This is a genomic window from Aquamicrobium terrae (assembly GCF_040545735.1).
GTDB classification, from domain to species: domain Bacteria; phylum Pseudomonadota; class Alphaproteobacteria; order Rhizobiales; family Rhizobiaceae; genus Mesorhizobium; species Mesorhizobium terrae_A.
In genome coordinates this window covers 1-57,671 of sequence record NZ_JBEPML010000020.1, presented here as the reverse complement: position 1 = coordinate 57,671, position 57,671 = coordinate 1, and the positions used below count along the sequence as shown (strand labels likewise).

Genomic DNA, 57,671 nt, shown 5'->3' with positions numbered 1-57,671 from the left:
ATGATGTCCATGGTGGCCATGGCCAACCCCGCGCCATTGACCATGCAGCCGATGGAGCCGTCGAGGGCGATATAGGACAGGTCGTATTTCGACGCCTCGATCTCCTTGGCGTCCTCCTCCGTTTCGTCGCGTAGCGCGGCGATGTCGGGATGACGGGCCAGCGCGTTGGAATCGAAACCCAGTTTGGCGTCGAGGCACTTCAGCTCGCCATCGCTGGAAACGATCAGCGGATTGATCTCCAGCATCTCCATGTCCTTGGCGATGAAGGCGGTGTAAAGCTTCTGGGTCAGCGACTGCGCCTGCTTGGCAAGATCGCCTTGGAGGCCGAGCGCCTGCGCCACCCGGCGACCGTGATGGGGCAAGACGCCGGTGGCCGGATCGACCGGGAAGGTGACGATGCGTTCGGGCGTGTCGTGGGCGACCTGCTCGATATCCATACCGCCTTCGGTCGAGACGACAAAGGAGACGCGGCTGGTGACCCGGTCGATCAGCAGCGAGAGGTAGAACTCCTTCTCGATCCGCGACCCGTCCTCGACATAGAGCCGGTTGACCTGCTTGCCGGACGGGCCGGTCTGCACGGTCACGAGCGTGTTGCCGAGCATCTCGGCCGCGTCGGCGCGAATATCGACGAAGGACTTTGCAAGGCGCACGCCGCCCCCGGCGGTTTCCGGCAGTTCCTTGAACCTGCCCTTGCCGCGCCCGCCGGCATGGATCTGCGCCTTGACCACATAGACCGGGCCCGGCAGCTTGCTGGCGGCCTCCGCCGCTTCCTCGATGGTCATGGCCGGAAAGCCCTGCGGCACCGGCACGCCGAAACCGCGCAGCACCTCCTTGGCCTGATATTCATGGATGTTCATCGGGAAATCCCCTCAAGATTCAGACAGATTCCGGGATGGCCCGGCTCGGCACGCGCCGGGTTCGCTATTCAGGAATGTGCGTTCCGCTTCCGGCTTCAGAGAAGCCCGGCGCCGCGGGCCCATTTGTACTTGGCCCCCAGCACCTCGACCGGCAGTTCGGTCGAATAGGCGTAGGCGGGAATGCCGTTCTGGTAGAGATATTCGGCGGCCTCCTCGACCTCCACGTCTCCGGCCAGCGAGGCAACCATGGGCTTCTCGATGCCCTTTGCGGCCATCTCTTCCTTTACCTCAACCATGAGCTTGGCAAAGACCATCGGCGGCGTGACGATGGTGTGCCAGTAGCCGAGGATCAGCGAATGGATGCGGTCATCCTCAAGGCCCAGACGCACAGTGTTCTTGTAGGTCTGGGGCGGTTCGCCGCCGGTGATGTCGACCGGATTTCCGGCCGCGCCGAAAGGCGGGATGAATTTACGGAAGGCGGCGTCCAGATCGTGCGGCATGGTCATCAGTTTCAGGCCGTTGTCGACGCAGGCATCCGACAACAGCACGCCCGATCCGCCGGCACCGGTGATGATGACAACATTCTCACCCTTCGGCGTCGGCAGGATCGGCACGCCGCGGGCGAATTCCAGCAATTGGCGCAGTGAACCCGCCCGGATGACGCCGGATTGGCGGAACACGTCGTCATAGATCTTGTCGTTGCCGGCCAGCGCACCCGTATGCGACGAGGCCGCCTTGGCGCCGGCGGAGGTACGCCCCGCCTTGAGCACGACGATCGGCTTCTTCTTCGATACCCGCCTGGCAGCCTCGGCGAAAGCGCGGCCGTCCTTCAGGTCCTCGCAATGCTGGGCGATGATGCTGGTGTTGTCGTCCTGCTCGAAGAAAGCTAGCAGATCGTCCTCGTCGATATCGGACTTGTTGCCGAGGCCGACGATCGCCGAAACGCCCATCCTGGCCGAGCGGGAGAAGCCGATGATGGCCATGCCGATGCCGCCGGACTGCGACGACAGGGCCGCCGAGCCCTTCACATCATAGGAGGTGCAGAATGTGGCGCACAGATTGGACGGCGTGTAGTAGAAGCCGTAGATGTTCGGCCCCATCAGGCGGATACCGTATTTCTGGCCGATCTCGACGATCTCGTCTTGCAGCTCGGGCGCGCCCGCCTCCGCAAAGCCGGAGGGGATGAGGACCGCGCCGGGGATTTTCTTCTCTCCGCACTCGGTCAGCGCGCCGGCCACGAACTTGGCCGGGATGGCGAAGATCGCCGTGTCGATGACGCCTTCCACCTCATTGACGCTGCGATAGGCCTTGTAGCCGAGGATCTCGTCGGCCTTGGGGTGGATCGGGTAAATCTTGCCCGCATAGCCGCCGTTGATAAGGTTCTTCATCACCGAGTTGCCGATCTTGCCGTCCTCGGCCGACGCGCCGATGACCGCCACCGCCTGTGGGCGCATGATGCGGTTCATTGCCTTGACGATGTCGTCCTGGCTGGGCCGCGGGCGCGGGGCGGGCTGGTCGTAGTCGACCACGATACGCACGTCCGCGGCGATGGCGCCATCCTTCGTGGCGAAGACCGGGTTGAGGTCGAGCTCGACGATTTCGGGATAGTCGTTCACGAGGTTGGAGACGCGAACGATCATGTCGGCCAGCGCATCGCGGTTGACCGGATCGCCGCCGCGCACGCCCTTCAGCATCTCGGCCGCCTGAATGCCGTCCAGCATCGAAAGCGCCTCGTCGCGGGTGACCGGGGCGAGGCGGAAGGTGATGTCCTTCAGCACTTCCACCAGCACCCCGCCGAGGCCGAAGGCCACCAGCTTGCCGAAGCTGGAGTCGGTGACGGCACCGATGATGACCTCCTGGCCGCCGGCCAGCATCTGCTGCACCTGGACGCCGTCGATCCGGGCGTCGGCCCTGTATGCCTTGGCATTGGCGACGATCTTGTCATAGGCCGCCTTCGCTTCCTCTTCCGACTTGACGCCGACGATGACACCGCCGGCCTCGGTCTTGTGCAGGATGTCGGGGGAAACGATCTTCATGACCACCGGAAAGCCCATGCCCCCGGCGAGGCTGACCGCTTCGGCGGCGCTGCCGGCAAGGCCTTCCTGCGGCACCGAAATTCCATAGGCGTCACACAGAAGCTTGCCTTCGGGCGCGGTCAAAGCCTGACGCCCTTCGACCTTCACCTTCTCAAGAACGCTGCGTACGGCGGTTTTCTCCAGCATGCTCTCCTCCTTGGCAGTGCGGGCGGTCTTTGACCGTGTTCTGACGTCAGTTTGTGACGGCATGGTAAGTTGGCATTTTGTATACCAGAAATTTCAATGTCAACCCCGATCGGGGCTGTCCTTGGATCGTTCGCATTGGGCCAAGAGGCCGAATGTGCGGCTGGCCCGGTAACGCAGCCTAAATTGAGGCCACGATCGCTTTGTGGGCACCTCTGCATTGGAGGAAGTGCGCCTGCATCAACATCTCGATCCGATCGCACAAACCGGATCCTGCCCGGATTACCGCTTTCATCTCACACCGCGCCGGCTTTGCTGGCGCAGCAGCAGTTCAACGGTGGGAAGTCGCGACTGTAGCTGCGACGTTCCGTTTTCTGCCGACCGATTTGCACGAGCGTCCGGCTTCGCCTGCACCGTCTTTCCTCTGGCTCAGCCAGAAGGTTGCTTGCGCATCGGGTCGTAGCCGTAGGGTGTCGCAGCCCTTGCGGCTGCGGCACCCCCGAGGATAGTGGCGGCGGGTTCGCCGCTGGAAAGCAGGCCTGGTGCCTGCCCGCCGGCCTCAGGGAAACAGGAGGCCCTGTCGACCCGTTGGCCGGCTCGAAGGCCGATATCGGTCAGGCCGCCTGTAGCGCTGTTGCCTCGGCGCGCCGGATGATCCCGGCCCGCCATGGTTTCAGCACGGCGATGGCGAGGATTGCTGCCACCGCATTGAGAACCACGCCGATGATGAAGACGTTGTCCCAGCTGCCGCCTGCGGCGAGCGCAGTGCCGGAAGGAACCAGCAGGGCCGCCGTGCCCTTGGCCGTGTACAGCAGGCCGGAATTGGTGGCCGCATATTTGGAGCCGAACGTGTCCGTACAGGTGGATGGGAAGAGCGAATAGATCTCGCCCCAGGCAAAGAACACGAGACCGCTCAAGAGAACGAACATCGCCGGGACATGGGCATAGAGGTAGAGCAGATAGATGCCCACGGCTTCGATCGCGAAACAGATGAACATCGTGTTCTCGCGTCCGATCTTGTCCGATACCCATCCGCAGATCGGCCTCGTGACGCCGTTCAGCACACGGTCGATCGTGGCCGCGAGCGTGAGTGCGGGAATGCCCAACCACATCGGGATGTCGGCCACGCCAAGATCCTGCGCCATGGGCGCGAGGTTGGCGGTGACCACCAAGCCGCCGGCGCCGACAGCCACGAACATTACATACATCAGCCAGAAGATCGGGTGCTTGAGCACTTCGGACGGCGTGAACTGGCGCCGGGACTGCAGGTTCGGCCCTTTGGTCATCGGCTCGGGAACCTGTCCTTCCTTTGGTGCGAAGAGGAAGAAGGCGAGGATAATGATGATCACGCCCTGGCCAAGTCCGAAATAAAGGAAGGCATTCTGGAAGCCGAAATTGGCGATGGTCGCCTGGATCGGCCACACGGTCAGCGCCGAACCGGCGCCGAAGCCCGCTGCGGTGAGACCCGAGGCAAGGCCGCGCTTGTCCGGGAACCATTTGAGCGCGTTGGCGACACATGTGCCGTAGACAGCACCTGCACCGATACCGGCAAGCACCTGTCCGACGATGAGAAGGAACATGGTGTCAGCCATGGAATTCACCATCCAGCCGAGCGCACAGAATACGCCGCCGAAGATGATGACGCTTTTGGGCCCGTATCTGTCGACGAACCAACCCTCGACCGGCACCAGCCAGGTCTCGAACAGAACGAAGAGCGTAAAGGCCCACTGGATTTCGGTCCGGCCCCAGCCGAACTCCTTGTCGATCTCGGGCACGAAGAACGTCCAACCATATTGAAGGTTGGCGATCATCACCATGCACACGACGCCTATCGCGATCTGCCCCCACCTGAACCGATCGCTGACAAGCGGCGTCCGTGAGGCAGCCTGCATTGTCTGGGTCATCTCCTCCCCTTTCCTACGCCTTATTTTTCGGCCCTAGGCCACGCGCTGGAACTCCATTCTGGTATCTATTATGCCAATTGACAAGAGGGAGATTTCATCGATCCGCACTGGACCAGAGATTGGCGCGTCTGTCAGTCAGGTCCGCCATAAAAGAAAGACCGCTGCCGGGGCTAGACGGCAGCGGTCGGGAAGAATGAGGATTATCAGCTCTTTCTCTGTGCCTATGAGGCGCTCCCATTTTTGTTCTATGTCAATAATATACTGCAATTACAATTCACTATAGAACTCCACTCAACCGACAGGCTCAGCCTGGAAGCGTTCAAAGGCCGAAAGGCTCGTAGTTGCGGTTGCGGGCGTTCTTCTCGGCGACCTGATCCAGGAAAGCCAGAATCGTCTTGATGAGGCTCTTTCTGCTCTTGCCGATGCTGCCTGCACTGACTGAATGGAAGGTCATTGTCTACTCCTTGGTTAAGATTGGCCGCCAATTGGCATGCCACATTCCAAAACTCAAGCGCTCCAGGCGCATATCAGCTCTCCCATCCCTGCATAGATTGTCGCGCCCCGTCCCTGTTTCGGACGATTCCAGGCTTTTGTGGCCCTCTATTAACGCAAAGTCGCCGAATTCGCTTCGTCATCGCGGCGATTTGACTACTGGTATTAATTATGCCAGAATATCAACATGGCGGACGGACAGCATCCAAAGACACAAGACAGTGGGACGGCGAAGCGACCCGGCAGCGATAGCTCCGAGCACCCCTCATCAGGCGCGACAGTGCCGACGGACCAGGAGCAGCCAGCACCGCTTCGGCGCACACAGGATGCAGGGAGGTCCCGCCCCGGAAACTGCCAGGAGATCCAACGGTGGGGGGATCGGCAGACATCCGGGCGACACGAGAAGAAGCGGTGCCGGTCATAAGGTGAGACGTGCCACCGGCACCTCGGGGACACCGCGCGCATATGGGCGCGCGGTCGAACAACATGCGCGCTGGCGCCCAGGCAGAAAGGCGGAAAGCCGGACGCGAAACGGGCAGCAGCGCTATGGGCCCGCTAGAGTTTCGGAATGACCACCGCCGGCAAGGCGGATGGCGATCCGGCGAAATGACATGCTTCAGGGAGGAAAGGCAGCGATGACCATTGTAGCGAAAGTGGAACAGACCGCATCGGCACAAGTGCCGGAGCACGATCTGACGGACGGCTTTCACCTCATCATCAAGGCGCTCAGGCTCAATGGCCTGGACACGATCTACGGGGTGCCGGGTATCCCGATCACTGATTTCGGGCGCATGGCGCAGGCGGCTGGCATGCGCGTCATCTCCTTCCGTCACGAACAGAATGCCGGGCATGCGGCAGCGATTGCCGGCTATCTCACCAGGAAGCCGGGTGTGTGTCTCACTGTGTCGGCGCCCGGGTTCCTCAATGGCCTTACCGCGCTCGCCAACGCCACCACCAACTGCTTCCCGATGATCCTGATTTCCGGGTCGTCGGAGCGCGAAGTCGTCGACCTGCAACAAGGCGACTATGAGGAGATGGACCAGCTGGCCATCGCCAGGCCGCTATGCAAGGCCGCTTTCCGCATCCTGCATGCGCAGGACATCGGGATCGGTATCGCCCGCGCCATTCGTGCCGCCGTCTCCGGCCGTCCCGGCGGCGTCTATCTCGACCTGCCGGCCAAGCTGTTTCCGCAAGTGATGGACGCGGTCGAAGGCGAAAAGTCGCTGGTCAAGGTCATCGACCCCGCCCCGGCCCAGATCCCTGCCCCCGACGCGGTGGCGCGCGCCATGGAAACGCTTAAGAGCGCCAAAAAACCACTGGTGATCTTCGGCAAGGGTGCGGCCTATGCGCAGGCAGACGAGGCAATCCGCGATTTCGTCGAGACCAGCGGCATCCCTTTCCTGCAGATGAGCATGGCCAAGGGGCTGCTGCCCGACACGCATCCGCTGTCGGCGGGAGCCGCGCGCTCCACGGTTCTGAAGGAATCCGATGTCGTGCTGCTTGTCGGTGCACGCCTTAACTGGCTGCTCTCCCACGGTAAGGGCAAGAGCTGGGGCGAGCCCTACTCCAAGAGGTTCATCCAGATCGACATCGAGCCGAAGGAAATGGATTCCAACGTCGAGATCGTCGCGCCGGTGGTGGGCGATATCGGCTCGTGTATGGAGGCCTTCAACGCAGCACTCGCCAAGGGCTGGACCCAGCCACCCGCCGATTGGCTCGCCACCGTCAGTGCCAAGAAGGAAGACAACATCGCCAAGATGGCATTGCGGCTGAAGAAGAACTCGACGCCGATGGACTTCCATGGCGCGCTCGGCGCGCTGCGAACCGTCATCAAGGAGCGCCCCGATGCCATCCTCGTCAACGAGGGTGCCAACACGCTCGATCTCGCACGCGGCGTCATCGACATGTACCAGCCGCGCAGGCGGCTCGATGTCGGCACCTGGGGCGTGATGGGTATCGGCATGGGCTTTGCCATCGCCGCGGCCATCGAAACCGGCAAGCCCGTACTGGCGCTGGAAGGCGATTCCGCCTTCGGCTTCTGCGGCATGGAGATCGAAACCATCTGCCGCTACAACCTGCCGGTCTGCATCGTCATCTTCAACAACAACGGCATCTATCGCGGCACTGACGTCAACCCGTCCGGCGGATCGGACGTTGCCACCACCGTCTTCGTCAAGGATGCCCGCTACGACCGGATGATGGAAGCCTTCGGAGGCCAAGGCGTCTACGTGACCACACCCGATGAGCTCTACAAAGCCGTCGGCGCGGCGATGGATTCGGGCCGCCCGACACTGGTCAACGCCGTCATCGATCCAGCCGCCGGCACCGAAAGCGGCCGCATCGGAAATCTCAATCCGCAAAGCACGGTACGCAAGAACTAAGGCCGCACCAAACAAGGGAGAACACTTATGAAAGCGCTAGAAGGCGTCCGAATCCTCGATTTCACCCACGTCCAGTCGGGTCCGACCTGTACGCAACTTCTTGCCTGGTTCGGCGCCGACGTCATCAAGGTCGAGCGGCCCGGCACCGGCGACATCACGCGTGGGCAGCTCTGCGATGTACCCAATGCCGACAGCCTCTATTTCACCATGCTGAACCACAACAAGCGCTCCATCACGCTCGACACCAAGAACAAGGGCGGCAAGGAGGTGCTGGAGGATCTGATCCGCAAATGCGACGTGATGGTGGAGAATTTCGCACCCGGCGCGCTCGACCGCATGGGCTTCACCTGGGAGCGCATCCAGGAGCTCAACCCGGCCATGATCGTGGCCTCGATCAAGGGTTTTGGTCCGGGCCCCTATCAGGACTGCAAGGTCTATGAGAACGTCGCCCAATGCACCGGCGGCGCGGCCTCGACCACCGGCTTCCGCGACGGGCTGCCGCTGGTGACCGGTGCACAGATCGGTGATTCCGGCACCGGCCTGCATCTGTGCTTGGGCATCGTCACAGCCCTGTTCCAGCGCACGCGCACCGGGCGGGGCCAGAAGGTTTCAGCCGCCATGCAGGACGGCGTCCTCAACCTGTGCCGCGTCAAGTTGCGCGACCAGCAGCGCCTGGCCCATGGCCCGCTCAAGGAATACAGCCAGTTCGGCGAGGGCATTCCCTTCGACGATGCCGTGCCGCGCGCAGGCAACGATTCCGGCGGCGGCCAGCCCGGCCGCATCCTGAAGTGCAAGGGATGGGAGGCCGACCCCAACGCCTATATCTACTTCATCACGCAGGCGCCTGTGTGGGAGGCGATCTGCGACGTGATCGGAGAGCCTGAATGGAAGACCCATCCCGATTACGCCAAGCCTGTCGCGCGCCTGCCGCGTCTCAACGAGATCTTCGCCCGCATCGAGCAGTGGACCATGACCAGGACCAAGTTCGAGGTCATGGAAATTCTCAATGACAAGGATATTCCCTGCGGGCCGATCCTGTCCATGAAGGAGCTGGCCGAAGATGAGTCGCTGCGAGCCACCGGCACCATTGTCGAGGTCGATCATCCGGTGCGCGGCAAGTATCTGTCGGTCGGCAATCCGATCAAGCTCTCCGACAGCCCGACCGAAGTGACCCGCTCGCCGCTGCTGGGCGAACACACACAGGAGATCCTGCGCGATGTGCTCGGCTTCGACGAGCGCCGCATCGACGAGATCAACGCCAGCGGCGCGCTCGGTAACGTAACCGCGATTGCGGCGGAATAAGCCCGTTCGCACCCCCGGCGGCGCAGATGAAGCGCCGCCGTCACCCGATCCGATAGCAATCTACGCAGCCTGGCAGCAGCCTGGTGCATGCGAGGGAGGTGACGATCATGAAGCTTCATGAGTTTCAGGCCAAGGCTCAACTGACTGCCTATGGGCTAGCCGTACCAAGGGGGCGGGTAGCGCTCACCAGTGAGGAAGCTTTTGTTGCCGCCCGCGACCTTGCCCCGTCTGCGAGCAGTCTTGCCGTGAAAGCGCAGATTCAGGCGGGAGGGCGCGGGTTGGCCGGCGGCGTGCGCATGGTATCCACGCCCGAGGAGGCTGCACAGGCCACAGATACCCTCATCGGCAAAAAGGTTGTGACATCACAGACCGGCGCGCGGGGCCAACTGGTCAGGCAGGTCCTGGTGGAGCAAGCGATCCAGCCTTGCCGTACCCTCTATCTGTCCTTGTCGATCGACACCTTTGCCGGAGAGATCGCGGTGCTGGCGGGTGCCGAAGGCAGCGACGACATCGAGCAGAAACTTTTGTACGGGCAAGCACGACTGGAACGCCTGCCGCTCGGCTCCGGCAGCAGGTTCGACCGCGTGCAAGTGTGCGAGCTTGCTGTTTGCATCGGCCTGGATCGCGATCTTGTGGACCGGTTCCAGGATCTGCTGGAACGATTGCGGCGCGCATTCATCGAGCTGGATGCGACGCTGATCGAGATCAACCCGCTCGCCATTACCGCCGAGGGCGAATTCATCGCACTCGACGCCAAGATCGTCCTCGACGACAATGCGCTGTTCCGCCACCCGGATCTCGCCGCCCTTGCCGAGGGGGACCATGACGAGACCGAGATCGTGGCACAGCGGCGCAACCTCAACTATGTGGCCATGGACGGCAATATCGGTCTCGTCGTGAACGGCGCGGGCCTGGGGCTCGCCACGCTGGACATGGTGCACAACGCGAACGGCCGCCCGGCCAATTTCATGGACGTCCGCACGACTGCCACCAGTCTCGACGTGGCCTTCGGCTTCACGCTGCTGCTCAACAATCCGGCTGTGCGCTCGATTCTGGTAAATGTGCATGGCGGCGGCATGCAGCCTTGCGACATCATTGCCGACGGGCTTGGCGTTGCCATGCGGCGCACCGGGCGCGTCTGCCCCACGGTGGTGCGGCTGGCCGGCAACAATGCCGAATATGCCCGTTTCCGTTTCGATAATTTCGGCTGCAAGGTAGTCGACTGTCCCGACATGTGGACGGCCGTCACTCACGCCGTCGCGGCCGCCAACGCCTGAGAGGAGGACATCATGGCAATCCTCGTCGACCAAGACACACGCGTTATCTGCCAGGGCATGACCGGCTGGGCCGGTACCCATTATTCGGCGGCGATGATGGAATACGGCACCAACGTCGTCGGAGGCGTGCGGCCCGGCAAGGGCGGCAGCCACCACATCAACCTGCCGATGTTCAATGCCGTGGCCGAGGCGATGACCGAAACCGGCGCCAATGCCAGCATGGTTTTCGTGCCGCCGCCCACGGCCGCCGATGCGATGATCGAGGCCATCGAAGCCGAAATGCCGCTGGTCGTGGCCCTGACTGAGCGCGTGCCGGTACAGGACATGCTGCGCGTGCGCGATTGCCTGAAAGGCAGCCGCACTGTTCTGGTCGGTCCCAATTCGCAGGGCATCCTCGCGCCTGGCCTATGCAAGATCGGCGTCATGGCCACCGGCAGCGAGCGGAAGGGCGGCATCGGCGTGATTTCGCGCTCGGCTTCGTTGACCAGCGAAGTCACCGCCCAGCTCAGCCAGGCCGGGCTTGGCCAGTCGACCACAGTAGGTATCGGCGGCGATGCGGTGCACGGACTGTCGATGCGCGACAGTCTTGAGCTGTTCCTGCACGACTCCGAAACCCAGGGCGTGGTGGCCATCGGCGAGATCGGCGGTGCGGAAGAGCAGGAACTGGCCGACTACATGGCCGAGGTGAAGCCAAAGATCCCGGTTGTGGCACTTGTCGTCGGCCGCCATGCACCGGTCGAACGGCGCATGGGGCATGCCGGCGCCTTCCAAAAAGGCATCGGCGATGCGCAAAGCAAGATCGCCGCTCTCGCCACAGCCGGGGCCATCATCGCCGACAGTCCGCATCTGGTGGGCGAAACCATGCGCGCAGCGCTGCAGGTAGCCGCAGCCTGACCATCCGAGGTGCCGCATCGTACCGGTACGCCTCGTCTTTCCTGTCCCGCGACACAGGGGCATTTGGGCGGCTACCCGGACTCTTCCGGACTGCCGCTCTTTTTTGTTCGCCTCGCCCCAGGCTGTGCAAAAACCAATCCGATATCGCCGATCTTGGATTTACCCGCTTGCAGTGGCGCGACAGTATCCAGCTTGGTTCGACCAATGCCCTCGGGTCTGACAGAATGAGCACTCCCTAGTTTTACGTCATCAGGCCAAGGGCAGCTCCTCCTATGGCCGCCAGCAAAACCACAACCCACGGCGGAGCTTTCCAGGCCATCAGAGCCACGAAGCAAATTATGGCCAGTGCGAAGTCCGGCATACCGCCAATCGCGCTTGTGAAGACAGGCGAATAAAGCGCAGCGCCGAGGATTCCGACGACCGCAGCATTGGCGCCCTGCATGGCCGACTGCGCCCATGTCGTACGGCGCAACTGATCCCAGAACGGCAGCGCTCCGATCAGGATGAGGAAGCCCGGAAGGAAGAGTGCGGCAAGAGCGATTGCCGCACCCGTGACACCGTTCGGTACCGGTCCCATGACCGTCCCGAGCCACGCGGCAAAGGTGAAGAGCGGTCCCGGCACCGCCTGCGCGGCGCCATAGCCCGCGAGGAAGGCGTCGTTCGACACCCATCCAGGCGTAACAGTTTCGGCCTGCAACAGCGGCAGCACGACATGCCCGCCTCCAAACACCAGCGAGCCCGCGCGATAGAAGCTGTCGGCCAAGGCCCATCCCTGCGCGTGTCCGGCCAGGAGCGGAAGGCCAATCAGCAAGACGGTGAAGAGTAGAAAACCCATAAGGCCGGCTATCCGTGAAACCGGCACAGGCAGATGCCCGCCAGTCGCAACCTGCCCCTTGCTCAAGGCGAGCCCGGCGATCGCACCAAGGAGAATGGCGGCCATCATTCCGATGGCGCCCGGCGCCCAGGCGAGCAGAAGCACGGCTGCGACCGCGATCGTGGCGCGCTCTTTATCGGGGCAGAGGTTTTTGGCCATGCCCCACACGGCCTGCGCGACAATGGCGACGGCAACGATCTTGAGGCCATGCAGGACGCCGAGCGCAAGCGGGCCGTCGAGGCGTGTTGCCGTCATGGCGAGCGTGAGAAGGATCAGGGCAGATGGCAAGGTGAAGGCGAGGAAAGCCGCAAATGCACCGCCCCAACCCGCCCGCGTCAGGCCAAGTGCAAAGCCAACCTGGCTGGAGGCGGGACCCGGCAGGAACTGGCATAGTGCCACCAGATCGGCATAGGCGCTCTCGCTCAGCCATTTTCGCCGTGTCACCAGTTCGTCGCGAAAATAGCCCAGATGCGCGATCGGACCGCCGAAGGAGGTGAGCCCCAGTTTCAGGAAGATGCGGAACACTTCGGAGGCGCTTGCCTGCGATTGTTGGAGGCTGTGATTCATTCAGGAAACCTTGTTGCTTGGTCGTTCTCGCGAGCGATGACCCATTCAGTCTTCAATCCATTCCCTGGCTTCACTGATTCCACTTCATATAGTATAGTCCCCCATACCATATGAAGCCAAGGATCGCCATCGCCATGTCCCACACCATTCGCGACAAAGAGAAGCTGATCGCGCGGGTTCGCCGTCTCAAGGGCCAGATCGAGGGGATCGAGCGCGCGCTGGAGGCCGAGAAGCCCTGCGGCGAGATTCTGCGCCAGCTGGCCTCGGCCCGCGGCGCGATGAGCGGGCTGACCGCCGAGGTGATGGAGAACCATCTGCGCGAGCATGTGCTGCAGGCCGAGACCGAGGCCGAGCGCCGGCAGGGCGGCGAGGAACTGATCGGCGTCATCCGCACCTACATGAAATAGCCCAGGGAGCCCCGCATGTCCGCAATCGACATCTCTGCCCATACCCATGGGCACGAATTCCTCGGGCGGCACCACCGGCGCAATGAGCGCCGGGTCTGGCTGGTCATCGCCCTGACGGCGGCGATGATGGTGGCCGAGATCGCCGCCGGCACGGTCTACGGCTCGATGGCGCTGGTGGCCGATGGCTGGCACATGTCTACCCATGCCGGGGCGATGCTGATCACGGCGCTGGCCTATCTCTATGCCCGCCGCCATGTCGGCGATGCGCGCTTCAGCTTCGGCACCGGCAAGCTGGGCGATCTGGGCGGCTTCGCCAGCGCCGTCGTCCTTGCCCTGATCGCGCTGCTGATCGGCTGGGAGAGCCTTATGCGGCTGGCCAATCCGGTAGAGATCAGCTTCGGGCAGGCGATCGCCGTCGCGGTGGTGGGACTGGTGGTCAATCTCGCCTGCGCCTGGCTGCTGAGGGACGATCATGACGACCATGACCATCATCACTGGCATCATGACCACGGCCATCACCACCACCCTGCCCAGGACAACAACCTGCGCGCCGCCTATCTGCATGTGCTGGCGGATGCGCTGACCTCGATCCTGGCCATTGTGGCCCTGCTGGCCGGGCGCAGCTATGGCTGGCTCTGGGCCGATCCGATCATGGGCGTCGTCGGCGCGCTGGTGATCGCACGCTGGTCCTGGGGGCTGATCCGCGATTCGGGCGCCGTCCTGCTGGATCGGCTTCCCGATGACGAGGATTTGCCGGAAGAAATCCGTGAAGCGCTCGAAACCGACACCGACCGGATCGCCGATCTGCACGTCTGGCAGGTTGGGCCGGGGCATCACGCGGCCATCGTCTCGCTGGTGTCGAGCCAACCCCAGGCGCCATCGGACTACAAGGCCCGTCTAGCCGAAATACACGAACTCTCCCACATCACTGTCGAGGTCGAACGGGCGAGTGTCACTGGCTAAATCTGGAATGGATTTAGCGAGGAATGCTGGAGGAAGTTTGATGACTCGCTTCATCGATGGTCACGACCGCCATCAACCCAGTCTGCTTCCTCCCTGCGTTGACGACTATGTTGCTCCTGAGGCGCTCGTCGGGGTCGTTGACGCATTCGTCGAGACTCTCGATCTTGCGGCACTCGGCTTCGGCCGCACCGTCTCGGCGGCGACGGGACGCCCGGGCTTCCATCCTGGCGACATGCTGCGCCTCTATGTGTGGGGCTATCTGAACCAGCTTCGCTCCTCCCGACAATTGGGACGTGCCTGCGAGCGTGATCTGGAGGCGATCTGGCTGATGCATGTCGCCCGACTACCGGACGATCGCCGCATTCCGGCATGACAACCCGAACGCCATTGTCGGCGCAGGTGCCGCCTTCATCCGTTTCTGTCGCGAAGCCGGGTTGATCGCGGGCGGCAAGGCCGCGCTGGATGGTACCAAGATGCGAGCGGTGGCCAGCGCCAAGAACATTGCCGGGGCCGAACGCCTTGCCCTCGACATCGCGCATACCGAAGCGGAAATCGCCTACTATGTCGACCGTCTCAACATCGCCGATGAGCACATGGCCCAAGGGATTGCGGATCAGACCGTTCATCGTGATGCCTTTGCCCAGGCTATCGGTTCGCTGGAACGCCGGAAGGCGAGACTGAAGCAGCGGCAATCCAAGCTTGGCAATCACGCCACGGATGTCGTCGTCTTCGGAGAACCGGACGCAAGACCGATGGGTTATGGCCGTGCACCGAAGTTCCCCGCACACAATATGCAGAGTGTCGTTGATGTCGAAAGCGGCCTGATTGTTCATCACGACGTTGCCAACGAGGCCAACGACAGCCAGTTGCTCCATCCGATGGCCATCGCCACGAAACAGGTCCTCGAGGTCGATGAACTGGACATTCTGGCCGATGGGGGATACTCGAACGCGCAGGAAGTTGCACGTTGCGAACAGGATGGCGTTTGCGTCGCCGCCCCGATCAAACGGGGTGCCATGAGTGCCGAATACTTCCGGCCCGTGCAGTTCGTTCATGATGAAGAGATGGACACCATACGCTGTTCGGCCGGCGCCGTCATGTACCCGAAGGGCAAGCACACCCGTAACCGCGCCGTTCGATACCGAACGCCGGCCTGTCAGACCTGTCTGATCAAGGGGCAATGCACGCCGGGATACCAGCGCACGATTCACCGGCTTGGGGACCAGGGCGCGCTCCACCGGATGGAACGGCGAATCCACGAGAATCCCAATCTGATGACGGTTCGTCGCTGCACCGTCGAGCATCGCTTTGGAACGATCAAAAGAATGACCGGCGGCGGGCGCTTCCTGACACGAAGATTGCAGCGAGTGAAGGCGGAAGCGGCGCTTTCGGTTCTCGCCATTCAACCTGATCCGAGCCTCGAACTCCTTCAGGTTACAAACGCTGATGGCACGAGGCTGATCGGCGCCGGTACGATCTGCCAATCTGCCGCCATCTGACATTCGAGTTTTTGCACAGCCTGGCCCGCAATGCACATTGCAGAACAGCCGCCCTACGGGGCGGCCGTCCGGTATTACGGTCTCTATGGAAAAGCAGCGGCACTATTGTACGAAGCTGTTGGACAGCGTGCCGATGCCCTCGATCACCACCTCGACCGTATTGATCGGTTCCTTGATCGCGCCGACGCCGAGCGAGGTGCCGCAGCAGATCAGGTCTCCGGGCAGCAGCGTCATGTCGCGCGACAGGGCGGCGACCAGATGCACGGGCGAAAATATCATATCGTCCACCCGATAGTTCTGGCGCTCGGCCCCATTGAGCATCGTGCGTACGGTCAGGCCTGAGGGGTCGATACCCGTGACGACGGAAGGTCCGAAGGGGCAGAAGCCGTCAAAGCTCTTAGCCCGCGCCCACTGAGCGAAAGTCTTGTCGCGAGCAATGATGTCGCCGGCCGTGAAATCGTTAACGCAGGTATAGCCAAAGATCGCCGCCTGCGCCTCCGTCTCGGAGCCGTTCGACAGAGACTTGCCGATGATGATGCCAAGCTCACCCTCATAGACGACCCGCTCCGTATAGGAAGGCGGGCGGTTCACCGTCGCACCCGGCCGGGTGATGCTCGACGGGGCCTTGAGCAGGTAGAGCGGTTCGGCCGGCTCGGCCACCCCGAGCTTGGCTGCCAGCGCGTGGAAATTGTTCCAGAGGGCGATCACCTTGCTCGGCTGCGAGGGCGGCAGCAGTTCCACCGCGTCGCGCTGCAGGTGTACGCCACTCGGCCGTGGCGAGTTATAGATGGAGCCGCTATGGACGGCGATCGCATTGCCCTCGAGAAGGCCGAAACCCTCCTCGCCAGCGTGGCGGAAACGAACCCAGTGCTGCATCATCGCTCTCTCTCCCTCAGGCCGCGCCGGCGGTTTCAGCAGCCGCACCGGTGGTTTCGGGGAATGTCGGGTAGAGGCCACGCACGCGCGCCATTTGCTGGGTCAGCGCCAGCAAGCTGTCGATGAAGGGCGTGTCGACATCGGCCATCCGGCCCATCTCCTGCACCGAGGTCAGCAGCGCGTCGAGTTCGATGGGGCGACCCTTGTCGACATCCTGCAGCATGGATGTGCGGTGCGCGCCGACCCCGGCCGCGCCGTCTATGCGCCGCTCCACATCGACGCGGAAGGTCGCACCGAATTTCTCCGCGATGGCCTGCGCCTCAATCATCATGTTGCGCGCCAGGGCACGGGTTCCAGGCTCGGTGGCGATGACGTCGAGCGTTGCCCCGGTCAGCGCCGAGATCGGGTTGAAACAGAGATTGCCCCAGAGCTTGATCCAGATGTCGTTGCGAATATCGTCATAGAAACGGGTGCGCAGGCCGCCGGCCTCCAGCGCAGCCGCCAATCGTCTCAACCGTTCGCTCTCGCTGCGGTCCGGTTCGCCGAGGCCGAACTGGTTGCCATAGATATGATTGATCACGCCGGGTTCGATGATCTCCGTGGCAGGATAGACGGTGGCGCCGATGACCCGCTCCGGACCAATCGTGTTCCACTGGCGATCCTGCGGATCGACACTGCGCAGGCGATAGCCGCAGAGCGAGGCATCCAGCCCGTGGAAGTACCACCAGGGAACACCGTTCTGGGCGGTCACCACGGCGGTGGCGCGCCCCAGCAGGGGCACCATGGCCGGTGCGGATTCCCACGCCTGATGCGCCTTCAGCGCCACGATGACATAATCCTGCTCGCCCAGTTCACGAGCATCGTTGGTGGCCGGCATGTGCTCGACGATCTCCTCGCCGTTCATCACCAGCTTGAGGCCTTTCTCCTGGATCGCCTTTAAATGCGGCCCACGTGCCACCAGCGACACCTCAGCCCCGCCACGCTTGAGCATGACGGCCATGTAGCCGCCGATGGCGCCGGCCCCGTAAATGCAGATTTTCATCAGTCCCTCCCAGACTATCCGTTCCGCTTGCGGTCGGTTTCCTCCATCGCCGGAGCCCGGCGGCACCCGGCTCCTCAGGATTTATTATTGGTATACATAATGCCAATTTGGTGCAACTTGTCAATCACTCCGGCTGCGAGCAGTTGTCTCGCCGCCCCCAAACCTCCCTCTCCCCAGAAGCGCTGCTTCAAGGGCAGCCGGATCTGCCCCGGCACAGCGGTTCAGTGGCCGATATTGATCCAGACCGCTTTGGGCTCGGTGTAGTTGTCGATGGCCGCTTCGCCATGCTCGCGGCCAAAGCCGGAATCGCGCGATCCGCCCCAGGGCAGGCGCACATCCGTTGGCCCGAATGTGTTGACCCACACCGTCCCGGCGCGCAGCCGCTTCGTGAAGCGATGGGCGCGGGCGATGTCGGCGGTCCAGATGCCGGCTGCAAGATCGTAAAGCGTGCCATTGGCCATGCGGATGGCGTCGTCCTCGTCCCTGAAGGGGATGACGGCGGCCACCGGACCGAAGATCTCTTCCTGCGAGATGCGCATGTCGTGGCGCACGCCGGAAAATACCGTAGGCTGGATGTAGTAGCCTTCTTCGCCGGCCCGCTTGCCGCCGGTGACGACATGCGCCCCTTCCCTCCGGCCGACCTCGATATAGTCGAGCACCGAGTGCATCTGCGCTTCGGAAACCACCGGCCCGAGCGAAGTCGACGTCTCGAGCGGATCGCCCATGCGCAGCGAGTTCGCCCGCGCCGCCAGCCGCTCGACCACCTCGTCATAGACCGCCTCATGGGCAAGGATGCGCGATCCCGCCGAGCAGACCTGCCCGGCATTGAAGAAGATGCCCGAGGCGGCGGCCCGCACGGCAGCGTCGAGATCGGCATCGGAGAAGATGATATTGGCGGACTTGCCGCCCAGCTCCAGCGTCACCCGCTTGAAATTGCCGGCGGCGGCATGAAGGATGGTCCGGCCCACGCCGGGTGAGCCGGTGAAGGTCACCTTGTCGACATCGGGGTGGTCGATCAGCGCCTGGCCGATGGTGCGCCCGGAACCGGTGGTGACGTTGAACACGCCTTCAGGAAAGCCGGCCTCCATGGCGAGCTCGCCGATCTTGAGCATTGACAGCGAGGTGATTTCTGCCGGCTTGACCACCAGCGTGCAGCCGCAGGCCAGCGCCGGAGCGACTTTCCACATGCCGATCATCATCGGGAAGTTCCATGGCACGATGGCCGCCACAACGCCGACCGGCTCACGCACCGTATAGGTCAAGGCATCCGGCCGGGTCGGGATGACCTGGCCGTTGATCTTGTCAGCCATGCCGGCATAGTAGGTCACCGTGTCGAGCACAGCCGGCAGATCCTGCCGGCGGATGGCCGATACAGGCTTGCCGGCATCCATGCTTTCAATCTCCGCCAGCTCATCCTGGTCGCGGCGGATCAGGTCGGCGAGCCGCAGCAGCAGCGCACCCCGCTCGGACGGCTTCATGCTGCCCCACGGCCCCGAAAGCGCCGCGCGCGCCGCCCTCACCGCGATCTCGACATCCTCGACCCCGGCTGCGCTGACGCGCGCGAACGGCTGGCCGGTGGCGGGATTAAGCGTCTCGAAGTGGCGTCCGGAAACGGACTCCACGCGGCGCCCATCGATGATGAGCTTGTGCACCTCCTCGACAACGCGGTTGAGCATGTCTGTCCTCCATATGGGTGATTGATCGGAAGGGTTGGGACGATGTCATTTTACTTCTCTGGCATAATGTATTCCAATTTACCCCATCGCCTTCCCTATGGGAACAGCTTTCTTCGCACCGTGAATACAACCCAGCCAGGCAGGTTCACGGATCGCGGAATTGATCGCCTTGCTGGGTTCCGATGAGAGCTTGGGAGGCGACCGGTGCCCACCGCCGATCCTTTCCGTTAGCTCTTGCTGTTTTCTGCCCAACATTCTGAGGCCGGATGCCTTCAGAATTCCCAGGGGACGTGCGGTGAGCAGGAACCTGCTACAGGCATGGGGGCCATGGCTTCAGGACATGAAAGGTTAAACCATGCGTAGTCTGACGCTGATAGCTGCCCGTTCTGTTATCGCCAGCATCGACCCGACGATGCACAAGGGCCGATGGATTAGGAAATCACCGCCATCGACTTTGTGCGGTTTAAAGACTTGCCGATGCCTGGCCCGCTCCAATGACGATGCTCGCTCAAAATAGGGTCAACCTCATCCAAGTGGTAGCGGCTGCCATTGACCCCGAGGGTGCACTCATGCCTGAGGCAGCAGCGTGAAGAGACCGCGCACGTGCAACTAGATCAGAGACACAGCCAAGCAGTGATAGGCTTTGCAGAAATCCGAACTGTTAGCTGCCGGCGACGTTCAGAGCACCGAGCTGTCAGCCCATACGAAAACGATGTTTCGCGAGCGCCAGATCGGGCCGGGATCCGTATATTCCCCTGCCCGCCTGCCGCCGAGCGCCTCGTAGAAAGCGATCGCAGGCTCGTTGCCCTCGACCACGCCCACGCCAACACCAGGGAACCCTCTTTCACGCAGATGCAAGGCGAGCCTTGAAAGCAGTGTGCGACCGAGCCCCTGGCGCTTCACATCCGGGCCGACATAAAGGTTATTGATCTCGCCGTGGCTGCCGAAGATCGCGGCCGAGGGCGCGCCGGCAGCACCGATGGCGACCGGCCTTCCCTCCAGTTCGGCAACAAGCACGATCTGGTCCGTATCCTTCGCCATAAGCTTTTCGCGCCAGGTGCCGCGGCGACGGGCTTCGTCGAGGACAGCGTAAACCTCCGTTGGAGCAAGGTTCCGATAGGTTTGCCGCCATATCTGGACATGGAAATCCGCGATTGCATCCGCATCGGCTGGAGTAGCATGCCGTATCGTCACATTTTCCATCGGCCTCGCCTATTCCACCTGTTTCATCAGCCAGAGCTGGAACGCCTTGAGTGCCGGCGAAGGCTTGCGATCCGCCGCGGTGGTGAACCAATAGGCGACCTTGGAAACGTAGCGAATACCGCCGGGATTGACGAGATTGCCGGCCTGCAATTCCTCCTCCACAAGTTGAGGCGGAACGAGGGCCATGCCTTGCCCCGAAATCGCGGCGCGCAGCACGAGCGTGTAGTAGTCGAAGCGCATGACGCCCTGTGGCTCCAGCTCCGGTTTTCCGTGGCCCTCCACAAGATCGACCCACCGCAACGGCGTGCCCGGATGCTCGATGATGACGCCGCGCGCCGCATCGTCGAGGGTTTCGCAAGGGCCGAGCCGCGCGAGATAGGCAGGAGCGCAAACAAGCCGGACATCCTCGCCGAACAGGTAGATCGATTCCTCATTCGTGAACGGCCCGCGACCGAAGCGAAAGATGGCATCCGGCTGGGCCGCCGGGTTGTCGGTGGCGAACGTCGTGTACTGAACGTCGATATCCGGATGTTTCTGATTGAAGTCGGAGAAGCGCGGCAGCAGCCAGCGATCACCAAGGATCGGCAGCACCTTCAGCCGGAGCGTATGGGAATCCGGCTGCAAGCTCGCCGCACGGAAGGCGGCCTCCTCCATCGCCTTGATCGCCACCTGCGCCTGTTCCAGGTAGATGCGGCCGAGTGCCGTCGGCACCATGCCCGACGGCTTGCGCGTGAATATCTGGGCGCCGAGAAGGTTTTCAAGGGTCAGCAATTGCTTACTGACGGCGCTTTGCGACAGGTTGATGCTTTCCGCCGCCGCCGTCGTCGAGCCCCGTTCCGCAATCGCCAACATTACGCGAAGGGCCGTCATGGAAGGCAGCGGCACGGAGGTATGAACCAAGGCCGTTCTCCGGGAGGGGGCTAGTCGGTTTCGTCATAACGTTAGCGCTTTTTCGCGTTTGTGCAAGCGGTCCCTAACAGGCACCCTGCGTTTGGGAACACATCCACCGACAGGGAGACCGACATGACAGAACAAGCGACGTCGCTTTGGGGAGCACGTTTTTCCAGCGGCCCTTCCCCGGAACTCGCTGCCCTTTCGCGAAGCAATCCGAGCTTCTTCCGCCTGTCTCCCGAAGATATCGCAGGATCCCGCGCCCATGCGCGAGAACTGGCCCGCGCCGACGTGCTGACGGCGGACGAGCTGGCGCGGATGTTGCAAACGCTCGATATGATCGCGGCCGATGTCGCCGCCGGCCGCGAGAAGCCGAAAGCCTCGGACGAGGACCTTCATACTTTCCACGAACGCCTGCTGGTCGAACGCCTCGGGCCGCTTGGCGGCAAGCTGCGCGCCGGCCGCTCGCGCAACGACCAGACAGCGAACAATACCCGTCTCTATCTTCGCCGCACGGCGCGGCGACTCGCGAAGCTGATTCTCACCGTGCAGGACGCATTGGCCGCACAGGCAATGTCGCATGTCGAGACGGTGATGCCGGGCTTCACCCACTTGCAACCAGCCCAACCGGTATCGCTCGGCCATCACCTGATGGCCCATGCGCAGTCGCTCAGCCGCGATATCGGGCGCTTCATCGACTGGGACCGCCGCTTCGACCGTTCGCCGCTTGGCGCGGCCGCACTGGCTGGATCCGCTTTCGCCCGCGATACGGAAAGCTCTTCGCGCGACCTTGGCTATGGACGGCCCTGCGAGAATTCCATCGACGCCGTCGCAAGCCGCGACGTAGTCTCGGAATTTCTGTTCGTTACGGCGATGCTCGGCGTCAATCTCTCGCGCCTTTCGGAAGAAATCTGCATCTGGGCCTCGCGCCAGTTCGCCTGGGTGAAGCTGCACGATTCCTATTCGACGGGCTCTTCGATCATGCCGCAGAAGAAGAATCCCGATATCGCCGAGCTGACGCGTGGCATGTCGGGCACGATGATCGGCAATCTCGTCGGCATGCTCGCCACACTGAAGGCCATGCCGCTTGCCTATAACCGCGATCTTGCCGAGGACAAGCGCGCCCTCTTCGAAACCATCGATCTCCTCGATCTGATCCTGCCTGCCTTCGCCGGTATGGTCGCGACGATGACCTTCGACACCGAGCGTATGGCAGCGGACGCGCCGCGCGGCTTCACGCTGGCGACCGAGGTGGCGGACTGGCTGGTGCGGCAGGGCGTTCCCTTCTCGCACGCCCACGAAATCTCCGGCGCGACCGTACGCTATTGCGAGGAACGCGGCATGGAACTGGATGGGCTGACAGAGGCCGACCTGCCGAAGATCGACGCGGCACTGACCGCCGAGGTGCTTGAGGTGATCGACCCTGCCCGGGCGCTCGCCGAACGGTTCGGCCAGGGCGGCACCGCCCCTGTCCGCGTACGCGAGCAGATCGCGGCCTTCACCGAAATCTGCAAAGTACAGTGGGCCTGGGCCGAGCAGGGCCTTTCGGGCATCGCCCTCACCCCCCTTGCGGGAGCGGCGGCATGACTGACACCACGCTTCCCCAATCCAGCCGCGATGCCCATGACATCGCCCATCTCGAAATCGTCCCGCGCAAGCATGTGGGACGCATGATCTTCGCTGCCATCGTGGTCCTCATGGTGGCTCTCCTCATCCGCGCCTTCGTCGTCGGCCAGATCGAATGGCCGGTCGTCGGTCAGTTCCTTTTCGCTCCGGCCATCATACAGGGCATATGGAATACGCTGCTGATGACGGTGGCGGCGATGTCGCTCGGCATCGCGCTCGGCGTGCTCATCGCCATCATGCGCATTTCCGGCAATCCGGTGCTTGAATATATTGCACTGGTTTATGTCTGGATCTTCCGCGGCGCGCCGGCGCTGCTGCAGCTGCTGCTATGGTTCAACCTCGCGCTGATCTTCCCGACCATCGGTATTCCGGGCCTCTTCGAATTCAGCACCGTTGAGGTGATGACGCCCTTCGTCGCCGCCATGCTCGGTCTCGGCATACAGCAGGGCGCTTACACCTCGGAAGTCGTGCGAAGCGGGCTGCTTTCCGTCGACGTCGGTCAGTACGAGGCCGCCCGCACGATTGGCATGACGGGCATGCAGACGCTGCGCCGCATCGTGTTGCCGCAAGCAATGCGCGTCATGGTGCCGCCGGTCGGCAACGAGGTGATCAGCATGGTCAAGCTCACCTCGCTCGCTTCGGTGATCCAGTATTCGGAAATCCTGCACAATGCGCAGGTGATTTACTACGCCAATACGCGCGTGCTGGAACTCCTGATGGTCGCGAGCTTCTGGTATCTCGCTATCGTCACTGTCCTCTCCCTGGTCCAGTCCCGGATCGAGCGCTACTACGCCCGCGGCACCCGCGGCCGCACGACGATCTGACGGAGGACGCGACATGACCAACGAGATCCTGGTGAAAGCCGTCGACGTCTGCAAGAGTTTCGGCACGTTCCAGGCACTGCAGGAAGTAAGCCTCGAAGTCCGCAAGGGCGAGGTGAACTGCATCATCGGACCTTCGGGCTCGGGAAAAAGCACGTTCCTACGCTGCATCAACCTCCTGGAGCGCATCGATTCCGGGGCAATCTGGGCGAACGGCGAACTGATCGGCTACCGGCGCGACGGCAACAAGCTCTACGAAATGAGCGACGCCGAAATCGCCCGCCAGCGGCGCGGCATCGGCATGGTGTTCCAGCGCTTCAACCTGTTCCCGCACAAGACCGCGCTGGAAAACGTGATCGAAGGGCCGGTGCAAGTGCTGGGCGAGAACCCGAAGACCGCGCGCGAACACGCGCTGGTCCTCCTGAACAGGGTGGGCCTCGCCGATAAGGCCGGCAGCTATCCGGCCGAGCTTTCGGGCGGCCAGCAGCAGCGCGTCGCCATCGCCCGGGCACTCGGTATGCGACCTTCGCTGATCCTGTTCGACGAACCGACCTCCGCGCTCGATCCCGAACTGGTAGCGGAGGTGCTCGACGTAATGAACGATCTCGCCGCCTCCGGCATGACGATGATCGTCGTCACCCACGAAATGGGCTTTGCCCGCAACGTCAGCAACACCGTCGCCTTCATGGACGGCGGGCGTCTGATCGAGCACGGCCCCTCGGCGCGGGTCCTGACCCAGCCCGAAAACCCCCGCACCGTCGATTTCCTCAAGGCCGTGCAACGATAACCGCAAAAACCGACAGGATGGGAACTACGATGAAAAAAGCAATTCTGGCCGCTTCGGCCTGCCTCTTCGCTCTGACCGCCCAGGCGCAGGATCTACCTGAAAAGTACAAATCCGCCGGCAAGCTGGTCGTCGCAAACACGCCGAACTACCCGCCGATGGAATATCGTGACCCGGCGACGAACGAACTGGTGGGCGTCGATATCGACCTCGGCAACGCACTCGCCAATCAGCTCGGCACGGAAATCGAATGGTCCGAGATCGGCTTCGAGCAGATGGTATCTTCGCTCAACACCGGCCGCGTCGACCTCGTGCTGAGCGGCATGAGCGACCTGCCGGCCCGGCGCGAGACCATGGACTTCGTCGACTACATGCGCTCCGGCGCGCAGTTCTACACCGCCGCCAAGCGCAAGGACGAGTTCAAGGCGCTCACCGATTTCTGCGGCAAGACCGTGGGCATGAGCCGCCGCACCTCCTTCCCGGACGAGGCCGCCAAGTGGAGCGCCGCGAACTGCGAGGCGAACGGCAAGCCGGCGCTGATCGTCGTCGGCACGGAAGGCTCGGCCGACGCCCGCACCCAGCTCAAGCAGGGCCGCCTCGACGGCGCGGTGCAGGGCTCGGAAACCCTGCCCTACCTGCTGACGCTTGAGAAGGACACCTACGCCATCGTCGGCGAGCCCTTCACGGAGGTCTATCAGGGCATCGGCTTCTCCAAGCAGGCACCGGAACTGCGCGACGCCGTTGCCGGCGCGCTGAAGGCCATCATGGAGTCGGGCGAATACAAGGCCATCTTCGAAAAGTACGAGCTGGCCGGCAGCACACTCGACCGCGTGATGATCAACGGCGAAGCCGTGAAATGACCGGAGGACGGCCCGGCGCTTCTGCCGGGCCGTTCCCCTCGCCTCACCGAACGAGGATATCATTATGCCCGATGCTGCCCGTAGCGGCCTGCGAGCGCTGCCGCATATGGAGGCACTTGCCGATTTCTGCACCCGACTTGCTCCTGCCGACCTGCCCGACCGGGTCACCGCCCGCACGAAATCCCATCTCCTGGACACGCTCGGCGCCGCGCTCGCCGGCACCCGCTCCACCGAATTCCGCAGGGTGCGGGCGCTCGCCGCACTGGGCGGAGCAACGCCGCTTCTCGCCTCGCAGCAACGAACCGGTCCGCGCGACGCAGCCCTTGTCAACGGGGTTGCTGCCCACGTCTTCGAACTCGACGATGCCGGCGGCTGCGATCATACGGGCGCCGTCGTCCTGCCCGCGCTGCTGGCGGCCCTTCCGTCGTGCGACACCCCAGTCTCCGGCGCCGACCTCATCTGCGCGCTGACGGCGGGCTACGAGGTGGGCCGCAGTGTGCTGGACGCCTCGGGCGGCTATGGCGCGCATAACGGCGCGGGTTGGCATTCGACCGGCACCTGCGGCACGCTCGCCGCCGCGGCGGCTGTCTCCCGGTTGCGCGGTTATGACAGCGTGCTGTTTCGCCACGCCATAACATTGGCCACCAGCTTTTCTTCCGGCCTCTGGGCCTTCAACCACGACGGCAGCCAAGCGAAGAAGGTGCACGCCGGCCGGGCCGCCGAAGGCGGGCTGCTTGCCGCCGATCTCGCCGCTGCCGGCTTTTGCGGCCCTTCGCAGGTCTTCGAGGACGTCTGGGGCGGCTTCTTTCGCACCTTTGTGCGCGATGCCGGCCGGCCGGAAGAATTCTCCGCCGGTCTCGGAACCAACTGGAAGATCGAGCGGGCGTCGCTCAAACCCTATGCCGCCTGCCGCGGCGCCCATTCCGCCATCGACGCCGTCTCCGACATCCTCACCGAGACCGACCGCAAGGCGGATGCGATCGCGTCCATCGACCTCCGCCTCAGCCCCTTCCTGATGGACATGTGCGGCCGGGCACGGCTGGACACGCTGGCGGGCGCCCAGATGAGCCTCGGCTATGCGCTGGCGGCGCTCCTGATCTTCGGCCGCGTCGATCTCGAACAATATTCCACGGCCGCGCGAAGCGATCCACGCATCGCCGCTTTTCTCGGCCGCATCCATTTTCATCCCGACCCGCAGATGTCACAGATGGCCGAGCCCGAGGTGACCGTCACGTTCGCCGACAACAACAGCCGAACCGCCACAGTGCCCCGCGCTACTGGCTCCAGCGAGCGGCCGATGAGTGACGCCGCCATTCGGGCCAAATTCGATAGCCTTGCATCAATGGCGCTGCCGGCGGAGCGCGTTGCCGGTCTCGCCGAATTCATCGGTGCGCTGGAAGGGCGGGCGGACTGCCGGAATCTGCCCGAACTGCTGGTCTCGGACGAACCCGAAGCGCCGGTCTTTCTTTGAGGAGGAATTTCATGACCTATGATCTCAACCCGCGCCCGCTCAATCCCGCCCCGCCCGCCCCCGTCATCGACTGGCCGAACGGCAAGAAGAGCGCCCTTTTCATCGGTTTCGACGTCGACGCCGAGACTGCCTGGATCGGCAACAACCACGCCAATGTCGACCGCATGGTCACGACCTCGCTTGGCGGCTACGACGCCCGGGTGGGGATCGCGAAGATCCTCGAACTGCTGGAGGAACTAGGCCTCAAGGCGACCTTCTTTATCCCCGGCTGGACCGCCGAGGCCCACACGGCCTCCTGCGAGCCAATCGTGGCGACGGGGCACGAGATCGCCCATCACGGCTACCTGCACAAATGCCCTGATCGCAACAAGCTGGAGGAGGCAAAGGAAGAGATCGATCGCGGGCTGGAGGCATTGCAATCCCGGCTGGGCATCACCCCCATCGGCTACCGCGCGCCCTCCGGCGAGAATTTCCCGGAATTGCTGGCCTATCTCACCGAGTGTGGCTTGCGCTACTCCTCTTCCTTCCGCGATGATATCCGCCCCTATCGCCATCGCCTCGCGGATGGCCGGCCCGGTCCGGTCGAAATCCCCGTCAACTACGCCTTTGACGACTGGAATTTCGGCATCACCAGCCGGCTGGACGGCCGCCCTCTCTTCGGCAGGGACGCCATCCTGCCCATCTGGCGCGAGGAATTCGCCGGAACCCACGAATGGGGCGGCGTGACCACGCTCGTCCTGCACCCGCAGGTTTCCGGCAGGCCGATGCGCTGGCGCATCCTGAGAGACTTCCTAGCCGAAATCGCCGCGCGCGACGACGTCTGGATCGCTACCGGCGCGGAAATCCTCGCACATTACGAAGCCGGAACCGAAGCGGCCTAGCAGCCATCCGGCTATCCCTGCCGACAGATCGACCTGCATCGAAGCTTAGCGCTTCCTGCGGGCCGCTGCGTTTGCGCAACCTCGCGCTAGTCGTTTTCCTCATACCCTTAGCCGATATTTGCGTTTGATCGCCGCTGGAACTCTGCCACCCTTGGAACCGTAATAAAAACAAATGGCTAGCCTGGCGGGGAAGAGGGAATTGCCGCCATGCCTCACCGCATCCAATCATATGAGAGGAACAAACATGTCGAAGCGACACGCATTTCTGAAAGCCTTGACCCTTGCGACCGCGATCGCTCTTCCTGCCGTAGCCGGCGCCGAGGATATCGCAGTTCCCGAGGCACTGAAGGCCAAGGGCCATCTCGTCGTCGGCATCGAGTCCAGCTATCCGCCCATGGCCTATCGCGACACGAAGACGAATGAACGCGTCGGCCTGAACATCGACCTGGTGACCGCCATCGGCAAGAAACTGGACGTCGAGGTACAGTGGGAGGAGATGGGTTTCGAGCAGCTTATGACGTCGGTGGAAACCGGCCGCATCGACATGATCGGCGCCGCCATCAGCGATCTTCCCAGGCGCCGCGAGAAGATGACGTTCGTCGACTATCTCGTCACCGGCGCGCAGCCCTTCACACTCAAGGCCAACGCCGAAACCCTGAAGACGAACCTCGATCTTTGCGGCAAGCGCGTCGGCGCGCCGAGCTTCACCAGCTACTTCCCCGAGGCGAAGAAGTGGAGCGAAAAGAACTGCGTCGCCGCTGGCAAGCCGGCTATAACCGTCAATGGCACGAATGGCGCCACCGCAACGCGCCTCGACCTCAAGCAAGGCCGCCTCGACGCCGGCGTTCTCGGTCCAGAATTCGTCGTCCATCTCATGCGTGACGAGCCCGACACCTACGCGCTTGTCGGCGAGCCGCTGCTGACCAGTCTCTTCGGGCTCGCCTTCAAGAAAGACGACACGGCAACCCGGGATGCCGTCGCCAAGGCGATCGACGCGCTGATCGCGGACGGCTCCTATACCGAGATCCTCAAAAAACATGGCCTTGAAAAATGGGCGATGGCGTCCACCAAGATCGACGCAGGCGAATAAGCGGAGAACCATCGATGCATGCGATCCTGCTGCCGCGCACAGGCGGCCCGGACGCCCTGGAATGGCGCGAGGTGGAAACACCTCGCGCCGGGCCGGGAGAGGTCCTTATCGCGGTCACGGCCGCCGCCCTCAACTATTCCGACCTGCTTCAGCGCCGCGGAACCTATAGTCTCGGCATTCCCCTGCCCTTGATCCTCGGTATAGAATGTTCCGGAACGATCGCCGAGCTGGGCGACGGGGTCGAGGCCTGGCAGGTCGGAGACCGGGTCTGCGCCCTGGTCGCCGGCGGGGCCTATGCGGAGCGGGTGGTCGTACCTGCCGCACAGGTCCTGCCCATTCCGGTCGACCCGGTAATCGCGGCGGGACTTCCGGAGGCCGCCTGTACCGTCTGGTCCAATCTTCTCGATATCGCCCGTCTTCAGCCCGCCGAGACGGTGCTCGTCCACGGCGGCGCCGGCGGCATCGGCTCCTTCGCCATCCAGACGGCGCACGCCCTCGGCTGCCGCGTCTTCGCGACCGCCGGCGGGGAAGAGAAATTGGCGCGCTGCCGCGCCTTGGGTGCCGCCCGCGCAATTTCCTATCGCGAGGAAGACTTCGTGACGGTGGTCCGGGAGGAAACGAACGGCAAGGGCGTCGATGTCATTTTGGACAACATGGGCGCACCCTACCTGTCCCGTAACGTCTCAGCACTGGCTCATGACGGGCGCATCGCCATGATCGGCCTGCAAGGCGGGCGGACGGCCGAGATCAACCTTGGACAGATGATGGGTCTTCGTGCTTCGCTGTTCACCACCTCGCTACGGGACCGTCCCCTCGCCGAAAAGGCGCGCATTGTCGCCGGCGTGCGCCGCGATCTCTGGCCCCTCCTTGCCAGCGGCCGCATCAAACCCGTGATCGACCAAAAGTTTCCGCTTCAGGAAGCGCGATCGGCACACGAGTACATGGAGAGCGGGGATCATGTCGGCAAAATCCTGCTAACCTTGTAACGCTAACCGACCCGGGTTCTCGGTAGTCTCCTGCGTTCATAGTGTCTTTCGCGAGTAGTCCGCTCCGGGTTCGAGGACCTTCGATCGATTCTGCATCCGACTTTGCGTTTTACGGGGCGTCCACAGATGGGAAGCGGACTGGCACAGGTTCTAAGGCACTCATAGCGCAAATGGACGGCTCGCCATGCCATCTGGTGGCGAGTGGTCAGGCCGTGCCCCAGCGTCCCCGGAACCGGCCCGATCGCTTCCCGATCAGAGCGTCTCGACAGGGTTCTTCGCGGCACCGGGGGATAGCCGTGTCTTCGCCGCGTGTGCGCCACTGGGAGAGGTCGCGGTTGCGGGAGGCGACCGCACTTTCCCACAGTTGATAGGCGTCTTCGCCCAGCATGAGGCGCACCGGCGCGCTGTCACTTTCCACCATGTCGATGACCACTTGCATGGCTTTGACCGGGTCGCCCATCTGCTGACCGTCCTGAGCAGCAAAATATTCATCCACACCTGCGTCAAGCGCCGTGTAATCCTTTCGAAGACATAGGCGATCTGTCGCCTGCGTATGGTGGGAAACCGGCCATACGCAGGCAACTGTTCGCCGACAATTTCGTGGTTTGGATAGTAGCAGAGGGTGCTCAAGCCAGGTTCCAGCACCCTCTTTGGTCAGAGATGCTTCTTGTAGAACGGCACCAGTTTCTCGACCGCTTTGGCGACGGACTCGGGCTGATCATACAGATCGTAGTGGGTCGCGCCCTCGACCACGAACAGGCCCTTCTCGCTCTTTACGCGGGCATAGAGTTCCTGACCGTCCTTGAGTGAACCGAACGCACCGGGAACGGAGCCGACGATGATCTGGATCGGCTGCGTCAGCAGGTCTTCTACCAAGTGGAACGCATCAAAAGCGATCACGCTGCCCACACTGGTAAAGCGCAGCTTGTTGGGTGCGCAGGCGTTCTTTCCGCGCGGCGTACGATAATAATCCACGGCCTGCGAGACATCGATATCGGTGATGCCGGCCGCGTCACGCTCCTCAATCGAGTTAGGAATCCAGTTGTTGATAAGCGGTTCGGCACCCCGCGCCTCGGCGGTGCGCTGCTTGCCGATCGCTTCGAGTGTGGCGATCACGTCGCCCTCGCGGTTCAAGCGGCCGATATTCGCGCCGACCACCGTGCCCACCGCCTTGATGCGGTGTTCGGTCATGGCGGCGTTCACGGCATAGCCGCCGCCCGCACATACACCCAGCACCCCGATCTTCTCCTCATCGATATAGGGCAGCGTGACGAGATAATCGACGGCGCAGCGCACGTCCTCAACGCGGGTGGCGGGGTCTTCGATATAGCGTGGCTCGCCGCCACTCTCGCCCTGGAACGAGGCGTCGAAGGCGATGGCGACGAAGCCCTGTTCGGCCAGCTTGGACGCATAGAGACCTGCAGTCTGTCCCTTGCAGCTCGATCCCGGATGAACACAGACGATAGCTGCGTATTTCTTGCTCTCATCGAAATCTGCGGGGACATGCAACTCGGCCGCCACATCCCAGGTGCGGTTCTTGAAGGTCACGGACTTCATGTTCGATCTCCTTTCTCGGCTAGTCGGATCGGTTTCGATGGAAGCTATGTAGCAACCGCGTTCCATTTCGATTAGATGCCATACAGTGCATGATCGCATTAGTGAGGCTTATGAATGGCCGGTGAGAACCTGCGAGACCTGAACGCCTTCGTCATCGTCGTGGAGGAAGGCAGCTTTACCCGTGCCGCCGTCCGGCTCGGCGTCTCGCAATCCGCACTTAGTCAAACGATCCGGGGATTGGAGGAGCGCCTTGGTCTGCGCCTTCTCAACCGCTCAACGCGAAGCGTCTCGCCAACGGAGCCAGGAGACCGGCTGCTGGCCCGCGTCCAGCCGGCGATGCAGGAGATTAACGAAGGACTGGCGCAGCTAACCGAGTTGCGCGACAAGCCTGCCGGCACGATCCGTGTCACAGCAGATGAGTTCGCCGTCCACCATGTCCTCTGGCCCGCTGTCGGACGCTTCCTGCCCAATTATCCGGACATCATTGTCGAAATAATCACCGACTACGGCCGTACCGATATCATCAGCGAGCGCTATGATGCCGGTGTGCGTCGTGGCCGGCTGATTGCGCAAGACATGATTGCTGTGCCGATAAGCTCGGATATTCGCATGGCCGTGGTGGGATCGCCCGCATATCTTGCGGGACGACAGCGACCAAAGACGCCGCAGGATTTGATCGGGCACGCCTGCATCAATCTGCGCCTGCCCAATCACGGGGAGTTCTTCGCATGGACGTTCCGCAAGGGCGGCAAAGAACACCGCATCAAGGTTGAGGGGCAACTCGTGTTCAGCACGCTGCCGGCGATCCTAACGGCAGCGGTGGCGGGCTTTGGACTGGCCTACATGCCGGAGGCGATGGTCAGGCCCCATGTGGAATCGGGAGAGCTCGTCGAGGTGCTGAGCCCTTGGCGTCAGATCTTCGAGCGGTATCACCTCTATTATTCAAGCCGGCGTCTGGCATCCCCCGCGTTTTCTCTGCTGGTAGAGGCTCTGAGATACCGAGAATAAGCCGGCAGCATTTGGACAACGCAATTGAGGTCGGAAGCGGCAATAGTCATATTGCGCCACTCAGCACTCGGTTTGGTCGTGGAATCGGTGGTACGTTGCGGTCTCTATCTCACCTGGCGGGGTGCGGCAATCGGCGGCAACATGGTACCATAGAGAGCAATCGGTGGTGTTTGGCGGGACATGCGGGATAGCGATGAGAACTATATCTCCTCCTTTGCCCTCTATACCCTCCAAAATAGGGCATAAGGGGGCAGCAGAACTGGGCTGACGGCCATCAGATTGCTGCTTCGCGCCCCCACTACGGTCATTCAGGCGGTCTTGGCGAGTATCTGAAAGTAGATCTTCTGCATCGGGGTGAAAAGCGGTTCGACAGCTTTCAGCAGTCAGCCCACAAAAAGGCGGACGTTTAGCTCGATGAGCGCGTTTCTGAGCCCAATCCGGGCCTTCGGCGCTCGTTGTCGAACCGTGGCTTTAGATCATTTACTGTCAGGCGACTTTCACATCCGCAGGATTTCGCGGGCCGTCATTCTCTTGAAGCCCTCAAGAATTGCCTTTGATTCGCTCGCATCGACGGAGGTTGCAAGGCGTACTACGGCTTCTCCCAGTTGCCAGATCATGAAGGCCGTCGACTCATACTTCTTCGCGTTCTGTCCGTGCGCTCGCGCCATGGCATCAGCAAGCAATGCCGCGCAAAGACGGCTTTCCGTCAACTCCAGGCTCATTAACTGCTTGTCGGTCTGCGTAGCCGACCAGATGTCGCGTATTACGGGTTCGTCGCGGACCATCGCAAAGTACTGGTCAAGTAGGTCGACGTAGGCCACTTCCAACTGAGCCGGCGTTGCTACATCTCGAAGGGTCTCTTCGATGCATTGGCGGCTCTGGGCGTTGTAGTGCTCAGCAAGCGCGCGCACGATCGCACTTTTGTCGGGGAAGTACTGGTAGAGCGAGCCTATCGATATTCCCGCGCCCTCTGCCACATCACTCATTCTGAGTTGGTCGCTGCCATTCCGCGCGATCCGTGCGGCGGCAACGTCGAGTATCTTTCTCAAGCGCTCCCGGCTGCGTTTCTGCACTGGCTGGCGTCGGGGCAGTGAGCCATCCGTCGCACCTTCAGACGCCATCGCGCTCGCGCCTGTCGATTGTTCTTTTGCCACCGGGCTTGACTCCCTTAATGTGAGTGTTTATCACTTTTATAAAAGTGAGGATCGATCATGTTTTATCGGGACCAGCCCGATTTCGCAATCGAGCCCTCGTCTCAACGCATTTTGGGAGGCGGCAATGGCTGAGCGGGCACTCATCGTTCTGACCTTCGCAGCGGCGATCGGAAGTGGCGTCGTGGCCGGGATATTCTTTGCGTTCTCATCTTTCGTCATGCCAGCCCTCGGCCGTGTACCGGCGGAAAGCGGGATTGCGGTTATGAACGCAGTCAACATTACCGTATACAATCCGGGCTTTATGGCCCTCTTCATGGGAACAGCAGCGGCATCGCTACTGCTTGCTTTCGGCTCCTATGTCTGGTGGGACAGCCTTGACGGAAAACTGCTCCTTCTTGCGGCACTGACCTATCTGGTTCTTTGCGTGGCAGTGACGTCCGCCTTCAACGTGCCACTGAACGACGCTCTTGCCGCAGCCGACCAGGGGTCGCAGCAACAGGCTGATCTGTGGGTTCGCATTCTCAACGATTGGACCTTCTGGAACCATATTCGGACAGCTGCTGCGCTGATTTCGGCAATCGCGCTGACCGTCGTTCTGTTGCACCAAAACGGAGCCTGACGCCAGTTCTCGAAATCCCGTCAGATTTGTAACTCTCACCATTCGGTATCCAACCCTACGTTCATACGGACTGCTACCGGAACGGTGAACGATGCCCAGCCGGTGAATGTAGGCGTGGCAAACCGGAAGAAAAGCGCGATGCGACCGAAATCACCTACTGGACTCACGAAGCCTGGCAAAGCGCCGGCCCGATCCTGGATAGGCCTGGGCGTCATCGCGCTCCCTTGCATCCTGGTATCGATGGACATGACCGTGCTTAACCTCGCGGTTCCGCACCTGACAGCCACCCTCGGCCCGAGCGCCGCACAGTTGCTGTGGATCGTTGATATTTACGGCTTCATGGTCGCCGGCGCGCTCATGACAATGGGCACGCTCGGCGACCGCATCGGACGCCGGCGGCTGCTCCTGATCGGTGCTGCATTCTTCGGCCTGGCCTCGGCAGCGGCGGCATTTGCGACGAACCCCGTTCAACTCATCGCGGCCAGGGCAGTCCTGGGCCTTGCTGCAGCGACCCTGGCGCCCTCCACGCTCTCGCTCATCCGCAACATGTTTGAGGACGACGGCTCGCGGCGCATCGCGATCGGCGTGTGGATTGCAAGCTTCTCCGCCGGGGCGGCGATCGGGCCGGTCGTGGGCGGGCTGCTGCTGGAGTACTTCTGGTGGGGTTCGGTATTCCTAGTCAATGTACCCATCATGATCGTCTTGCTCGTCCTCGGCCCGCTGCTTCTGCCGGAGTATCGCGACCCGAACGCCGGGCGGCTCGACGTGGTCAGCGCCTGCCAGTCGCTTGTCGCCGTGCTTTCGGTAGTTTGGGGTTTGAAGCGCGTAGCCGAGCACGGGCCGGATGCGATCGCCGCGGCGGCTATCGTTGCGGGACTGGCTCTCGGAGTGGTCTTCCTGCGGCGCCAGCGCCGACTTTCCGATCCGTTTGTGGACCTTGCGCTCTTCAGTAGCCCGGCATTCAGCGTCGCGCTGGCCGTGAACCTGGCGGGCTTCTTCTTCATTTTCAGTATTTTCTACTTTGTCCCGCAGTACCTGCAACTCGTGGTCGGCCTGTCGCCGTTCAAAGCCGGGCTCTGGACCTTGCCCTCAGGCGTTGCCTTCATCGCGGGGTCGCTTCTTGTGCCGGCGATCGCGGCAAGGCTACGGGCGGAGCGCGTGCTGATCGCTGCGCTCGTGATCGCTGCGACAGGGTTTGCGGTCCTGACGCAGGTGGACCCGGCCGGCTCGCTCGCCACTGCTGTTATCGGCTCGGTGATTTTCTCGCTCGGGTTGACGCCGGTGATCACATTGACAACCGACATAGTGGTGGGCGCGGCTCCTCCAGAGCGCGCCGGCTCCGCGGCCGCGCTCAGCGAAACAAGCAACGAGCTTGGCGGAACGCTCGGGATCGCGGTTCTCGGCAGCATCGCAATGGCGGTCTACAGAAGCGCAATGGCGAGCGAACCAGCGGCTGCCTCATCCGAGACGGCGCAGGCCACGATCGGCGGAGCGGTAGCTGCGGCTGAAACGCTCTCGCCAGAGGAAGCCGGAGCGCTCGTTGTAGCCGCGCAGGACGCCTTTACGGCCGGCATGCAACTGACCGCCGGCATCTCCGTCCTGGGACTTCTCGTAACCGCAGCGCTCGCGGCGGCGTTGCTAGGCAGGGCGCGGTCTGGACCCTCCCGCGAGGAGGCCTGAGATGCCGTGGCCGTCCCAGGGCCGGATAACGGTTGACAGGAGTTGCGAGCCGCCGCTGACACGGCGACCTGTCGCGGCATTGAATTCACAAACGATGATGGAGGAAGGAATGAACCACATTAAAGGAGATCAAATCGCGGCCCCGGAGATCGTTGATCGCGCCGTGTTCGAGACGCGACTCGAGGCATTGCGCATTCGAGAGAAAGCTCACACCCGCCTGAGCGATGCCATCGCGGCTGATCGCCGGCGGCTGCCGATGGTCGCGATCGATGGTGCAACTCCGCTTGTTGGCGAAAATGGATTTACGACGCTGCTCGACGCTTTTGAGGGACGCCGGATGCTCATAGCATATTATTTCATGTGGGTTCCCGGCAAACCGGCGCCGCAACAGTGCGAAGGATGCACGTTCTTCAGCACACAGCTTCGAGAACTGTCGCACCTGCATTCACGAGATGTGACTTACGCCACGTTCAGCCAAGGTCCCTACGCGGAAAGCGCCCGCTACCGTGACTTCATGGGCTGGACAATGCCCTGGTATTCGGCGCAGGACTCGCTCGACACGCTGCTGGTCGGGCGCCGTATCGGCATGATGCATATCGTTTGCTATCTGCGGCGCGGGTCCGATGTGTTTGAAACCTATTGGACCACACGGCGTGGCGTCGAGGCATTGGACAACACTTACCGGTTGCTTGATCTGACCGTCTATGGGCGGCAAGAGGATTTTGAAGACTCGCCCGCCGGCTGGCCGCAGCACTGGGGGGAAACCAACCATCCGTTTCGCCGCGATGGCCGGCCGATCTCTCAATGGTCTCGCCTGGAAGCCGGGCATTCCGACAAGCTTATGACCGGCGGAGGTATGGACGCATGAGGGGCCAGCCTTCGAAGCCGAAAGTGGCCTAACCCGTCCCGTTCGGGACGACACGATCAGGAGAATGACAATGGCAAAGTCCTATATCGGCGGGTGCGCGTGTGGCGCGGTGCGCTATGCCACGAACAGCGATCCCATCTTCCAGAACCATTGCCAGTGCCGCGATTGCCAGACGCGAAGCGGGACCGGTCACGGCTCCTACCTGACCTTCGCGCAACGGGCGGAGATGAAGATCACGGGTGAAGCGAAGACCTGGCGCGTCACCGGCGACAGCGGCGACGACAAAATACACGCCTTCTGCCCGGCATGTGGAACGCCGATCTATCTCACGTTTGCGGCAATGCCCGACCTCATCGCCGTGCATGCGGGCAGTCTGGACGATCCCGGCCAGTTTGAACCGCAGGTCGTCACCTACGGCATGCGTGCTCACGGCTGGGACACGATGGATCCGGCGTTGCCGAAGTTTGAGCGCATGCCCGGATAGCTCGGTCAATGTGGCGGTGCAAATCCGGACACGCTCCGGTCCGATGCGTCCGAATGGTCCAGTGGCGGCAACGAATCTTCGTGAAGAAGGGCGTCTCATTCAGCCCTGCGACAATTCGGTCATGCGGTATATAGAGAATATGCGATGCAAGAGGCAGGATATTTTCGAACACAGCCGAACGCTACCGGATAACACAAGCATAGGATTAATCGGTCCAGCCGCGGATGTTGCCGGATGGAAAGGATAATTCCGGACTTGATGATTCCGATCAGTAGTGCGGCGGCGTGATGACCCAGACCACCTTTGCCGGCTTGTCGCCCGAATTCGCGCAGCGGTGTATCTCGGTGCTCCTGAAGGAAAAGCTGTCACCTTCCTCCAGTTGAAAGAACTGCCCGGCGACCCACAGGTCGAGCCTTCCCGAAATGACCAGCCCGCATTCCGCGCCGTCGTGATTGTAGTCTCCGCTGTCCGCGCCCGGCTCGATGGTGCTCAGCAGCATTTCCAGCGGACCGCCGAGATTGGGCGACAGAAGCTCCTCTTCGATGCCGATTCCGGTGAATGTGAGTCTGCGCCGGTTGTGCGCCCGGACCACGATGTCCTTTTCCTGGGCAGGAACATCGCGCACATGAAAGAACCAGTTCATGTGGACGCCCAGCGTGTCGCTGATCTTCTTCAGGACGCCGATTGGAAGCTTTGTCTGGTTACGCTCGATCAGACTGAGGTAGCCGACGGATATGCCGGCGGAATCCGCGACCTGCTGAAGCGTCAACCCTTTCACCTTCCGCAATTCCCGGATTTGCGGGCCGATGGCGATCTCGTCCGGGCTTTCGCCGCTGTTCGGCTCTTCCGTCTTGCGCATCGTCCGTAAGGGCATGGCCATTCCTTTTGCCTCGATGCCGAACCCCTGTCCTTGATCGGCCATAATTTCCCGTTGCGCCCAATCACGGTCGGAAACGAATTTACCGAGCCGATGTCGGGCACTCAACGACGCTTTGTTCTGTAAAAAATAAACACAAATTTTCACACTTGTGAATGATATTTTTACATGACATGGTTTCCCAACCTGAGCTTCACAAGAAAAGCACCTCCGTTTCGGGAGGATAACCTTCAGGAAGCGGTGTGGAACGGCAGGGAAATGGGGACGCCTTACAGCGTGACCCATTCAAGCGGCGGAGGCGGCGTCCTCGCGACGAGGCTTCCCCTGGAAAGGGAGATCCGCAGTGTCTGAACTACCTTCGACCGCGCGAGTGGTCATCATCGGTGGGGGCGCGGTCGGCGTTTCATCGCTCTACCATCTCGCCAGAGCCGGCTGGACCGATTGCGTGCTGCTGGAGAAGAATGAACTGACTTCGGGCTCCACCTGGCACGCCGCCGGCAATGTGCCGACCTTCTCCTCGTCCTGGTCGCTGATGAACATGCAGCGCTATTCGGCCGAGCTCTACCGGGGGCTCGCCGAGGCGGTGGACTATCCGATGAACTACCATGTCACCGGCTCGCTGCGCCTTGCCCATTCGAAGGAACGCATGCGGGAATTCCAGCGGGCCAAGGCCATGGGCCGTTATCAGGGCATGGCAATCGAGGTGATCGGTGCCAACGAGATCAGGTCGAAATATCCCTTTATCGAGCTGCATGACCTCGAGGGCGCGCTCTATGATCCGAATGACGGCGACATCGATCCTGCCCAGCTCACGCAGGCGCTGGCCAAGGGCGCGCGCGATTTGGGCGCCAGGATCGAGCGCTTCTGCCCGGTGACGGCGGTGCGCCGCGATGGGAACGACTGGGTGGTCTCGACGCCTAAGGGCGACATACGTTGCGAGAAGGTGGTGAATGCCGCCGGCTACCGGGCCGGGGAAATCGGCAGGATGTTCGGCCGCGACATCCCCATGATGGTGATGAGCCACCAATATATCCTGTTCGACGAAATTCCGGAGCTGGCCGCGTGGACGAAGGAAGCTGGCCACAAGTTGCCGCTGCTGCGCGACGTGGATTCCTCCTATTATCTGCGGCAGGAGAAGGCCGGCATGAATCTCGGCCCCTATGAGCGCAATTGCCGCGCGCATTGGGCGAGCCCCCACGATCCGATGCCGGACGACTTTTCGTTCCAGCTCTTCCCCGACGACCTCGACCGGCTCGAATGGTATCTGGAGGACGCCGTCGCCCGCGTGCCGATCCTCGGCACGGCCGGCCTGTCCAAGATCATCAACGGCCCGATCCCCTATACGCCGGACGGCAATCCGCTGATCGGCCCGATGCCGGGCGTCCCCAACGCCTTCGAGGCCTGCGTCTTCACCTTCGGCATCGCGCAGGCCGGCGGGGCCGGTAAGGTACTGGCGGAATGGGTGACCGAGGGCGCCACCCAATGGGACATGTGGTCGTGCGATCCGCGCCGCTTCACCGCTTTCGCCGCCGCGCCCGATTATGCGGTAGCCAAGGGCATGGAGGTCTATGGCAACGAATACGCTATTTTCTTTCCGCGCCACACATGGCCGGCAGCCCGCAACCGCAAGCTTTCGCCCGTCCACGACTGGATCGCCGCGCTCGGCGGGCAGTTCGGGGCCTACAATGGCTGGGAGCGCGCCAACTGGTATGCACAGCCCGGCGACGACATTTCGGAGGCGGCGACCCAGACTTTCGATCGCGACGGGCCGTGGCACAGGCGCATCCGCGAGGAATGCCTTGCTGTACGCGACGCCGCCGGCATTCTCGACCTGCCCGGCTTCTCGCGTTTCCGCGTACAGGGACCGGGCGCGCGCGACTGGCTCGCCTCGCTGATCACGGGCGCCGTGCCGAAGCCCGGCCGCATCGGGCTCGGCTATTTCGCCGACGACAAGGGGCGGATCGTTACCGAAATGTCGATCATGGCGCTCGACGAAGATTTCTTCTTCCTCATCACCGCGGCGGTCGCCCAGTACCATGACAGGGAATGGCTCGAAGCGCATCTGCCCGAGGCAAGCGGCATCGCCATCGAGGACGTAACCGACCGCTTTTCCTGCCAGATCCTGAGCGGTCCCGCCTCGCGCACCATTCTGGCGGAGGTCTGCGACGGCGACCTGTCGAAGCCATGGCTGACGCATCAATCGTGCCGGATCGCCGGCAGATGGCTCCAGCTCGTGCGCGTGTCCTTCGCCGGTGAGCTGGGCTGGGAACTGCACACCAAGGTGGAGGATACGGCGACCGTGTTCGATGCCGTGTGGGAGGCCGGGCAGAAGCATGGCCTCAAGCCGTTCGGCATGTTCGCGCTGGATTCGCTGAGGCTGGAAAAGGGCTACCGCATCTGGAAGCAGGACCTGTCGACCGACTACACGATCCTGCAAGGCGGGCTGGAACGCTTCGTGAAGTGGGACAAGCCCGACTTCAAGGGCAAGGCCGCGCTTCTGGCTGAAAAGCAGAAAGGCATCGCGAAACGCTTCGTGACGCTGGCGATCGAGAACCCCGGCCCCTGCGACGCGCCCTACATGTCCATTCTGTGGAAGAATGGCGAGATCGTCGGCGAGACGCTTTCGGGCGGATGGGGGCACCGGGTCGAGCAGTCGATCGCGCTGGCCATGCTGCGCGCCGACCTTGCCGAATCCGGCACGGCGTTCGAGGTCGAGATATTCGGTGAGCGGTTCAAGGCGGTCGTCCAGCCGGACGCGGCGCTGTGGGACCCGCAGAACGAGAGACTCCGCGCATGAGCAACCTCCCCGACAAGGCCCGCGTCGTCATCGTCGGGGGCGGGATTTCCGGCTGTTCCGTCGCCTATCATCTGGCGAAGCTCGGCTGGAAAGACATCGTGCTGCTGGAGCGCAAGCAACTCACGTCCGGTACGACATGGCACGCCGCCGGGCTGGTCGGCCAGTTGCGTGCCTCGCAGAACATGACGCGGCTCGCCAAATATTCCGCCGACCTCTACGTGAAGCTCGAAGCCGAAACCGGCATCGGCACCGGCATGCGGCAGAACGGCTCGATCACCGTCGCCCTGACGCCGGAACGCAAGGAGGAAATCTATCGGCAGGCCACGCTGGCGCGGGCCTTCGATGTGGAGGTCCACGAGATTTCGCCGCGGGAGGTGAAGGACCTCTATCCCCATCTCGACATTTCCGATGTCGTCGGCGCCGTCCACCTGCCGGGGGACGGCCAGTGCGACCCGGCCAACATCGCCATGGCGCTGGCCAAGGGCGCGCGCCAGCTTGGCGCGAAGGTGATCGAGAACGTCAAGGTCACGGCGGTTGACGACCGCGATGGCCGCGTCACCGGGGTATCGTGGGCGCGGGGCGAGGAGCAGGGCGTCATCTCGACCGATCTCGTCGTCAATTGCGGCGGCATGTGGGGCCGCGACCTCGCCGCCCGCTCGGGCGTGACGCTGCCGCTGCATGCCTGCGAGCACTTCTACATCGTCACCGAGGCCATCCCCGGCCTCCAGCGCCTGCCGGTGCTGCGCGTGCCGGACGAATGCGCCTACTACAAGGAGGATGCCGGCAAGATGATGCTGGGGGCTTTCGAGCCGGTGGCGAAGCCCTGGGGCATGGACGGCATACCGGAAGAGTTCTGCTTCGACCAGTTGCCGGAGGACTTCGACCATTTCGAGCCGATCCTCGAAAAGGCGATCCGGCGCATGCCAATGTTGGAAACGGCGGGCATCCACACCTTCTTCAACGGCCCGGAGAGCTTCACGCCCGACGACCGCTATTATCTCGGCGAGGCGCCGGAGCTGAAAGGCTACTGGGTGGCGGCCGGCTACAATTCGATCGGCATCGTCTCCTCGGGCGGGGCCGGCTTCGCGCTGGCCCAGTGGATGAACGACGGCGAGCCGCCCTTCGACCTGTGGGAGGTGGACATCCGCCGCGCCCAGCCGTTCCAGCGCAATCGACGCTATCTGAAGGAGCGGGTGACGGAAACGCTCGGCCTGCTCTACGCCGACCATTTCCCCTACCGGCAGATGGCGACGGCGCGTGGCGTGCGCCGCTCCCCGATCCACGAACATCTGAAGGCGCGCGGCGCGGTGTTCGGCGAGGTCGCCGGCTGGGAGCGCGCCAACTGGTTCGCTGCCGAAGGGCAGGAGCGCGAATACCGCTATGGCTGGAAGCGGCAGAACTGGTTCGCCAACCAGCGCGACGAGCATATGGCGGTGCGCGAGGGCGTCGGCCTGTTCGACATGACCTCCTTCGGCAAGATCAGGATCGAGGGCCGCGATGCGCTTGCCTTGCTGCAACGGGTCTGCGCCAACCAGATGGACGTCGCGCCCGGCCGCATCGTCTATGCCCAGATGCTCAATGCGCGCGGCGGTATCGAGAGCGACCTCACCGTCACGCGCCTGTCGGAGACGGCCTTCTTCGCTGTCGTTCCCGGCGCGACCCTGCAACGTGACCTCGCCTGGCTGCGCAGGCATGCGCGGCCGCAGGAATTCGTCGTCATCACCGATGTGACGGCCGCCGAAAGCGTGCTTTGCCTGATGGGGCCGAAGGCCCGCGAGGTGATTGCGCAAGTCAGCCCGAACGATTTCTCAAACGAGGCGTTCCCGTTCGGAACGGCGCAGGAGATCGAGATCGGCCTGGGGCTCGCCCGCGCCCATCGCGTCACCTATGTGGGCGAGCTTGGCTGGGAGCTTTACGTGTCCTGCGACCAGGCCGCCCATGTCTTCGAGGCAATCGAGGAGGCCGGCGCTTCTTCCGGCCTTAAGCTCTGCGGCCTTCATGCGCTCGATTCCTGCCGCATCGAGAAGGCCTTTCGTCATTTCGGCCACGACATCACCGACGAGGACCATGTGCTGGAAGCCGGCCTCGGCTTCGCCGTGAAGACCGCCAAGGGCGATTTCATCGGCCGCGACGCCGTGCTGCGCAGGCGTGAGGAAGGCCTGATACGCAGGCTTGTGCAGTTCCGCCTGACCGACCCCGAACCCTTGCTGTTCCACAACGAGGCGATCGTGCGGGACGGCCGCATCGTTTCCATCGTCACCTCGGGCAATTACGGTCACTTCCTCGGCGGGGCCATCGGCATGGGCTATGTGCCTTGCGAAGGAGAAAGCGAAGCCGATATGCTGGCCTCCACCTACGAGATCGAGATCGCGGGTGAGCGTTTCCCGGCGCAGGCGTCGCTCAAACCGATGTATGATCCGAAATCCGAACGAACGAGGCTCTGACGAACCAGCAACATCCGATAATCCTAACCTTCAGGCTTCAATCCGATAACAGAAATGGGAGAACAGACATGAAGCATCTTCTGGCAACGACCTGCCTGGCCCTAGGGCTGGGCGTTCTGGCCGCCGCACCTGCGGCCGCCGAGTGCGGCGACGTCACCATCGCCGCCATGAACTGGCAAAGCGCGGAGGTTCTGGCCAGCCTGGACGAGTTCATCCTGCGTGAGGGGTACGGCTGCAACGCTTCGGTCATCAGCGGCGACACGGTTCCGACTATCACTTCCATGGTGGAGAAGGGCCAGCCGGACGTCGCGCCCGAAGGGTGGATCGATCTGGTGCCGGAACTGCTCAAGCGCGGCCTCGACGAGAAGCGCATCGTCGCTGCCGCCGTGGCAATCTCCGATGGCGCGGTGCAGGGCTGGTGGATTCCCAAGTACATCGCGGACGCCAACCCCGACATCAAGACCATCGATGATGCGCTGAAACATCCCGAACTCTTTCCCGATCCCGAGAACCCCGGCAAGGGAGCCGTCCACAATGGGCCGCAGGGATGGGGCGGTACGGTCGTGACCGGCCAGCTTTACAAGGCCTATGACGCTGAGGCGGCCGGGTTCCGGCTCGTCGACACCGGCTCCGCCGCCGGCCTCGACGGCTCGATCGCGCGGGCCTATGAGCGCAAGGAAGGCTGGGTCGGCTACTACTGGTCGCCCACGGCCCTGCTCGGCCGCTACGAAATGGTCAAGCTCGAGCACGGCGTTCCGTATGACGAGGCGGAATGGAAGCGCTGCAACACCATCGCCGAATGCCCGGACCCGAAGAAGAACGACTGGCCGGCTGACACGGTGCAGACGCTGCTGACCTCGACCTTCGCCGAGCGGGCCGGCGAGGATGTCGTCGCCTATTTCCAGAAGCGTGCATGGACGAACGCCACCGTCAACGCACTGATGGCCTGGATGACCGACAACCAGGCCTCCGGCGAGGACGGCGCGAAATACTTCCTCCAGAACAACGAGGACCTGTGGAAGGATTGGGTCTCGCCGGAAGCCGCTGAGAAGATCAAGGCGGCGCTCTAGACCTGACTGAACCGGGCGGCCTCGCGCTGTAGCGGGCCGCCCGGTCCATCGCCTCGCGGGGCATGGAGAAGACGATAAAAAGCCGCCACGAAGCAGGCAGGGGAACGATATGGACTGGTTCTGGTCATTTCCGCACATGAACGACAATGCGCTGCGCGAGTTGAGGCGGGCGATAGACGACGGCTTCAGGAACTTCACCCGCGGCTATGGCGACATGATCGAGGGCGTTTTCGAGCCGCTGCGGCTGTTCCTGATCCAGTCCGAGTGGCTGTTGCTGAACACGCCCTGGCCGATCGTCATTCTGGCCATCGCCACGATAGCCTGGTTCGCCAGCCGCAGTTGGGCGATCGTCGTGGGCAGCGTCCTGACCCTGCTTGTCATCGGCTATTTCGACATGTGGGATGACACGATGCGCACGGTGTCGATGATCTTCGTCTGCACTGTGGTGGCCATTGCGCTCGGCATTCCCATCGGCATCCTGATGGCGCGCTCCAACCGCTTGCAGAGCATCGTCAACCCGGTGCTCGACGTGATGCAGACCATGCCGAGCTTCGTCTACCTGATCCCGGTCGTCATGCTGCTCGGCATAGGCAGGGTCCCGGGCGTGATCGCGGTGGTGATCTACGCCATCCCGCCGATGATCAGGCTGACCAATCTCGGCATCAGGCTGGTGGACAAGGACGTGCTGGAAGCCGCCGACGCCTTCGGCTCGTCGAACTGGCAGAAGCTGAAGAACGTGCAGATGCCGCTTGCCCTACCCACCATCATGGCCGGCATCAACCAGACCATCATGATGGCGCTGGCCATGGTGGTGATCGCCTCGATGATCGGCGTACAGGGGCTGGGACAGCCGGTGCTGCGGGCCATCAACAACCAGTATTTCACCATGGGCATCTTCAACGGGCTCGCCATCGTCGGCATCGCCATCATCTTCGACCGCATCAGCCAGGCTTATGGCCGCAGGCTCCAGAAGCATCTGGAGATCGTCCATGGCTAAGGAAAGCGCGAACCGCTACGGCATCGAGATCAGGAACCTGTCGAAAATATTCGGCCCGGATGCCGCCGCCATGGTTCCGCTGGTCGAGCAGGGAATGTCCAAGGCGGAGCTGAACGAGCGTCACGGCCATGTGCTGGGTCTGCGCAACATCAATATCGCCATGCCGGCCGGTAGCATCCAGGTCATCATGGGTCTGTCCGGATCGGGCAAGTCGACGCTCATCCGCCACATCAACCGGCTGGTCGATCCGACCGCGGGCGAAATCCTCGTCGGCGGTGAGGACGTGGTGAAGATGACACCGAAGGAGCTGCGCGCGTTCCGTCGCCACAAGACCGCGATGGTGTTCCAGAAGTTCGCGCTCCTGCCGCATCGCAACGTGCTGGAGAACACCGTCTACGGGCTTGAGATGCAGGGCCTTCCGCGCGACCGCCAGGTCGAGGCGGCGATGCGCTGGATTACCCGCGTCGGCCTCTCCGGCTTCCAGAAGCACTATCCCAACCAGCTCTCCGGCGGCATGCAGCAGCGCGTCGGGCTTGCCCGCGCGCTCACCAACGACGCACCGATCCTGTTGATGGACGAGGCGTTCTCCGCGCTCGACCCGCTGATCCGCACCGACATGCAGACGGTGCTGCTCGACATCCAGAACGAGATCAAAAAGACGATCGTCTTCATCACCCACGACCTGGACGAAGCGCTGCGGCTCGGCGACCGCATCGCCATCCTGCGCGACGGGGAGGTGGTGCAGCAGGGCACCAGCCAGGACATCGTGCTCAGGCCCGCCGACGATTACGTCGCCAACTTCGTCAAAGAGGTCAACCGGGCACGCGTGATCCAGGTCGAAGCCGTCATGGCGCCGCTGTCTCCCGACGCAGCCGGCCACGGGCCGGCCATCGCTGCCGGCGCGACCATCGAGGAAGCCATGCGCCTGCTCGCATCCGCTGCCGGCGACAGCCTCACGGTCACCGAGCCGTCCGGCAAGCCGTCGGGAACCGTGACGCTGCGCCAACTCGCCGAAGCGATGGTCAATCTCCAGGACACGTCGGACGGGCAGAGAGGCCATGCGGCCGCAGAATCCTGACACGGCGCGGCCGCCGATCTCATGATCGGTGGCGGTTTGTACAGCTTGCCATTGCTGCCGGTCGATGGAGCCGACATGGCCGCCGGCGAGCTCCCCGAGGGACGGGCTTCAGACCTTGCGTCGGTCCAGTTCCAGCGCGGCGCGCGACAGCCGATCGAGCAGGACTGCCACGGCCACCACGGCAAGGCCCGCGCGCAAACCAAGGCCCATTTCCATACGCGTCAGCCCACGCGTCACCTCGGCACCAAGGCCGCCCGCACCGACCAGCCCAGCCAGCACCACCATGGCCAGCGACAAGAGGATGCACTGATTCAATCCAACCAATAAGGTCGGCTTGGCTGCGGGCAGTTCGATCTTGAACAGGATCGTGCGGGGCTTCGCGCCAATAGCCTGACCCAATTCCTTCAGGTCCGTCGGTACGCCGCGGAAGGCCAGCGTCGTCAGGCGCAACATTGGCGGGATGCCATAGACGATCGTCGCTATGATCGCCGGCACCCGGCCGAGGCTAAAGATCATTACGGCCGGGATCAGGTAGACCCATGGCGGCACGGTCTGCATGATGTCCAGAATCGGACGCAGCGCCGCTTCGAACCGGGGACGACGTGCTGCCAAGATACCGAGCGGAAAGGCGATGGCGACCGCGATGGCCACTGCCACCAGGACCAGCGCAACGGTCTGCATGGAGGCGATCCACAGCCCCATCAGCAGGCAGAATCCGAGGCAGCAAAAGGCGAGAACCGCCATCCGCCAGCCAAGCACAAGCAAGGCTGCCAGCGTCACGATGGCAATCACCGCAAACGGCGGCAGGACCAGGAGAGAGGCCTCGATCCCGCCCAGGATTGCCTCGATCAGGCGAGTCAGCATCGCGAAGAACGGATGGAAATTGGTGTTCAGCCAATCAACGGCGGGGGCAATGAACGCGCCGGGGGAAAACTCCATCGCTTACTCCCCCATCTTCTGGCGCGACGAGGCCATGCTCTGGGTCATACGGTCCAGTATCATGGTAAGGACGACGATGGCGATCGAGGCGTCGATCGAGCGCGCGATGTTCAGAGTGCGGATCGCGCCATAGATCGTTTCTCCCAGCCCGCCTGAGCCGACGATACCTGCGATGACCACCATGCCGAACGCCATCATCAGGCTTTGGTTCACGCCCGCCATGATCGAAGGTACGGCAAAGGGCAGTCGGATCTTGAAGAAGGCCTGCACCCGGTTTGTGCCGAGCGCCTCGCCCAGTTCGATGAATTCATTGGGCGTCATACGGATGCCGAGCGAGGTCAGGCGTATTGCCGGCGGCATGGCGACGATGACCGTCGCGACCAGCGCTGTCGCCGGGCCATAACCCAGAAGCGCGATCGAGGGCAGCAGGTAGATATAGGGCGGCATGGTCTGAATGAGATCCAACGCCGGTGCCAGGAACCGTTCAAGGCGCGGCATAAGCCCGGCCAAGACCCCGAGCGGCAGGCTCATTGCCAGAGCGATTACGCTGGCCGCGATGACCAGCGCGAGTGTGCTCATGGTTTCGGGCCAAAGCCCCATGACAGCGCAGCAGGCGAGAGCGATGGCTGTGCCGATGCCGAAGCTCAGGTTCACCGATCGCCATGCTACCAGTCCGGCCAGGATAGCGACAACGTAGAAGGGCGGCAGGTTCAGCAGCCAGAGGACGCCGTTGTAGAACCCTTCAAGCACAACGCGCGCGCCATCGAAGAAGAAAGCAGCATGATCGGTTAGCCAGAACAGGATGTTGTCGACCTGCTCGTCGAAGGCGGGAACGAAAGCGGAAAGATCCATCGCGCCCTCACGCCGCACGGGCTTGGGGTTCGCCCCGCACGCCCGAAAGCAGATTGCGGATGGTCACGATACCAACCAGATTGCCATCGTCCTCGACCCTGATCGCATCGCTGCCGGTATCGGCGATCAGGCCGATCAGCGCATCGATATCGGCCTCGGGCGAGCAGCGCGGCAGATCCTGCGTAGCGCCCTGCCATCCACCCGGCGGAACCATGACCGAATGAGCCTTGACCAAATGGAGGCGCGAGATGCCGGCGACGAAATCCGCAACATACTGGTCAGCCGGGTTCATCACGATTTCCTCGGCGGTGCCGACCTGGATGATAACGCCATCCTTCATGATGGCGATACGGTCGCCAATACGGATCGCCTCGTCGAGATCATGCGTGATGAATACCGCCGACTTGCCTAGCTCCTTGGTCAGTTGCCGGAATTCGTCCTGCAATTGCCGTCGGATCAGCGGGTCGAGCGCGGAAAACGGTTCGTCCATCAGGATGATTTCAGGATCAGAGGCCAGCGCGCGGGCAAGGCCGACACGCTGTTGCATTCCACCCGACAGTTCCGAGGGGTAACGCAGCTTCCAATCGGACAGGCCCACCTTGTCCAGCGCAGCCTCGGCAGTGCGGTTGCGCTGGTCGCGCGGCACGCCCTGAACCTCGAGACCGAAGGCCGCATTTTCCAGCACGTTGCGCTGCGGCAGCAAGGCGACGCTCTGAAAGACCATGCCGATATGGCGGGCGCGGATCTCACGCAGGGCCGCAGCGTCCATCGCACCGATGTCGCGCCCCTTCACCAGGACCTTGCCAAGGCTCGGCTCGATCAATCGGTTCAGCAGGCGGATCAGCGTGGACTTGCCGCTACCCGACAGGCCCATGATGCAGAAGATCTCCCCCCGGCTCACCTGCAGGCTGGCATTGGAGACGCCGATCACGCAGCCATATTGCTTCAGCACGTCCTGCTTGCCGAGACCACGTTCGGTAATTGCCTTGATCGCCTCGGCGCTGCGTTTACCGAAAACCTTCCACACCGACTGGCAGTCGATCAGAACCTCGGCCGTTTCCTTATGCGTCATCCATGCCTCCCAGTGACGCCACCCGGCAACAAGAAGGAGCGGCCCCAAACGGGCCGCTCGGGTGCGTTTGTCAGTACTGCTTGATGTTCTCCCAGCGCTTCAGAAGATCGACGTGGGTTTCGGTCCAGTCGGCGACCGCCTGATCCATGGTCTTGCCGTCGTTGACAGCCGCATTGATCGAAGCGATATCGACCAGCGGAACGTAGACGCTGGCTATTGCCTCGCGCGCTTCCGGGTTGGCTTCCGAAAAGCCCTTCTGCCCAACCCAATAGTAACCTTGTGGCGGCGCGAAGATGCCCTTGGGGTCGGCCAGGAACTTGGTGTCGAACTTCAGCGCCATCCAGGTCGGCTCCCACAGCGTGACCGCGACCCATTCCTTACGGTCGGTCGCCGACTTCAGCGCGGCGGTCATGGCGGCGGTGCTGCCCTCGACAAGTTGCAGTTTCAGCCCGTATTGCGACACCGCATCGGCGGCTTCGCGCATCAGGCCCGAGCCGGGCTCGATCCCGATGATCTTGCCACCGAACTTGTCGGCATTGTCATTCAGTTCCTCGATCGAATTGATCGTGACATATTTCGGCACGGCGATAGCCTGATAAAGCCCATGCGAAACGGGAGAGATCTTCTCGAGCCGGTTCTTGTTCTTGTCCCAGTAGTCGTGCGCGACGTAATCGGTCTGCGAAGCAAGAACCTGCACGTCGCCCTTGGTCAGCGCCGCATAAGCAATACCCCACTCCGAGAATTCGGTGACCTCGACCTTGTAGCCCTTGTCTTCGAGCACCTTCTTGGTGATGCCGGTGATTGGCGTCAGGTCTTCCCAGATGATCGTGCCCATCTTGATCACCTTGTCCTGCGCCATTGCCGGCACGGCAAGACCCAGCGCCATGGCGCCGGCAAGAATGGTTTTGAACAGTTTGCGCATAGATTTCCTCCTCTTGCCGCCACGGGACGGCTTCATCTTCCTGAAGAAATTGATGACGGGCAGGATCAGCCATTCACTCCGGTGGCTTACCTTGGTCCTCCCGGGAACGGCTCCAAACAATCCGGGTAAGCTGATGATCTGGAAGCTCCCATTCCCAGATGGCTGGGTTTATCCGATGCAACCAGATTTCTCGCAAACGAGAATTTTCAGCCGGTAGGCATTAGAATTTCTGGGGCTGAAAGGGATGCGCCTCAATCTGCGCCTTCGTCGCCGAAAGTACATATTCGACGAATGCCGCTACACCCGGTCGCTTCATGGATTTCTGCTTGCAGTTCAGGAAATTGCCCCGCCCAGCCGTGATCGGCGCCGGATAGGCGAAAACCAGCCTGCCCTCATCTATCATCCGCCAGACCATATGATGCCAACCCAGCATGACGCCTCTATGGGCGAGCGTGGCCTCCATGAGAAGGCTCACCTTGTTGGTCGAAAGGGCCGGTGGAGCCTTCGCCCATTCGGCCCCTTGCGCCCGGAACCATTCAGGCCAGCCCAAAGGTTGCCAACCGATGGCATCTGCGCTCCAGTGCCGGTCGTGGAGATGCAGCAGTTCTACCCCGTTCAGGCTGTCCGGGCTGTCAAACGGCCCGTACTGGGTCAGAAAATCCGGGGTACAGACGGGCTGGGCAATTTCCTGAAACAGAAAATGCAGATTCTCGCCGATCTCACACCGCTCGTTCCCGCACAGGAAGGCGATATCGACATCGGCGTAATTGCGCAGCGTATCGTCGGCGTCCGACGCCAGCACGACGAAGCCAATCTCGGGATGGGTTTCGCGAAAACTGTCGATCAGCGGCTGGAGCCAGAAAAGCGCCATTCCGTCGGTTGCCGAAACGGTGACAGTCTGCGGAGTGTCATCCCCGGCCAGCACCGAGACGGCAGCGCTGATCGTGTCCAGCCCGGCGGTCACGGCGTGAAACAGCGTCACCCCTTCCGCTGTCAATTCCAGCATGTTGCGCTTGCGCAGAAACAGCGGTGTCTCCAGCGCCCGCTCCAACAGGCGGATCTGCTGGCTGACGGCGCCCTGGGTGACGTTCAGCTCTTTTGCAGCCAGCGTAAAACTGAGGTGCTTGGCCGCAATCTCGAATGTGGCGAAAGAGCCGAGCGAAGGCAGATAGCGGCGTTTGATCGGCGGCATGGCGATGGCTCCTCCCCTGGCCTGCGGCTATTCCTGCCGCGATTGCCATTCCTTCCAGCGCATATAAGCATTTGCGCCGATCGTGTCGAAAGGATGCGGCGGCAGACGCGCCGGTTCGGCCTCGGCGTTAAAAAACTTTGTGATGGCGCTCGTTCGCCCGCACAGCATTTCCGCCGCGCCGATCCCCGTCAGCGTGCTGCGTGTCGTGCCAAGGCCGTTGTCTACACATGCGGTAAACAGACCCGGCTCGAGTTCCCGCATGACAGAGACGCCGTTCTTCGACAGGCACAGATGCCCTGACCAGCTATGTTCGAATCGCACACCCTTCAGCATTGGGAAACGCGCGTCGAACTTCCGTCGCATGTGGCGGACCACGCGCGCGAGATCGTCGGCGCTGGTTCGCATATCGGGCCGATAGTAGCCACCCTGCCGGATGACGATGCGGTTGCCTCCCTGCGCCGGGCCGATCTTGCGCACCGTCGTTCCCATCGGGTCCGACGGCGTCACGCCCCAACATTCATGCCCACCGAGCCCGCGGAGGGCCTCGGGCGTCAGTTCCTCGGTCATGCAAGCGTTCAACATGATATGCATCAGCCGCCCGCGCTTGAAGCCGAAGCTTTCCAGGTGGCCGTTATTGGCAAGGATCAGCTTTTGCGCCTGAAGAGAGCCTTGCGCGGTTTCTACCAACCAACCCTGCGCATTGCTCCCGACCCTCAACACCGGAGAACCTTCAAAGATGCGCACCCCCTCCCGCTCAAGCCCCGCGGCCAAGCCTCGCACATAGCCGGCAGGCTGGATCATCACCGCGCCGGGAGTGAACAGCCCGCCCTTGTAATATTCGGTGCCGGTGATTTCTTTCATCTGTCCGGCGTCCAGCATCTCGTGCGCTTCGTCCAAATGACGCAGGTGTTCGGCATAGCTGACATTTGCCGCCAGTCCGGTGGCAGAGGCTGCCGCATTGATCTTACCCATGCGCTGGAACCAGCCTTCCGGAATGGCGTATTCCGCGACCGCTTCAGCCGCAAAATCGATGGCTTGCCGGTTCAGCAGCGTCAGCTGGCGGTCGTGGCTATTCCCAGAGCCGGCATAGTCCGACGAGGTAAGCTCATGCGGCAGGTCGATCATGAAGCCCGAGTTTCGCCCGGTTCCCCCCTCCGCGATCCGCGCGGCCTCGACAATCGTCACGCTCAGCGATGGGTCGAGCTGGTGCAGGCGGCGCGCGGCGGCAAGCCCCGCGAAACCGGCGCCCACGATCGCCACGTCGCAACCCTCAGTACCCTTGAGCTGCGCGCGTGGCGCAGCCGGAGGCAAGATCACGTTCCATCCGGCCGGCCCGTTGAAGACCGGAGTGCGAACCGCCCGATGCTGGTTCATCGTCTCAGTCGAGATTCGCGTCGGAAGCGTCGGTGAGATCCAGCCAGATAGTCTTGAGCTGGGTATATTGGTCATGCGCGTGGATCGAGTTGTCGCGTCCACCGAATCCCGACTGCTTGTAACCGCCAAAGGGGGTGGTCACATCGCCCTCGCCGAAGCTGTTCACCGTCACCGTGCCTGCCCGCAGCATACGCGCGCCACGCAGCGCCCGCTTGCCGTTGGCCGAGAAGATCGAAGCCGCCAATCCATATTCGGTGTCATTGGCGATCTGGATCGCTTCTTCGAAGCTCTCCACCACTATCACGGTCAGGATCGGACCGAAGATTTCCTCTGCTGCAAGCCGGGATCCGCGGGGGGTCTCCACGATGGTCGGCTCGATGAAACCCTCGGCGACGATCCTGCCGCCCATCAACATCTTTTCGGCCTGAGCGGCTTCGAGATAGCTGCTGACCTTGTCGAAATGCAGCTTTGAAATCAATGCACCGACCCGCACCGCCGGGTCCAGTGGATCGCCGACGATCCATTCGGCGGCATAAGCCTTCACCCGCTCGATCAGCCGCTCCTTGATGCCACGCTGCACGATGAGGCGCGAGGCCGCCGAGCAGTTCTGCCCCATGTTCCAGAAGGCGCCGTTGACGACATGATCCGCCACCGCGTCCAGATCCTCGGCGTCGTCGAGAACGATGCAAGGGTTCTTGCCCCCCAGTTCCAGCACGACCTCCTTCAGATTGCTGTCGGCCGAATAGTTCAGGAAGCGACGCCCGGTCACGGTGGAACCGGTAAAGCTGACCATATCCACATCCGGGTGCCGCCCCAAAGGCTCACCCACATCCACGCCCGATCCGGTGACGATGTTCAAAACGCCCGCCGGCAGTCCGGCCTCGACGGCCAGTTCCGCCACGCGTAGCGCCGTCAGCGTCGTCTCGCCTGCGGGCTTCATCACCACGGAGCAGCCAGCGGCGAGCGCTGGGCCGATTTTCCAGGCCAGCATCAGCAACGGGAAATTCCAGGGCAGAACCAGGCCCACGACTCCCACCGGCTCGCGGACCACCATGGCGATATGGTTGTCGGATGCCGGCGAAACCTGATCGTAGATCTTGTCGATCAGTTCGGCGTGCCATTTGATCACATGGATCGTTTCGGGCACGTCCACTGTCTCGCAGTCGAAAATGGTCTTGCCGCTATCGATGCTTTCCAGAACCGCCAGTTCGCGGGCATTGTCGCTCATCAGCCGAGCCAGACGCAGGAGAGTTTCCTTGCGTTCGCTCGGATGCAGCCGCGACCAGCGGCCGTCTTCGAAGGCCGCGCGAGCGGCCGTTACAGCAACGTTTACATCCTCTGGGCCGCAAGCGGCGATCTCGGTCAATGCCTCGCCCGTCGCCGGATTGATGGTGGTGAAGGTTTTGCCAGAGATCGCGGGGCGGAAAGCCCCATCGATGAAGGCCAGATGCTGCAGCTTCAACCCGGCGGCGATGGACTTGTATTGCGAAGTGGTCAGGAAATCGCTCATGTCACTTGCCTCCCACGACAGACTTGACGGTGGCCTTCAGCGTGATGATCACCCGCTCCAACTCGGCCTTCTCGGCATCGTTCAGCCCTTGCAGGGGCGGCCGCATTGGCCCGGCGCGCAGGCCGGAGACTTCGACCCCGTGCTTGACGCATTGAATGAACTTGCCGCCCTGCTCCAGCACGCCCATCAGGGGCATCATCGCTGTCATGATCTGCCGGCCCTTGGTGAAATCGTCCTCGACCGCGCAGGCCCGGTACAGCGCCACGTGCTCTTCGGGGAGAAAATTGGATCCTGCACAGATCCAGCTACGCGCGCCCCAGGCGAAGAATTCCAGCGCTTGGTCGTCCATGCCGCAACTCATCTGGATATGCGGATAGTCGCAAGCCAGAGTGTGGATGCGGTTCACGTCGCCTGAGCTTTCCTTGATGCCGATGATATTCTTCGACTGGCTGACGATATCGAGAAACTCCCGCCCCATGCTGACGCCCATGCGGCCGGGATAGTTGTAGAGGATCACCGGCAGGTCGGCGACGCGATCAATGGCGAGTGCATTGGCGGCATTCTCGGCCTCGGTCGGAACCGAATAGGGAGGTGTACCCAACAGCAGCGCATCGGCACCCATCGCCCGCGCGCCCTCAGCGATCGCGATTGAATCGGGCGTACGCATCGCGCCGGTGCCAACGATCACCGGCAGCCGACCCTTGCTGCGCTCGGTGACAAAACGCGCCAGCTCCAGTCGTTCTTCCACCGTCTCGGCGTAATTCTCGCCCGTCGAGCCGCCCGAGATCAGGCCATGCACGCCTGCCGATATCAGCCGCTCCACCAGTTCCGCCAATGCATCCAGATCAAACGTGCCATCGGCTTTGAACGGGGTGATCAGCGGGGTGTAGATACCCTCGAGTTTCATCCGAAATATCATGGCGCGGCCTCCCTGCACACAGCCGGGCCCGCCGTTTCAATTCCCGCCGGGCACGCTCCTCTTGCGCCGGAAGCTAATGCGGCGCGCCCCTTGCCCGCAAAGGAGAATATTCACGGAGATTGCATTAGAAAAACTATTGCCACCGCCGTTAGACAGTGTTGCTGATCAGCGCTTCGACAGGTGGACGACGGTGCTGCCTTGCTGTCGTTTCTCTTGTGAGAAACTGGCGATAGCCATTCTCAAGCCATGGCTCAACGAGTCCGCAAAAAGGTGGACGTTCATATAGCCCCTGACGTTTCGTGACGTCCTGTTGTCATCTGTCAGACGGCCAGACTCTTTTTGCTGGTAACCTTCCCGGCTCGTGGAGGAGGCCGCCGTTGACTGCCAGATATCTGCTGATCTCGCTTGCCCGCGTGCTGTTGATCGCCGTGATCCTGTTCATTTGCCTCGCGATGGCAATGACAATAGGAATGACCCTCGCCCACGTGGGATATCTCGGAACTTGCCAGGATGGCGCTTGCGAACTGATTGCGGCGATCTACATTATGCCGCTGGGCGGCGTCGGGCTCTTCATCCTCACGCTCGTGGGTTGGGCAATCGTCACAGCCAGAAGATGCCAATAATCCGACCCGACCGTCTATTTCCCTGGTTCCGGCAAATCTGCCTTCAGGAGTGCACCCGTCTGGGCAGTCCGCAATTGCTTTAAGCCCCCAAGGAAAGCCTTCGAGTTCTCGTTGCCATAGGCGCGATGGCTCACGGCGAACAGCAGGACACCGGACTTGCCAGAGAGCTCTTTGACCGGAGCGTAACGGTACAGGTTCCATTCGACGATGTATTCGCCCTTTGAATCCTTGCTGCTGATGAGAAAATCGAGCAGGACCTCGCCAGTAGCGTTCTTTTGCAGGACTTCGAAATTCACCAGAGGGTCGGAACCTTTCCGCTTCTGGAGCGCATCGATCTGGCCTCGGACGGCATCGATGACTTTGACGCCGCCAGTGACTCTCTCGAGTAACAGCATCTGGTCATACGTTTCGACAGCCTGGCCGGACGAGACGTATTCCTGTTTGGTATAATTGGCCGACGGTTGGGAACTCCATGCCAGATCGTAGGATTTCCCGTCAAATTCTATTGGACCTGGAACTCCAAGGTAATCAACGACCTGGGCGGCCCCCGGCGCTGTCATCATGATCAGCGCGAAGACAGCAGAAATGAACCTTCCTGATTTCATGGATCGACCCACCGCTGGACGGCTTCAGCAATATCTGCAGGCGAAGGGTTGAAGCAAATATGGGCCCGTGGCGCGAGCCGATGGACCACACTCAGGATTTTCTCGAAAAGCACAAGGAACGCTGGAGACTCCCGCAACCCCGCCCCGATCATTTCATCGCCTTTCGGGCGGCCGCGCCGTCCCGCTGCCCCATCTCCCGTGCCGTTTTCGCAAGCCACCGATCCGCGCTCGCTCTTCCGTAAAGGCGGACGCGCCGATTGTACTCGGGCGCAATGGCGCGCATTATCGCGTTCATGTCTCTTTCGCCCGGGCGTCCGACACGCGTTGACGGTTGTTTTCTGTTTGCCCGGCGTGCCCGATCAGCCTTACAGACTCCTTCGTTCGGCCATTGCTGGCAGTATTTGCGCATTGTCGGCGATAGTTCATCGGGATGCCGAGATTTCTGTCCGAGATGACGGGTGCCGCTGAGGGTTGACTGACCTAGAGCGGTCGCTCCCATCCCCGTCCCGAGGTCGAGAGTGGCTCCCGGATCGTATTGCGCTTGTGCGTTGAGCGAGAAGGTGGCAGCCAGCAAGACGGCAGCGAGCAGCGGAAATCGCATTCTGGTCTCCAAATACCCTGCCCGCTTCTGACTATAGCCGCGAGGTCGACCGATACAACCTGCCCGTGTCACCTCGGATAAATCAGAATTTCCTTGTTCCGACCCGTCCGGCAATCTTCCGTGAAATCATCAGCGGCCGATGGATCGGCACGAAATCGAGCGAACTGCCCTGAATCGACCGAGAAATAGGCCTCCCACTCAACGGCACGATTGACACCGGACACAGGCGTCGAGAGGTAATAGCCGCCCGTTTCCCGATCGACGCCGAGGCAAAAGCGGTGCTCTCGGCTCACGAAGTCGATTTTGAAGCGGCATTTCATCGGCGGATTCATCTCTTACAAGGCACCAACTTAGTGTTTCTGGAAACGATAAGAGGTGCCTCCCTGTCCGATGACAAGCCTGAAGACTATCAGCGGGAAGTTAATTAAGCGGGGTTTCTTCTCGTTTCAGGCTGGAAACTCTGACTCAGATGAACCTGAAATTGCCGTTTAAGTGTCCGTTCCAAAAAGGAGCGAGTGATTTCGGCGAGTTATGATTCAGTCGGATTCCTGAGATTCGACGGAGATCACGATGCCCTGGACCGAAA

Annotated in this window: 51 protein-coding genes (1 of these 51 running past the window's edge); 27 read left to right on the top strand and 24 right to left on the bottom strand. The window is 62.3% G+C overall.

Annotated features, from left to right (window positions below; translation table 11 throughout):
* The 4 genes from sucC to ABID37_RS21420 form a co-directional block, all read right to left on the bottom strand.
* Window positions 1–857: the 5' portion of an ADP-forming succinate--CoA ligase subunit beta gene (sucC, locus tag ABID37_RS21435; protein ID WP_354198485.1), read on the bottom strand. The gene continues 343 nt to the left of window position 1, outside the view; the window shows 857 of its 1,200 coding nt (coding positions 1–857); the start codon lies at window positions 855–857; its stop codon lies beyond the left edge, outside the window.
* A gap of 95 nt (window positions 858–952) precedes the next feature.
* Complete coding sequence (locus tag ABID37_RS21430) at window positions 953–3,079, bottom strand: acetate--CoA ligase family protein (RefSeq protein WP_354198483.1); 2,127 nt, start codon at window positions 3,077–3,079, stop codon at window positions 953–955.
* Between the two features lie 611 nt (window positions 3,080–3,690).
* Window positions 3,691–4,980 carry an oxalate/formate MFS antiporter gene (gene oxlT, locus ABID37_RS21425; protein ID WP_354198481.1) on the bottom strand — a complete coding sequence of 430 codons (1,290 nt, stop codon included), beginning with the start codon at window positions 4,978–4,980 and terminating at the stop codon, window positions 3,691–3,693.
* 319 nt (window positions 4,981–5,299) lie between these two features.
* The gene (locus ABID37_RS21420; protein ID WP_354198479.1) at window positions 5,300–5,434 is read right to left on the bottom strand and encodes a hypothetical protein; all 135 of its coding nucleotides are present in this window, start codon (window positions 5,432–5,434) and stop codon (window positions 5,300–5,302) included.
* Between the two features lie 673 nt (window positions 5,435–6,107).
* Here ABID37_RS21420 and oxc point away from each other — a divergent pair.
* The 4 genes from oxc (at window position 6,108) to ABID37_RS21400 (ending at window position 11,326) form a co-directional block, all read left to right on the top strand.
* Window positions 6,108–7,853, top strand: coding sequence for an oxalyl-CoA decarboxylase (gene oxc, locus ABID37_RS21415; protein ID WP_354198477.1), 1,746 nt, complete (start codon window positions 6,108–6,110; stop codon window positions 7,851–7,853).
* 27 nt (window positions 7,854–7,880) lie between these two features.
* A complete protein-coding gene (frc, locus tag ABID37_RS21410; protein WP_354198475.1) occupies window positions 7,881–9,155 on the top strand; it encodes a formyl-CoA transferase in 1,275 nt (424 codons plus the stop codon).
* Between the two features lie 107 nt (window positions 9,156–9,262).
* On the top strand, window positions 9,263–10,432 hold the full coding sequence (locus ABID37_RS21405; protein ID WP_354198473.1) for a succinate--CoA ligase subunit beta: 1,170 nt from the start codon (window positions 9,263–9,265) through the stop codon (window positions 10,430–10,432).
* A 12-nt stretch (window positions 10,433–10,444) separates the two neighbouring features.
* On the top strand, window positions 10,445–11,326 hold the full coding sequence (locus ABID37_RS21400) for a succinate--CoA ligase subunit alpha (protein ID WP_354198471.1): 882 nt from the start codon (window positions 10,445–10,447) through the stop codon (window positions 11,324–11,326).
* A 241-nt stretch (window positions 11,327–11,567) separates the two neighbouring features.
* Here ABID37_RS21400 and chrA read toward each other — a convergent pair whose 3' ends face one another.
* Window positions 11,568–12,767, bottom strand: coding sequence for a chromate efflux transporter (gene chrA / locus ABID37_RS21395; protein ID WP_354198469.1), 1,200 nt, complete (start codon window positions 12,765–12,767; stop codon window positions 11,568–11,570).
* Between the two features lie 134 nt (window positions 12,768–12,901).
* On the opposite strand from chrA, the gene ABID37_RS21390 reads away from it, so the two are divergent.
* Genes ABID37_RS21390 through ABID37_RS21375 form a run of 4 tightly spaced genes read left to right on the top strand, consistent with a single transcriptional unit; the run spans window position 12,902 to window position 15,636 of the window.
* Complete coding sequence (locus ABID37_RS21390) at window positions 12,902–13,174, top strand: metal/formaldehyde-sensitive transcriptional repressor (RefSeq protein ID WP_354198467.1); 273 nt, start codon at window positions 12,902–12,904, stop codon at window positions 13,172–13,174.
* Between the two features lie 15 nt (window positions 13,175–13,189).
* Complete coding sequence (gene dmeF / locus ABID37_RS21385; RefSeq protein ID WP_354198465.1) at window positions 13,190–14,137, top strand: CDF family Co(II)/Ni(II) efflux transporter DmeF; 948 nt, start codon at window positions 13,190–13,192, stop codon at window positions 14,135–14,137.
* A 40-nt stretch (window positions 14,138–14,177) separates the two neighbouring features.
* A complete protein-coding gene (locus tag ABID37_RS21380) occupies window positions 14,178–14,510 on the top strand; it encodes a transposase (protein ID WP_354198463.1) in 333 nt (110 codons plus the stop codon).
* Window positions 14,470–15,636, top strand: a complete 1,167-nt coding sequence (locus ABID37_RS21375; RefSeq protein ID WP_354198461.1) for a transposase — start codon at window positions 14,470–14,472, stop codon at window positions 15,634–15,636. The genes ABID37_RS21380 and ABID37_RS21375 overlap by 41 nt, the downstream gene beginning before the upstream one ends.
* A gap of 102 nt (window positions 15,637–15,738) precedes the next feature.
* On the opposite strand, the gene ABID37_RS21370 is transcribed toward ABID37_RS21375, so the two are convergent.
* The 5 genes from ABID37_RS21370 to ABID37_RS21350 all read right to left on the bottom strand — a co-directional run bounded on the left by ABID37_RS21370 (window position 15,739) and on the right by ABID37_RS21350 (window position 21,303).
* Window positions 15,739–16,512 carry a fumarylacetoacetate hydrolase family protein gene (locus ABID37_RS21370; protein ID WP_354198559.1) on the bottom strand — a complete coding sequence of 258 codons (774 nt, stop codon included), beginning with the start codon at window positions 16,510–16,512 and terminating at the stop codon, window positions 15,739–15,741.
* A gap of 16 nt (window positions 16,513–16,528) precedes the next feature.
* A complete protein-coding gene (locus tag ABID37_RS21365; RefSeq protein WP_354198460.1) occupies window positions 16,529–17,554 on the bottom strand; it encodes a 2-dehydropantoate 2-reductase in 1,026 nt (341 codons plus the stop codon).
* A 221-nt stretch (window positions 17,555–17,775) separates the two neighbouring features.
* On the bottom strand, window positions 17,776–19,230 hold the full coding sequence (locus ABID37_RS21360; protein WP_354198458.1) for an aldehyde dehydrogenase family protein: 1,455 nt from the start codon (window positions 19,228–19,230) through the stop codon (window positions 17,776–17,778).
* Window positions 19,231–19,908: 678 nt separating this feature from the next.
* Window positions 19,909–20,433 (bottom strand): GNAT family N-acetyltransferase, encoded by a 525-nt coding sequence (locus tag ABID37_RS21355; RefSeq protein WP_354198456.1) that lies wholly within the window; start codon window positions 20,431–20,433, stop codon window positions 19,909–19,911.
* Between the two features lie 9 nt (window positions 20,434–20,442).
* Complete coding sequence (locus ABID37_RS21350) at window positions 20,443–21,303, bottom strand: LysR substrate-binding domain-containing protein (RefSeq protein WP_354198557.1); 861 nt, start codon at window positions 21,301–21,303, stop codon at window positions 20,443–20,445.
* Window positions 21,304–21,456: 153 nt separating this feature from the next.
* On the opposite strand from ABID37_RS21350, the gene argH reads away from it, so the two are divergent.
* The 8 genes from argH to ABID37_RS21310 all read left to right on the top strand — a co-directional run bounded on the left by argH (window position 21,457) and on the right by ABID37_RS21310 (window position 29,843).
* The gene (gene argH, locus ABID37_RS21345; protein WP_354198454.1) at window positions 21,457–22,911 is read left to right on the top strand and encodes an argininosuccinate lyase; all 1,455 of its coding nucleotides are present in this window, start codon (window positions 21,457–21,459) and stop codon (window positions 22,909–22,911) included.
* Window positions 22,908–23,774 carry an amino acid ABC transporter permease gene (locus ABID37_RS21340; RefSeq protein ID WP_354198452.1) on the top strand — a complete coding sequence of 289 codons (867 nt, stop codon included), beginning with the start codon at window positions 22,908–22,910 and terminating at the stop codon, window positions 23,772–23,774. The genes argH and ABID37_RS21340 overlap by 4 nt, the downstream gene beginning before the upstream one ends.
* 13 nt (window positions 23,775–23,787) lie before the next feature.
* Window positions 23,788–24,558, top strand: coding sequence for an amino acid ABC transporter ATP-binding protein (locus tag ABID37_RS21335; protein ID WP_354198450.1), 771 nt, complete (start codon window positions 23,788–23,790; stop codon window positions 24,556–24,558).
* 29 nt (window positions 24,559–24,587) lie between these two features.
* The gene (locus ABID37_RS21330; protein ID WP_354198448.1) at window positions 24,588–25,415 is read left to right on the top strand and encodes an ABC transporter substrate-binding protein; all 828 of its coding nucleotides are present in this window, start codon (window positions 24,588–24,590) and stop codon (window positions 25,413–25,415) included.
* 64 nt (window positions 25,416–25,479) lie between these two features.
* Window positions 25,480–26,886, top strand: a complete 1,407-nt coding sequence (locus ABID37_RS21325; RefSeq protein WP_354198446.1) for an MmgE/PrpD family protein — start codon at window positions 25,480–25,482, stop codon at window positions 26,884–26,886.
* Window positions 26,887–26,897: 11 nt separating this feature from the next.
* On the top strand, window positions 26,898–27,767 hold the full coding sequence (locus ABID37_RS21320) for a polysaccharide deacetylase family protein (RefSeq protein WP_354198444.1): 870 nt from the start codon (window positions 26,898–26,900) through the stop codon (window positions 27,765–27,767).
* A gap of 244 nt (window positions 27,768–28,011) precedes the next feature.
* Window positions 28,012–28,857, top strand: a complete 846-nt coding sequence (locus ABID37_RS21315; protein ID WP_354198442.1) for an ABC transporter substrate-binding protein — start codon at window positions 28,012–28,014, stop codon at window positions 28,855–28,857.
* Between the two features lie 14 nt (window positions 28,858–28,871).
* Window positions 28,872–29,843 (top strand): NAD(P)H-quinone oxidoreductase, encoded by a 972-nt coding sequence (locus ABID37_RS21310; protein WP_354198440.1) that lies wholly within the window; start codon window positions 28,872–28,874, stop codon window positions 29,841–29,843.
* Window positions 29,844–30,048: 205 nt separating this feature from the next.
* Here the strand turns inward: ABID37_RS21310 and ABID37_RS21305 are convergent, their stop codons facing one another.
* On the bottom strand, window positions 30,049–30,339 hold the full coding sequence (locus tag ABID37_RS21305; RefSeq protein WP_354198438.1) for a Rossmann-fold NAD(P)-binding domain-containing protein: 291 nt from the start codon (window positions 30,337–30,339) through the stop codon (window positions 30,049–30,051).
* A 158-nt stretch (window positions 30,340–30,497) separates the two neighbouring features.
* The gene (locus ABID37_RS21300; RefSeq protein WP_354198436.1) at window positions 30,498–31,400 is read right to left on the bottom strand and encodes an alpha/beta hydrolase; all 903 of its coding nucleotides are present in this window, start codon (window positions 31,398–31,400) and stop codon (window positions 30,498–30,500) included.
* A 114-nt stretch (window positions 31,401–31,514) separates the two neighbouring features.
* Here ABID37_RS21300 and ABID37_RS21295 point away from each other — a divergent pair, with 114 nt between their 5' ends.
* Window positions 31,515–32,408 (top strand): LysR family transcriptional regulator, encoded by an 894-nt coding sequence (locus ABID37_RS21295; protein WP_354198434.1) that lies wholly within the window; start codon window positions 31,515–31,517, stop codon window positions 32,406–32,408.
* Window positions 32,409–32,905: 497 nt separating this feature from the next.
* On the opposite strand, the gene ABID37_RS21290 is transcribed toward ABID37_RS21295, so the two are convergent.
* Window positions 32,906–33,562 carry a TetR/AcrR family transcriptional regulator gene (locus ABID37_RS21290; RefSeq protein ID WP_354198432.1) on the bottom strand — a complete coding sequence of 219 codons (657 nt, stop codon included), beginning with the start codon at window positions 33,560–33,562 and terminating at the stop codon, window positions 32,906–32,908.
* 124 nt (window positions 33,563–33,686) lie between these two features.
* Between ABID37_RS21290 and ABID37_RS21285 the strand changes: the two genes are divergently transcribed.
* The 4 genes from ABID37_RS21285 (at window position 33,687) to ABID37_RS21270 (ending at window position 37,213) form a co-directional block, all read left to right on the top strand.
* Window positions 33,687–34,181 (top strand): anthrone oxygenase family protein, encoded by a 495-nt coding sequence (locus ABID37_RS21285; RefSeq protein WP_354198430.1) that lies wholly within the window; start codon window positions 33,687–33,689, stop codon window positions 34,179–34,181.
* 138 nt (window positions 34,182–34,319) lie between these two features.
* Complete coding sequence (locus ABID37_RS21280; RefSeq protein WP_435521612.1) at window positions 34,320–35,861, top strand: MFS transporter; 1,542 nt, start codon at window positions 34,320–34,322, stop codon at window positions 35,859–35,861.
* Between the two features lie 109 nt (window positions 35,862–35,970).
* Window positions 35,971–36,729 (top strand): DUF899 family protein, encoded by a 759-nt coding sequence (locus tag ABID37_RS21275; RefSeq protein WP_354198426.1) that lies wholly within the window; start codon window positions 35,971–35,973, stop codon window positions 36,727–36,729.
* 70 nt (window positions 36,730–36,799) lie between these two features.
* Window positions 36,800–37,213 carry a GFA family protein gene (locus tag ABID37_RS21270; protein WP_354198424.1) on the top strand — a complete coding sequence of 138 codons (414 nt, stop codon included), beginning with the start codon at window positions 36,800–36,802 and terminating at the stop codon, window positions 37,211–37,213.
* 268 nt (window positions 37,214–37,481) lie between these two features.
* Here the strand turns inward: ABID37_RS21270 and ABID37_RS21265 are convergent, their stop codons facing one another.
* Window positions 37,482–38,237 (bottom strand): cupin domain-containing protein, encoded by a 756-nt coding sequence (locus ABID37_RS21265; protein WP_354198422.1) that lies wholly within the window; start codon window positions 38,235–38,237, stop codon window positions 37,482–37,484.
* Window positions 38,238–38,433: 196 nt separating this feature from the next.
* On the opposite strand from ABID37_RS21265, the gene ABID37_RS21260 reads away from it, so the two are divergent.
* The 5 genes from ABID37_RS21260 (at window position 38,434) to ABID37_RS21240 (ending at window position 46,476) form a co-directional block, all read left to right on the top strand.
* Entirely contained in the window at window positions 38,434–40,887 is a 2,454-nt protein-coding gene (locus tag ABID37_RS21260; RefSeq protein WP_354198420.1) for a GcvT family protein, read from the top strand.
* On the top strand, window positions 40,884–43,331 hold the full coding sequence (locus ABID37_RS21255; RefSeq protein WP_354198418.1) for a GcvT family protein: 2,448 nt from the start codon (window positions 40,884–40,886) through the stop codon (window positions 43,329–43,331). Before ABID37_RS21260 ends, ABID37_RS21255 begins: the two co-directional genes overlap by 4 nt.
* Window positions 43,332–43,399: 68 nt before the next feature.
* On the top strand, window positions 43,400–44,401 hold the full coding sequence (locus tag ABID37_RS21250; protein ID WP_354198416.1) for an ABC transporter substrate-binding protein: 1,002 nt from the start codon (window positions 43,400–43,402) through the stop codon (window positions 44,399–44,401).
* Between the two features lie 109 nt (window positions 44,402–44,510).
* A complete protein-coding gene (locus ABID37_RS21245; RefSeq protein ID WP_354198414.1) occupies window positions 44,511–45,398 on the top strand; it encodes an ABC transporter permease in 888 nt (295 codons plus the stop codon).
* Window positions 45,391–46,476 carry a quaternary amine ABC transporter ATP-binding protein gene (locus ABID37_RS21240; protein ID WP_354198412.1) on the top strand — a complete coding sequence of 362 codons (1,086 nt, stop codon included), beginning with the start codon at window positions 45,391–45,393 and terminating at the stop codon, window positions 46,474–46,476. The genes ABID37_RS21245 and ABID37_RS21240 overlap by 8 nt, the downstream gene beginning before the upstream one ends.
* 108 nt (window positions 46,477–46,584) lie before the next feature.
* Here the strand turns inward: ABID37_RS21240 and ABID37_RS21235 are convergent, their stop codons facing one another.
* The 8 genes from ABID37_RS21235 to ABID37_RS21200 form a co-directional block, all read right to left on the bottom strand.
* On the bottom strand, window positions 46,585–47,415 hold the full coding sequence (locus ABID37_RS21235; RefSeq protein WP_354198410.1) for an ABC transporter permease: 831 nt from the start codon (window positions 47,413–47,415) through the stop codon (window positions 46,585–46,587).
* A 3-nt stretch (window positions 47,416–47,418) separates the two neighbouring features.
* Window positions 47,419–48,267, bottom strand: a complete 849-nt coding sequence (locus ABID37_RS21230) for an ABC transporter permease (protein ID WP_354198408.1) — start codon at window positions 48,265–48,267, stop codon at window positions 47,419–47,421.
* Between the two features lie 7 nt (window positions 48,268–48,274).
* A complete protein-coding gene (locus tag ABID37_RS21225) occupies window positions 48,275–49,339 on the bottom strand; it encodes a quaternary amine ABC transporter ATP-binding protein (RefSeq protein ID WP_354198406.1) in 1,065 nt (354 codons plus the stop codon).
* A gap of 70 nt (window positions 49,340–49,409) precedes the next feature.
* Window positions 49,410–50,261, bottom strand: a complete 852-nt coding sequence (locus ABID37_RS21220) for a glycine betaine ABC transporter substrate-binding protein (protein ID WP_354198404.1) — start codon at window positions 50,259–50,261, stop codon at window positions 49,410–49,412.
* A 220-nt stretch (window positions 50,262–50,481) separates the two neighbouring features.
* Window positions 50,482–51,453 (bottom strand): LysR substrate-binding domain-containing protein, encoded by a 972-nt coding sequence (locus ABID37_RS21215; RefSeq protein WP_354198402.1) that lies wholly within the window; start codon window positions 51,451–51,453, stop codon window positions 50,482–50,484.
* A gap of 27 nt (window positions 51,454–51,480) precedes the next feature.
* Complete coding sequence (locus ABID37_RS21210) at window positions 51,481–52,827, bottom strand: NAD(P)/FAD-dependent oxidoreductase (RefSeq protein ID WP_354198400.1); 1,347 nt, start codon at window positions 52,825–52,827, stop codon at window positions 51,481–51,483.
* Window positions 52,828–52,831: 4 nt separating this feature from the next.
* Entirely contained in the window at window positions 52,832–54,337 is a 1,506-nt protein-coding gene (locus ABID37_RS21205; RefSeq protein ID WP_354198398.1) for an aldehyde dehydrogenase, read from the bottom strand.
* A 1-nt stretch (window position 54,338) separates the two neighbouring features.
* Window positions 54,339–55,244: a dihydrodipicolinate synthase family protein gene (locus tag ABID37_RS21200; RefSeq protein ID WP_354198396.1), complete on the bottom strand. Its 906-nt coding sequence runs from the start codon at window positions 55,242–55,244 to the stop codon at window positions 54,339–54,341.
* A 389-nt stretch (window positions 55,245–55,633) separates the two neighbouring features.
* On the opposite strand from ABID37_RS21200, the gene ABID37_RS21195 reads away from it, so the two are divergent.
* The gene (locus tag ABID37_RS21195) at window positions 55,634–55,879 is read left to right on the top strand and encodes a hypothetical protein (protein ID WP_354198394.1); all 246 of its coding nucleotides are present in this window, start codon (window positions 55,634–55,636) and stop codon (window positions 55,877–55,879) included.
* A gap of 14 nt (window positions 55,880–55,893) precedes the next feature.
* Here ABID37_RS21195 and ABID37_RS21190 read toward each other — a convergent pair whose 3' ends face one another.
* Both ABID37_RS21190 and ABID37_RS21185 read right to left on the bottom strand, forming a co-directional pair.
* Window positions 55,894–56,484, bottom strand: coding sequence for an HI_0983 family protein (locus ABID37_RS21190; RefSeq protein WP_354198392.1), 591 nt, complete (start codon window positions 56,482–56,484; stop codon window positions 55,894–55,896).
* 669 nt (window positions 56,485–57,153) lie between these two features.
* On the bottom strand, window positions 57,154–57,417 hold the full coding sequence (locus ABID37_RS21185) for a hypothetical protein (RefSeq protein ID WP_354198390.1): 264 nt from the start codon (window positions 57,415–57,417) through the stop codon (window positions 57,154–57,156).
* Window positions 57,418–57,671 lie beyond the last annotated feature (254 nt).

Coding starts and splice junctions, on each gene's coding strand:
- ABID37_RS21335 (WP_354198450.1), top strand. CDS start 23,788: ATGACCAACGAGATCCTGGTGAAAGCCGTCGACGTCTGCAAGAGTTTC.
- ABID37_RS21215 (WP_354198402.1), bottom strand. CDS start 51,453: ATGCCGCCGATCAAACGCCGCTATCTGCCTTCGCTCGGCTCTTTCGCC.
- ABID37_RS21355 (WP_354198456.1), bottom strand. CDS start 20,433: ATGGAAAATGTGACGATACGGCATGCTACTCCAGCCGATGCGGATGCA.
- ABID37_RS21300 (WP_354198436.1), bottom strand. CDS start 31,400: ATGAAGTCCGTGACCTTCAAGAACCGCACCTGGGATGTGGCGGCCGAG.
- frc (WP_354198475.1), top strand. CDS start 7,881: ATGAAAGCGCTAGAAGGCGTCCGAATCCTCGATTTCACCCACGTCCAG.
- ABID37_RS21430 (WP_354198483.1), bottom strand. CDS start 3,079: ATGCTGGAGAAAACCGCCGTACGCAGCGTTCTTGAGAAGGTGAAGGTC.
- argH (WP_354198454.1), top strand. CDS start 21,457: ATGACAGAACAAGCGACGTCGCTTTGGGGAGCACGTTTTTCCAGCGGC.
- ABID37_RS21270 (WP_354198424.1), top strand. CDS start 36,800: ATGGCAAAGTCCTATATCGGCGGGTGCGCGTGTGGCGCGGTGCGCTAT.
- ABID37_RS21205 (WP_354198398.1), bottom strand. CDS start 54,337: ATGAGCGATTTCCTGACCACTTCGCAATACAAGTCCATCGCCGCCGGG.
- ABID37_RS21325 (WP_354198446.1), top strand. CDS start 25,480: ATGCCCGATGCTGCCCGTAGCGGCCTGCGAGCGCTGCCGCATATGGAG.
- ABID37_RS21420 (WP_354198479.1), bottom strand. CDS start 5,434: ATGACCTTCCATTCAGTCAGTGCAGGCAGCATCGGCAAGAGCAGAAAG.
- ABID37_RS21320 (WP_354198444.1), top strand. CDS start 26,898: ATGACCTATGATCTCAACCCGCGCCCGCTCAATCCCGCCCCGCCCGCC.
- ABID37_RS21315 (WP_354198442.1), top strand. CDS start 28,012: ATGTCGAAGCGACACGCATTTCTGAAAGCCTTGACCCTTGCGACCGCG.
- ABID37_RS21185 (WP_354198390.1), bottom strand. CDS start 57,417: ATGAATCCGCCGATGAAATGCCGCTTCAAAATCGACTTCGTGAGCCGA.
- ABID37_RS21285 (WP_354198430.1), top strand. CDS start 33,687: ATGGCTGAGCGGGCACTCATCGTTCTGACCTTCGCAGCGGCGATCGGA.
- ABID37_RS21295 (WP_354198434.1), top strand. CDS start 31,515: ATGGCCGGTGAGAACCTGCGAGACCTGAACGCCTTCGTCATCGTCGTG.
- ABID37_RS21190 (WP_354198392.1), bottom strand. CDS start 56,484: ATGAAATCAGGAAGGTTCATTTCTGCTGTCTTCGCGCTGATCATGATG.
- ABID37_RS21390 (WP_354198467.1), top strand. CDS start 12,902: ATGTCCCACACCATTCGCGACAAAGAGAAGCTGATCGCGCGGGTTCGC.
- ABID37_RS21250 (WP_354198416.1), top strand. CDS start 43,400: ATGAAGCATCTTCTGGCAACGACCTGCCTGGCCCTAGGGCTGGGCGTT.
- ABID37_RS21230 (WP_354198408.1), bottom strand. CDS start 48,267: ATGGATCTTTCCGCTTTCGTTCCCGCCTTCGACGAGCAGGTCGACAAC.
- ABID37_RS21370 (WP_354198559.1), bottom strand. CDS start 16,512: ATGCAGCACTGGGTTCGTTTCCGCCACGCTGGCGAGGAGGGTTTCGGC.
- ABID37_RS21340 (WP_354198452.1), top strand. CDS start 22,908: ATGACTGACACCACGCTTCCCCAATCCAGCCGCGATGCCCATGACATC.
- oxc (WP_354198477.1), top strand. CDS start 6,108: ATGACCATTGTAGCGAAAGTGGAACAGACCGCATCGGCACAAGTGCCG.
- ABID37_RS21235 (WP_354198410.1), bottom strand. CDS start 47,415: ATGGAGTTTTCCCCCGGCGCGTTCATTGCCCCCGCCGTTGATTGGCTG.
- ABID37_RS21310 (WP_354198440.1), top strand. CDS start 28,872: ATGCATGCGATCCTGCTGCCGCGCACAGGCGGCCCGGACGCCCTGGAA.
- ABID37_RS21245 (WP_354198414.1), top strand. CDS start 44,511: ATGGACTGGTTCTGGTCATTTCCGCACATGAACGACAATGCGCTGCGC.
- ABID37_RS21330 (WP_354198448.1), top strand. CDS start 24,588: ATGAAAAAAGCAATTCTGGCCGCTTCGGCCTGCCTCTTCGCTCTGACC.
- ABID37_RS21400 (WP_354198471.1), top strand. CDS start 10,445: ATGGCAATCCTCGTCGACCAAGACACACGCGTTATCTGCCAGGGCATG.
- ABID37_RS21225 (WP_354198406.1), bottom strand. CDS start 49,339: ATGACGCATAAGGAAACGGCCGAGGTTCTGATCGACTGCCAGTCGGTG.
- ABID37_RS21240 (WP_354198412.1), top strand. CDS start 45,391: ATGGCTAAGGAAAGCGCGAACCGCTACGGCATCGAGATCAGGAACCTG.
- ABID37_RS21275 (WP_354198426.1), top strand. CDS start 35,971: ATGAACCACATTAAAGGAGATCAAATCGCGGCCCCGGAGATCGTTGAT.
- oxlT (WP_354198481.1), bottom strand. CDS start 4,980: ATGACCCAGACAATGCAGGCTGCCTCACGGACGCCGCTTGTCAGCGAT.
- ABID37_RS21405 (WP_354198473.1), top strand. CDS start 9,263: ATGAAGCTTCATGAGTTTCAGGCCAAGGCTCAACTGACTGCCTATGGG.
- chrA (WP_354198469.1), bottom strand. CDS start 12,767: ATGAATCACAGCCTCCAACAATCGCAGGCAAGCGCCTCCGAAGTGTTC.
- ABID37_RS21220 (WP_354198404.1), bottom strand. CDS start 50,261: ATGCGCAAACTGTTCAAAACCATTCTTGCCGGCGCCATGGCGCTGGGT.
- ABID37_RS21365 (WP_354198460.1), bottom strand. CDS start 17,554: ATGAAAATCTGCATTTACGGGGCCGGCGCCATCGGCGGCTACATGGCC.
- ABID37_RS21360 (WP_354198458.1), bottom strand. CDS start 19,230: ATGCTCAACCGCGTTGTCGAGGAGGTGCACAAGCTCATCATCGATGGG.
- ABID37_RS21210 (WP_354198400.1), bottom strand. CDS start 52,827: ATGAACCAGCATCGGGCGGTTCGCACTCCGGTCTTCAACGGGCCGGCC.
- ABID37_RS21350 (WP_354198557.1), bottom strand. CDS start 21,303: ATGACGGCCCTTCGCGTAATGTTGGCGATTGCGGAACGGGGCTCGACG.
- ABID37_RS21255 (WP_354198418.1), top strand. CDS start 40,884: ATGAGCAACCTCCCCGACAAGGCCCGCGTCGTCATCGTCGGGGGCGGG.
- ABID37_RS21375 (WP_354198461.1), top strand. CDS start 14,470: ATGTCGCCCGACTACCGGACGATCGCCGCATTCCGGCATGACAACCCG.
- ABID37_RS21200 (WP_354198396.1), bottom strand. CDS start 55,244: ATGAAACTCGAGGGTATCTACACCCCGCTGATCACCCCGTTCAAAGCC.
- dmeF (WP_354198465.1), top strand. CDS start 13,190: ATGTCCGCAATCGACATCTCTGCCCATACCCATGGGCACGAATTCCTC.
- ABID37_RS21280 (WP_435521612.1), top strand. CDS start 34,320: ATGCGACCGAAATCACCTACTGGACTCACGAAGCCTGGCAAAGCGCCG.
- ABID37_RS21380 (WP_354198463.1), top strand. CDS start 14,178: ATGACTCGCTTCATCGATGGTCACGACCGCCATCAACCCAGTCTGCTT.